Here is a 57,040-nt window from a genome sequence, read left to right on the forward strand (position 1 = left end):
AAACGAAGACGTTCCTCCACTTTGGACACCTCTTGCCACGGCATCGACACCTCCCGAAAAAGCGGAAAGTGTTACCTATGTGTCCGGAACGTTCTGTCACCTATCTCTCAGGTCGGGCAATACATGCGAAATATTGTGAGACCTGCCGGGTCGCGGGCGTTTGCTGTGCGGAGCAACTGGAGGCCTGTGCTGGCTTGGGTCCACACGCGACTTGAAGACGTCCATATGGCTGGGGGCGGTTCGGTGTCTGGATTGGTCGCCAGGCGTTCGGATTTTCGAACGCGGGAACCGTCGGGTGTTCGAAGAGCCGAACGTCGGGCCCCGATCTGGACAGGCAACTTATTGAAATATATCCTATAAGGCGTCTGGCATCGCTTTTGCTTACATGACGGCATCGTCTTTCTTGAGGTGCCGACATGAACTCAGAAACCTTCGAAATTCCTGCAATCGCGGCTTTGCTGCCTGGCGATGCGCTTCCCGCGCTCCTTCTGGTCGCCTTTCTGGGCGCGGCGCTGGGGTTCCTCGTGCTCGCAAGGGCCGGGAGATGGGCGGGGCCGCTGGCTGCCGTCCTGCCGGCGGGTCTCTTCGCGGCCTTTGTTGGCTATGTTCCGATCCTGTCGGCAGGCGAGGGAGTGCCCGCAATCGTGCAGACGGTGAGCTGGGTGCCGTCGCTCGGCATTGATCTCGTGCTCAGGCTCGACGGGTTCTCGTTGCTTTTCGTCCTGATGATCACCGGCATCGGCACGCTGGTGGCGCTTTATGCGGGCTCCTATTACGCCGACAAGCCGGCTTCCGATCGGGGCCGGTTCCTGTCGTATATCCTGCTCTTCATGTCGGCGATGCTGAGCACCGTGCTCGCCGACAATCTGATTGTCATGTTCGTCTTCTGGGAGATGACGAGCCTGATCTCCTTCTTCCTGATCGGCTTCAACTCCACCTCGGCGGAGGCGCGCAAGGCTGCGCTCCAGTCGCTGGTCATTACCGCCGGTGGCGGGCTTGCGCTTTTCGGCGGACTGCTGCTGATCGGCATGGAGGCCGGCACCTTCTCGCTGATGGCGATCACGCAGGATCCCGCTCTCGTGTCGGCAAGCCCGTGGTTCGGCGTCATCGCGACGCTGGTGCTGATCGGCGCCTTTACCAAGTCGGCGCAGTTTCCCTTCCACTTCTGGCTTCCGAACGCCATGCAGGCGCCGACGCCGGCCTCCGCCTATCTGCATTCGGCAACCATGGTGAAGCTCGGCGTCTTCCTGCTGGCGCGCTTCGATCCGGTTCTGAGTACCTCCCACGCGGTCACACTCGTCATCGTCGGCACCGGGCTTCTCACCATGCTGGTTTCGGCGGTGCTGGCGCTGCGCTCCGAAGGCGTGAAGGCCATTCTCGCCTATTCCACCGTTGCCTCGCTCGGCCTTCTGGTGACGCTGATCGGCCTCGACGGACCGACCAGTTCGGTCGGCATAGCCGGCTTCATTCTCGCCCATGCGCTCTACAAGGCGGCGCTGTTCTTCTGCGCCGGCATCGTTATCCACGCGACCGGCGCGACGCGCATCCGCGATCTCGGCGCGCTCTTCACGGTGCTGCCGCTGACGGGCATCGCCGCCATTCTGGCCAGCCTCTCAATGGCCGGCCTGCCGCCCTTCGTCGGCTTCATCGCCAAGGAATATGTGTTCGAGGCAAAGCTGGATTCCTCCTTCGCGGCCGTCGTCACCATGGTGGCGGTGATCGTGAACTCCGTGCTCGTTGCCATTGCCGGTATCGTCGCGCTGCGCCCGTTCTTCGCCAGGAACCCGGCCTTTTCGGGCAAGCCGAAGCATGGCGAGCTGCCCGGTATGACGACGGGGCCGGTCGTGCTTGCGCTGCTCGGCGTGTTCTTCGGCCTCTTTGCGGATATTCCGCAGTATTACATCGTCGGCCCGGCGGCCGTCGCGCTTGCCGGCACGCCCTTCTACGTGTCCTTCGAGATCTGGCACGGGTTGACGCCGATGCTGGCGCTCTCCGGTCTCGTCGTGGCAACCGGCGGTGTTCTGGTGTGGAAGTGGAAGCCGATCCACGATGCGATGAACAGGCTGACGTTCATCGACCGGCTTTCCTTCGAGAAGGGGTTCGACGCGCTCTTCAACGGCCTGCTCCAGCTTGCGCGGGTGACCACGCAGACGCTCCAGAACGGGCGGATGCGGACCTATCTGAGCGTGACCATCGCCGTTGTCACTGCTGCGCTCGTCTATGCGATCCTCGCCGGCGGCCTGCAGTCGGACGGGCGCGGTTTCGCCATGCCGGGTTTTGCCGGCGACGAAGTCCGCCCTTATCTCGCTCTCGTGTCGCTGCTCGTTGCCGCCGGCGCCATCGTCGCGGCGGTGGCGCGCTCCATGGTCGTGTCGCTGGTCGGCGTGGGTCTTGCCGGCTACGGCATCGCCATCCTCTTCCTGAAGAACGGTGCGCCGGACCTCGCCCTGACGCAGTTCCTCGTCGAGACGCTCTTCGTCGTCATCGTCACGGCGGTGCTGGTGAAGCTTCCCGCCATCGGCGATGGCTTGCGCAGCTACTCCAGGCTGGACCTGCGGCCGGGCGACGGCGTGCTGTCGGGCGCCTTCGCGCTCGCCCTCTTCGTCGTGCTGTTGTCGATCGCGGCAAAGCCCTTCAACGCGACGGTGACCGACTATTATGCCGCCAAGAGCCTGACCGAAGCATTCGGCCGCAATGTCGTCAATGTGATCCTGGTCGACTTCCGCGCGCTTGATACGCTCGGCGAGATTGCGGTGGTGGCCTTTGCGGCCATCGCGGCCTGGTCGGTGCTCGCCGGTGGCGGGGGCAAGCGGATCTCCGCCCCTTCCGGCGACACGGCGCGGGCCTTGCCGTCCCTGATTTTCGCGACGACCGCGCGGCTGTTCTTCGTGCTGATGATCGCCGTCTCGCTGCTGGCGCTGTTCCGCGGTCACAACGAACCGGGTGGCGGCTTCATCGGGGGGCTTATCGCATCGGCCGGCTTTGCGGTCCTGGCGCTGGCCTTCGGCATCGAGACGGCGCGCAAGCGGCTGGTGCTGCACCCCGTCGTGTGGATGGGCATCGGCCTCGTTCTCGCGATCGTTTCCGGCCTGCCGGGTGCGGTGATCAACGAATCCTTCCTCACCCATCAGTGGGCGGAGCTGAACCTCGGCTTCACGACGCTCAAGCTTGGCACGACCTATCTCTTCGACATCGGCGTCTATCTGACGGTCGTCGGCGGCGTGCTCGCCTTCCTGATCCGTGTTCAGCAGCAGATGGACGCGCCGCTGCCGGGCGAAGACGACCCGCTCGCCGCCACCGGAAACTCCATGCAAACCAAGGGAGCGTCGGCATGACTTTCCTCTATGCCGCAACCGTCGCCATCGTCGCCGGCGCGGGTATCTACATGATCCTTGCCCGCAACGTGATGCGCATCGTCATGGGCGTGGCCCTGCTCGCCGCCGCCGCGAACCTCTTGATCTTCCTGTCGGGACGTCTGGTGTCGGTATCGCCGCCAATCATCCCGGACGGCGCCGAGACGCTCGCCGAGACGGCGGCCAATCCGCTGCCGCAGGCGCTCGTCCTCACGGCCATCGTGATCGGCTTCGCGCTCACCGCCTTCGCCGTGGCGCTTGCGGTCAAGGCATACCGCTCGCTCGGCACGCTCGACGCGGGCGCGATGCACGACGCGGAAGATCTCGGCTCGCCCTTCGCCGCCGCCATCGACACCAAGCAAGGCTGACGTTCCATGCAAGAGACAACCTACAACCTTCTGGTCCTCGTCTTTCCCGTTCTGGTGCCGCTGGCGCTTGCGGCGCTGACGGCGGTGTTGTGGCGCAACCACGGTCTTCAGCGCATCGTCTCGGTGATCGGCCTCGGCGCGATCCTCGGGTGTTCGGCGCTCTTGATGATGGCCGTGTTGCGCTACGACATCCTTGCGGTCGAATTCGGTTCCTGGCCGGTGCCCTTCGGCATCTCCTTCGTTGCCGACCGGCTGGCCGCCGCCCTCGTCGCGATCACCGGGGTGCTGGCTCTGTGCGTCGGCATCTTCAGCCTGCGCGACATGCGCCAGCTCCACATCCGCGGCGGCTTCTATCCGCTGTTCTTCGGCATGATCGCAGGCGTCAACGGCGCGTTTCTCACCGGCGACGTGTTCAATCTTTACGTCTGGTTCGAGGTGATGCTGATCACCTCGATCGGCCTGCTGGCGCTGGGGCGCACGCGAGCCCAGATCGACGGCGCGATCAAGTACCTCTTGCTCAACCTGCTTGGGACGGTGCTGTTCCTGATGGCTGTCGGCCTGCTCTATGGCGCGGCCGGGACGCTCGCCTTCGCCGATCTCGCAAGGGTCTTGCCGACGCTTGAGGCAAGCCCGGGCCTCGTCGGCGCTGCGATCCTGTTCCTGTGTGCCTTCGGCATCAAGGCGGGCGTCTTTCCGCTCTTCTTCTGGCTGCCGGCGAGCTATCACACCGCCCCCTTCACCATCTCCGCGATCTTCGCCGGTCTTTTGACCAAGGTCGGCGTCTATGCGGCCTTCCGCGTCTTCACGCTGCTGTTCACCGTGGAGGAGGCCGGCATACGCGAGATCGTTGCGGTGGTGGCGGCCTGCACCATGGTCACGGGCGTCTTCGGCGCGGCGGTGCAGTGGAACATCCGCCGCATCCTGTCGTTCCACATCATCTCGCAAATCGGCTACATGCTGATGGGACTGGCGATCGCGACGCCGCTGGCGCTCGCCGGGGCCGTCTTCTACATCGTTCACCACATCATCGTGAAGGCGAACCTCTTCCTGCTCGCCGGCGCAATCCGTCAGGCGAGCGGATCGGACGATCTCAAGAAGTCCGGCGGGCTCTTGAAAAGCCATCCCTGGCTTGCGGTGCTGTTTCTGATCCCCGCCCTGTCGCTTGCCGGCCTTCCGCCGCTCTCCGGCTTCTGGGCAAAATTCCTGGTCGTCGATGCGTCGTTCAAGGGCGACATGGCCTGGCTCGCTGCCGTCGCGCTCTTCACCGGGATCCTGACGCTCTACTCCATGACCAAGATCTGGATGGAGGCGTTCTGGAAGGCGCCGGCGCAAGAGCGCGTCCGCGCCCGCCGCGTGCCGCTGGCTATGACGGCGCCGATCGCGGTGCTTTGCGCGATCACGCTCTTCATCGGCTTGTCCGCAGAACCCTTCGTCCAGTTCGCCGAGAAAGCCTCCGTCACCCTGGCGGACCCGGATGTCTATGTCGCGGCGTTCTTCGGCACCGAGACCGAAGTCGTGGACCTTGCAATCGAAAGGAGTGAGCAATGACCGATCCTGCCAAGCGCCTCTGGGCCTTCGCCATCCTGTGCGGCGTGTTCCTGGTCGAACTCGTCAAGGCCTCAGTCGATGTCGCCATCGCGGTGTTCTCCGACAAGCAAAGGCTGCGGCCGGCCATCGTCGCGGTTCCGCTCGACCTCAAGACCGACATGGGGATTGCGACGCTCGCGAACCTTGTCAGCCTGACGCCGGGAACGACCTCCCTGCATGTCTCTGAGGACCGGCGCACGCTTTATGTCCATGTCCTCGACCGCGACAGCGACGAGGATGTGATCGACGCCATCAAGACCACCTTCGAAACCCGTGTCCGCGCCGTCGAACCGGCGGGACCGCATCCGGTTCGACGGAAAGAAGGAGCCGTGGCATGACCGCAGAGGCGACACTCCCGATGTTCGACACGTTCAACACCATCCTCATTCTCTTCGTGATCGCCGCCTTCGCGCTGACGGCCGTGCGGCTCGTGAAAGGGCCGAGCTATGCCGACCGCTTCGTCTCCATCGACATGCTGACGGGGCTTGGCGTTGCGGCCTGCGCGCTGACCGCGCTTGCCACGGGGCGAAGCGAGTTTCTCGACGTGGCTTTCGCGCTCGCGCTCATCGCCTTCGTGGCGACAGCGGCCTTTGCCGCCTTTCTGGAACGCAAGGTCGCGGTAACGAACCGGCGTCTGGCGCAGGACAGCACCCGCCGGCCGCGCATGACCCCGAAAGGAGAGGTGGCGCAATGATTGATATTCTTGCTCTTGCGATCAAGCTGGTCGGCGTTGGTTTCCTGATCGTGGCGACCGTCGGCCTGCTGCGGTTCGATGACCCCTTCCAGCGCATGCATGCCGCCACCAAGGCGGGAACGCTGGGCGCCGGTCTCGTGCTGATCGGAACAATGCTCAACAAGGGGAGCATGGATGCCGCCCTGACCGGCGGATTGACGCTGCTGTTCCTGCTCCTGACCATTCCCGTGGCAAGCCATCTGCTCGCGCGCGCGGCCTATATCTCCGGCGCGCAGCTGGCGGGCGTCGGCGACGCCGATGCGCTGCGCGATGTCATCGACCGGTTCGAGGAACCCATCGAAAAAAAGCTTGAGCGGGTTGCGGATGCGGGCCGCCCGTTCGGAGCCAAGGGGCTTGCGCGCGGCCTTGCCGGCAGTGTTGCGGGGCCGGTCACGACCGATCCCGTGCTGGCCGGTCTCGCGGGCCGCGATTTCGTATCGCTGAAGGATGCGATCGCGCCCGAGCGGGTGCGGTTTGCGGCAGTCGGCGGCGGTGTACCGCTGCTTGCCCACAGAGCGGCGGATTTCGCCGCGAGGACCGGGCGCCCGCTGACGGCGGTGATCGCTGTCGACACGAAATACGTGGATGCAACCGGCGACAGTGCCGCCACTATGCGCGCGATCCGCGACAGGGTCTGTTGCTGGCTGCCCGATCTGCGGGACGTGTTTCAGGAAAAGGGCGTGCCGCTTGATCTCGTCTATGAGGAGGGGGATGCGGAGGCGCTGATGTCGGGCGTTGGCGATGCGCGCGAGTTCCTCGTGCTTCCCACCGCCGGATGGGCGGACCACGGCGTGGATATTGCCACTCCCCATGCCACCAAGGAGCCGGACGGTCTGCTGCGGATCGCCAATGCCCATCCCGGGCCGGTGATGTATGCCGTGGACGAGCAGAAGTCCGGCCCCGTCGTCGTTTCGTTCGACAACTCCTATGACATCTGGCGCGCCATGGATCTGGCGCTGGTGGAAGGACTGTGGTCGATGAGCGAGCTGCGGATCGTCGGCTTTGTCGATGACGACATTCGCGCCGAAATCGAACGACGTGCGGAAGAGGCGGGCGTTCCGGTTGTCTTCGTCGCCGCGGATGCCGCTCCGCGGGGTGGGCCGCTCATCCCGGCGGATGTCGCGCGGGATGCGGTCGCGGTGATCCTGCCCGACCTTCCGCGTCCGTTGCGCACACGGTGGTACGGCATGTTCTGGCAGGACAAGATCTCGCCGGGCTGGCGCGGCGATGTCCTTGTCTGGACGTGAGGGCGGACCTTGATGCGGCCCGTCGGGTTCTTGGGTGCAAGGCCTGGCGTTCTGACATAATGTGCGACAAGGGGCGGCGCGGTGTTGCCGTCCCTTTTTCGCGAACCCCATGCCGTCAACCGGGACCTTTGGATTGCCGGAGGCATCGCCGCCAGGGATGAACGAGAACGTGGCGAAACCGAAGCGAGCATGGCGCGGGCCGGGAGACTGGCCGCTGGTCTGGCGGTTGCCGCTGGCGATGGCCGCGCTGGTGCTGGTGCTCGCGGTGCTCTTGACGCATTTCGGACTGCGCGAACTGGAGCGGCGCGAAACGCTGGTGCGGATCGAAGTGGCCGGGGCCTTTCTCGATACGCTGGCGGGCGTCATCGAACCTGTCATCGCCAATGGTGCCGCGCCGGCGCAACTGGAAGCGCTGCTCTCCGCTTCGGCGCGGTTCAAGCCGTCGCTGCGCAACGAGGTCGTGGGCGCATGCTGCGCGCGGGACGGCGCGCAGGTGACCACCTCGTCCTACCCGGACGGCGACGACCGGCGCGGGCCGCGCCGGGACACGGAAACTGCGCTGTCATCCTGGCTTTCGGCGAATGCCGATCTCCCGGTCGGGGAGAGCGCTGTCGAGATCGTTCCCGAGACCGCGAAACTCCTGATCGTTCAGGCCTATCCGGCCGGTCCGGGCGGCAGGACGTTGCTTGCCGCTGCGTTCGATCTTGAGCACGAACGCGCTGAGCAGCGGGAGTTGCGACGAACCGCCGTGGTGCTCGACATCTCGCTTTCGGTGCTGGCGGCACTCGTCACGTTCCTATTGGCGCAACGCAGCTTGCGGCCGATTGACAGGCTGTCCCGGGCGCTCGGACAGGAGGACTACGATGTCTCCGATCTGTCGGATGAAATCGACCCGAATACCGAGGTCGGACGCCTCCAGGAAGCGCTGCGCAGCCGCGCCCGGTTCGATGCCCGTGCGGCCAATTTGGCGCGGCTGGAAAGCGAGCGCGCCCGCGAATCCACGCTTGCCCGGCTCGCCGCGGGACTTGCCCACGAGGTTCGCAATCCCGTTGCCGGCATGAGCGCCGCGGTTTCGACCCTGCGCCGCTTCGGAGAAGACAGGGAGGTGCGCGACCAGACCATCGATCTTATCGAGCGCGGCTTGCAGAGCATCGACCGGGTTGCGGCCAGCATGCTGTCGACCTATCGCCCGCCGGAGGGAAACCGGGATCTGCTGCCTGCGGATCTGGAGGACCTGAAGGCGCTGATCAATCCGAAAATCCGCGCAAAGCACGTCAGACTGTCGTTTCAAAACGCGCTTTCGGAGCCGTTTGCCACAAGCGCGGATGCGGTTCGCCAGATCGCGCTCAATCTCCTGCTGAACGCGACCGAGGCGACCCCGACGGACGGCGAGGTACGCTTCGAAGCCCGGCTCGACGGCGGCTATCTGGTTCTAAGCGTAACGGATGACGGCCCCGGCCTTCCCGACGACGCGATCCGCGTGCTGACCGGCGAGGAGCAGCCGAAGAGCCAGCGCTCGCGCCGCCTGGGCTTGTGGCTGGTGCATCAGCTGATAGACGATGTCGACGGGCGGGTGGCGATCCGAACGCGGTCCGAAGCCGGAACGATCATCACGATCACGATCCCGGCGCGGGCTCCGGAGGGGGACAAGGACTGACATGATACTTCTCGTCGAAGACGACCCGGTTCTGGGGCCTTCCCTGAAGCAGCGACTGGAGCTGGAAGGGTTTGCGGCGACCCATGCCACGACGCTGGCGGAGGCGCGAGCGTTTCTTGGCAAGCGCGCGCCCAGTTTCGTCTTGTCCGACATCCGCCTGCCCGACGGATCGGGTGCCGACCTTCAAGCGGAGATCGTCGCGCAGCACGGATCGGTTCCCACGATCTTCATGACGGCCTACGGCAGCCTCGATCAGGCTGTTGACCTGGTGAAGGGCGGAGCACGCGACTATCTCGCCAAGCCCTTCGACCTCGACGATCTCGTCGCCCGCATCAAGGAACTGGCCGCGCCGTCCGAGGGCGGGCCGTCCGAAGGGCCGTTTGCGACCTTCGGCCTGTCCCCGGCGATGGAGGTTCTGCGCGCCACACTGGACCGTCTGGCGGAGGTCGACTTGCCGGTGCTGCTCATCGGGGAGACCGGAACCGGCAAGGAGGTCGCGGCGCGCTATCTCCATGCGGCCGGGTCGCGGGCGTCGAGCCCCTTCGAGGCGCTCAATTGCGGGCAGGTCTCCTCCGAACTCGCCGATTCAATGCTTTTCGGTCACGAGCGCGGAGCCTTTACCGGGGCTCATGATCGCCGCGCCGGCATTCTGGAGACGGTCGCGGACGGAACCCTGCTGCTCGACGAAATCGGCGAGACCCGTCACGAGCTGCAGTTGAAACTGCTCAGGGTCCTGCAGGAACGTGCCTTCCGACGTCTCGGCGCGGCGACGGATCTGGAGTTTCGCGGGCGCATTGTCTGCGCGACCAATCGGGATCTGGATGAAGCGGTGCGCGACGGCGCGTTTCGCGAGGATCTGCTGTTTCGCTTGAATGTCGTGACCTTGCGGCTGCCGCCGCTGCGCGAGCGGCGCGAGGAAATCGAACCGTTGCTCAAACGCTTCGCCCTTGCCGCGGCTGCGCGCATGGGTACGCCGCCCGCGGAGGTCGCGGAGACGGCTCTTGCCGCCGCGCGCGGGCATGACTGGCCGGGCAACATTCGCGAACTTCGCAATCGGGTCGAGCGGGCGGTCGCCCTTGCAAGCGGGCCGGTGCTTGGCCCGGAGGACCTGTTTCCCGAACGGGCAGCGCAAAGCGGGGCGGGCACCGGTTCGTCGCAAACCGGCGCGATCCGGTCGCAGGCGTCGAGGGACGCGTTCCCGTCGCTTGCGGAGGCGCGGGACGAAGCAGAGCGCGCTCATATCGAACGTGCGCTCGCGGCAACGGACGGGCGCCTGCAAGACGCTGCGGAACTGCTCGGCGTGTCCCGGACGACGCTTTGGGAGAAGATTCGCCGGTATCGGCAAGAGGGGCATGCGCTCACGTGAGAATCGCTGGTCCGTCTTGCGAAAGAAAAGCCGGAAGGACGCGGTGAAAAAGACGCTGACAACCGGGTCGCGCTCACTTGCCAAAACGCCATTCTTCAAGACCGATCCGTCTGCCGTTGATCTCGTGGACAGAATGCCTGTCATGCAGCCGGGCGTAAGCCGGCAACATGCATTCGTTTCATGAATAGTCCCAGCGGTGAGTTTGCAAAGTAAAAACAATGGATCGGGGCAAGACCACCAAGACGCTTCGCGGTCGCCGGAGACAGCCGCACCACATCCGACCAGGTCACACAACGGCTGGCGTCTCGTGTGCGCCAAGGTGACGGTCTTCGCTCCGTTTTGCCGCCTTCGCGGTCCCGAACCAGATAGAGGCCGCAGGGAGCCCCGAAACGGCATAGAATGAGCGGTCCGATGCTCCCGAGGCCCGTCGGGCGGCACCGTGCCTCTCCAACAGTGTGTGCCGGAGTTTGTGGCCTGCTGCTGTGGTTGCGGCGCAAGTGCCGTATCTGCTATTTTTGGTAGAATTCTTGTTCTCAGGGTTGTCTTTGGTTTGCGCCTCTGCCTTGAATGCAATTCATGGGTTGTATGCGTGTTGCGGGATGGGTCCAAGTCCACACGCCGCCGCTCTGACGCCGAACGGCGTGGGTGAACGTCCGTTTTCCCGCAATCCTGTGTCCGACGGGGATCGAGGCTCCGTCGTTTTGGGGGTGGAGTGTGACGGAAAGACTGTCCAGCGAAGACGTCGCTCGGGACGGCCTCGTGAAGGAGGAGGCGCCAGGTTCCGCGTGTGCACCGACCGCCGAGGCGCGTCCGCAAGCTGCTGCCGGCGTTTCTGTTGCGCCGGCGGCCGTGCCGGCGCATGCTGACGCGGGTCCGGTCGCAGCCGGCGCTTCGACAACTGGCGCTTCAAGATCCGGCGTTTCGATATCCGGTGCCTCGAACGTCGACGCCCCGGTATTCGGCGTTCGGGCGGAGAGGGCTCCGGCGCCCAATACGGCCTCGACGGGACATCGGGCTGCAACCCCGCGCCTCCGATTGCGGCTGGCGCGGAACGACGAGGCCGATTTCCGGGCGGCGCTGGCGCTGGCGCGCGAGTTTCACGGACGTACGATCTTCCGCGACAGTCCCTTCAGCGAGGCCAAGGCGCGCCGGCTGTTTGAACGTGCGGTGGCTCAGCCAGAGCGTTATGGTCTGATCCTGGCGGAGCGTCCGCGAGGTGCCGATGGCGCGGCGGGTGGTCTCGTCGGCTTTGCCTATGTGCAGGCGGGGGAGTATTTTCTGGCGGAGTGGGATCTCTTGGCGACGGTCCTTGCGCTGGTCACCAAGCAGGAGATCGCGGGGACACCGCTTGGCGGTCGTGCCGCTTTGAAGCTGGTCGCGGCAGTGCGCCAATGGGCGCGCGAGCGGGCGTGTCGTCACGTGCTGGTGCATGCAACGGGCGGCATCGACCCGGCGCGCACGGATCGTTTCTTCCGTCGCTGTGGATTTAAGGTCGTGGGTGGAAATTATGCTCGCTTTTAGTGTTTCTGGGGCTAAAGGATGTTGAGAATTTCTAACTCGGCGTTTGCTTGGGTGATCATTATATCAGTGTCTTTTATTGTTGTATTTTATTTATTATTTTTATGGGCTGTTGGAGAGAAAGATAAATTTTCGTATCCGCAACTGGAAATATTTAGAGAAATAGTAGAGGTGTCCATATCGCGGGATGCAAATGTAGAGACTGTGAAGGTTTCGAATTTAAAGAATTTTTCTGATATTTTTGATGGTTTGTTCGAAATTGGAAGATCAGATGATATATTTGATATAGAAAAACTAAGTTGCGATATTAATTTAGATTTATCAGGATTTGAGCCAATTCGTGCGAAAGCTGTATTTCCGCGGAAGCTAAATGTTTCCGGTATAGACAGCGTCATTTTTATATATGGGGACCTGCCTGAGAGATTTGGTATTTCTTCGTATATTGATCAATTTTATTTAGGTAATGTAGATATCAATTTTAAGAATAATATTGATTACTTATCAAAATTTTATAAAATTGATAATTTGTCGTGGGAATTCTATCGATGTGATTTATATAGTTACATTTTAATTAAGGGGGGGTGAAATGACTGACAATCGAACTGTAACTATAAATGTTTATGGTGGAAGTCCAACAGGACACGTGTCTATTTCTTTTGGTTCGGCTACCTATGAGCAGACGGTTGTAGATAAGGCGCAGCTTGAAGGCAGCGCTATTTCTTACGCCACATCTTCAGTTGGGCCGATTGATGGCGTTGTGCAGCGGCGACCAGAAGGGGCACGTTCTCCTGATTTGAGTGTTAGCTTCTCAGTAAGTAAAAATAACTACGAAAAAGCTCATGAATTTGCGAAGTCTCAGATTGGGAAGCAAAATTACGGTGTATTCACAAAAAACTGTGTTGAATATGTAGATAAAGTCGCTGGGGTTGCTGGTGTTTTTGAGTACGAATGGCGCGAAGCAATTTATAACAAAGGCGGTCTAAAGGGCTCGTATCCAGTAGAATTATTGATCGGTAAACGGCCAACTATATCTGTTTGGGATGCTGAAGGTTGGCCTTCTGATTTCCCGAAGTGCTTTCCTTCTGGGACCTTAATCCAAGGATATTTATTTGAAAAAAATATAAAATTTGTTTTACCCAACGACATTATCTTCTCCTTCGACCCCTCTGACAACAACGGTCGCGGCGGCCTCGTTCCCAGGCGCGTGACCCGCACCTTCACGAACATCACAGAAGAATGGCTGCGGCTGAAATGGGTCGAGAATGGCGAGGAGAAGGAACTCGTCACGACACCGGGGCACCATTTTCTTGACCGCTTCGGCAACTTCCCGCAAATCGAACGGCTGATCGCGGACGGTGCCGCAACCGTTATTCTCGCCGACGGATCCGAGGCGACAGTGACTGCCGGGCGGATTGTCTGTTCCGCCGCGACGGACGACAGGTTCGCGCAGGCGATAGGCTGGGTCACGCCGTCAAACCGGGGTCGTGTTCTCAAAAGCCGAAGATTGAGGCAAACCCGGCGCTGTTCAGTGCGTTTCAAGCGGCAGAAGCATGTTTCGTCTCCAGCGCTTGAAGAGCGATTGCGCCGATGCGCTGACCAATCCGTCCGCGTGATTGCTAGATCGGTATCAGCCGGTGTTCTCCATAGCGGTCTACAAGAACAGTCATCCCGAAGCGTCTGCGCAGCGTTGAAGAAAAGATCGGGTCAAATTTGCCGGTGCGCATTGTTGTAGCGATCGACGGTGGCGCGATCCCCGGCAGGGCCGGACATCGATGCAAGGCTTCGGTGCGCCAAAGTGACCAGCGCGTTTCCCCTTTTTCTTTGCCGCCGGCCGTCGTAGAGGACGGGCATGAAGTTCGATGCGATTGTTCTTGGGGCCGGGGCGGCCGGGCTGATGGCGGCGGCAACGGCGGGGCAGGCCGGGGCGCGGGTGCTTTTGCTCGACCATGCGGAGAAGGCCGGCAAGAAAATCCTGATTTCGGGTGGCGGCCGGTGCAACTTCACCAATATGGAAACGGGGCCTGACCGCTTCCTGTCCGACAACCCGCATTTCGCCAAATCCGCGCTTGCCCGCTATACCCAATGGGACTTCCTCGCCCTCATCGACCGCTACCGTATTGCCTGGCATGAGAAGACCTTGGGACAATTGTTTTGCGACGGCTCTGCCCGGCAGGTCGTGGCGATGCTTCTTGAGGAATGCGCGCGCGGGGATGTCGAGATCCGTCTTTCGACGCAGATCGGCGAGATCGGTCATGGCGACGGCGTGTTTCGGGTCGCCGGAGCGACCGCGCCCTCCCTGGTCATCGCAACCGGCGGTCCGTCGATCCCGAAGATGGGGGCCAGCGGAATTGCCTATCAGATCGCGGAGCGCTTCGGCTTGCCCGTTGTGCCGCCGCGGCCCGCGCTCGTGCCCCTGACGCTGGGGGCGGAAGCGGAGGCGTTCCGGGGCATTTCCGGGGTGTCCTGCCCGGTCACGGCGCATGCCGGCGGTGCCGCCTTCACCGAGGCCGCGCTTTTCACTCATCGCGGACTGTCGGGGCCGGCAATCCTGCAGGCGTCCTCCTACTGGATGCCCGGCGCGCCGATCGTGCTGGAGCTGATCGGAAATGCTGCAGAGATCCTGAGCGACGCGCGGCAGCGCTCCCCCCGCGCCCGGCTGCGATCCGTCTTGAGCGAGCACCTTCCCAACCGCCTGGCCGAGGTTCTTTCGGAGCGGATCGAATTGAAGCGGGAACTGGGAAACTGTTCGGATGCGGATCTCGCGCGCGCCGCAGACGCCCTGCAGCACCTGACATTCCACCCGACCGGCACCGAAGGCTTCGCCAAGGCCGAAGTGACGGCCGGCGGCATTTCAACCGAGGCGCTGTCCTCGCGCACGATGGAAGCCAAGACCGTTCCGGGCCTCTATGCCATCGGCGAGGCGGTCGATGTCACCGGTTGGCTTGGGGGCTACAATTTCCAATGGGCCTGGTCTTCCGGGTGGGCGGCCGGACAAGCCATTGCCAAGCGGCACGGTCGCTGAACAATCAACCAGCCGTCGACCGGCGTTGGATTCCTGCCGCAATCGGCGCGCCAGACGGACGTCCGGGCGCCCGGATATTCGGCCCGATGCGAAGACGTCCTGGCGTAGTGCAGCCGTTTTCCTTGGGGTTGCTCCCGTCGGGTGGCCCCAGCATAAACCGTGGCGAATTGCGGGCTATGGCATCATGGCTGATACCGCCGACGGGGCGTGTCCGCGGAAAGGGCAACTTTCGAAACGCCTGCTTGAATGAAACGGAATGATGGCGCGTGGCGCAACACCGGAATGCCGATAGTCGGGACATCCGCTGGAGTGAAATTCCAGATCCTCCAACGCACTCGACATTGCCTTGGGTTTCCCCCTTCTCGTCGGATTGCCCCTCGGTCAGCCCCCAAAGCCTCTGCGACCGCTTGCGTTGGGCGTGAGTGGCTTGAGGGGCCAGAAGCGGACGCAGAAGCAGACGGCGGTTGCGGCCAGGCCCGGCAGCACGCTTCGGCACCAAAGACTGCGGGCATGGATTGCGGTGGCGAGGCAAATGTTTTCGGCGAAAGCCCAAAACAAATCATGTCGGTGGTGCGGCATGTGCTCCAGCCGGTCCGGAGCAGCAGGCAGGTTTTCGACGACATTGCGCTCAGCCCAAATCGTCGTTGCCTGGCTTCTCGAACGGCCTTTGCAAGAGGCAGGGTCTGCAGGCGGCTCAACGAGCCCCCCGCCTAATCCCTTCCCTCCGTCCACGCCTCGAATTGCCGGTGCGCAGGCTTCGGGCCGAGGGTCAGCCGGTAGACGTCGAACAGCCCGGGGCGCACCGATGCGAGAAAATAGCAGAAGTGAAGCTGGAAATAGCGAAAACGCAGGTAGCGAAAGGCTTTCGGGGACAGTCTGTCTGGTGCACGTGCACTGAGCCTCCTTGGCTCCGGCAGTTTCGCGCCGACTTGAGCTGAAGCAGCGTAGCGCGCGACAGGGTCGGTTCGTCCGCCGCACAGCAGGTCGTGAGGTGCGTAAACATCCGTCCAGTCGACGCCCGATCTTGCCACGGTCTCCATTGCCGCACCGAAGCCGTGCCGGGCTCCGAATCCGCCAAGGCAGTCGAATGCGGGACCGATCGTGACAAACGCGAACCCGCCGGGGCGCCGCACGATATCCGGCTGCCGGCGCAACATGGCGGCGAGTACGTAGATGGCAACAAACGTGCCACAGCTGTGGGAAAGGAAGACCAGCTCTTCGTCCTCATCCGCCTCGACATTCAAGGCGAGGATCAGATCCGCGAGTTCCTCGATCCGCGCCAGCATGGGGGCGTGGTCGTTCCACGCGAGCCGTGCCATGAAGTGCCAACTATTGAGCAGGTAGCGGATATAGCTGAGCGGCTCCAGCCTGAGCATGAGCGCATGGACGATACCCATCCACAACCCGCTGCCAGCGAGCAACACGACCCAGGAGAGTGGTGTGGCGTATCCGGGCGGCAGGGCTGTGCCGAGCCGGTCCAGGATCGCAGGTGCCAGAAGAAGCGGTGGAAGGACACTGGCCAGCAGATAGAGGGTGAGTCCGACATACGGGTAGATGCAGAAAAGCCCGTGTCCCAGATTGCTCTTGAAAACAGCCCGATAACCGCCCGCCGTCGCATACAGAAAGAACGAGCGGATCGCATCCGGGATCGTGCGCCACCAGGAGCGCTTGAAATCCGGTCGTATGATGTCTCGCCACCCGAGCTGCACGAACCGTGTATCGACCGTCCCTTCCGGCCATTCGACATGCCCGTTCCAAATGGCCGTGCAGCCGCCCGGTTCGAGACCCTGGTGAAGACCGGAAAGGGTCCCTTCGACAAGTCTTGAATGGGTAAACTCTCTGAACTCCCGAAATATCAGCTGGAAGCTTTGGTGTTCAGGACGAAGATCGTATCCCGGGCAGTATACGACCAGACGTTTCATGCGTTCTGCCGTCTCGCATTTCTGAGAAAATTTTGCCGGTCATGTGCGCATTCGGCGATGTGTCGTGGGACGGGCGCGGGAACCGGTACCTGGAAACCTACATTGCCTCGTTCTCGACCTGCAAACAATTCGTCGGTCCGCAAGCTGGTCGCAGATGGCTGCTTCGGTGCGCATTGTCGATGACTACGGGGGAGCCTTCGACCTCATCAGCGAGATGGCCTCTGACGACCGCGTTTTCCGCTCTCTTGTCCAAGTGCGGGATGCGCGTGGTGGACGGAGAAACCGTCGTGGGTCATGCGCCCCAGGTGTCGCTCAGGCGGTAGCCTTCGGGCCAGGGATCGTCGGGGTCGAGCATGTGCTGGTGGATGCCCGTGATCCAGCCGCGGCCGGAGATTTCCGGGACAATCGCAGCCCGTTCACCGATCCGCGTTTCGGCGACGATCCTGCCCGAGAAGGACGAACCGATGATCGACGTCGCGGTGAATGTGTCGCCAACGGCCATTTCCCCTTTTGCGGCCATCAGGGCCATACGGGCGGAGACGGCCGTGCCTGTCGGCGAGCGGTCGACCTTTCCCGGTTGGATCGCCACGGCGGACCGGCCGGAAAGGCCGTCTTTCCCTTGCGTCACGGGGCCGCAGAAGGCGCAGAACGAGATATGGGTCCAGTCCGGATTGTCCGGATGGGTGAAACCGATCTGTGCATTGGCGGCATCGGTGATCCGCACGCCAAGACGGGCGATATCCTTGGCCTCGTCCTGCGTGATCGAAAAGCCCAGCGCCTCGGCGTCGACGACGACGAAACTGTCGCCGCCATAGGCCGTGTCGACGTCGAGCGTTCCCAGCCCCTCGACCTCGAGAGGGAAGCCGATCCTGTCCGCGAAACTCGGGACGTTCTGCACGAAAATCCGTTCCGCCTTGCCGTTCCTGCATTCGGCTCTCACCCGCACAAGCCCGCCCGGCGCCTCCAGCACCAGGTCGGTGACGGGTTCGCGCATGGCGACGATGCCGCTGTCGAGCAGTACAGTCGCGACGCAGATGGAATTGGATCCCGACATCGGCGGCGTGTCTTCCGGCTCCATGATGATGAAGGCGGCGTCGGCTTCGGGATGGTGCGGCGGTACCAGCAGGTTGACGTGGCGAAACACACCGCCGCGTGGCTCGTTGAGGACAAAGTTGCGCAGTTTCCCGTCTTTGGCGACATGACTGCGTTGCTCCCATAGCGTCGCGCCGGGAGGCGGCGCGACGCCGCCGACGATCACGTCGCCGACCTCACCCTCCGCATGACAGGAGATCACGTGAATGGTCTTGCTGCTGCGCATGGCGGCCTCACGCGTAGCGGGCGACAGGCGCGCCGAGGGCCGCCGCAATCGGCGTGATCCCCAGGCCTGGTTTGTCGGATGCGGTCATGCGCCCGTCGACCCGCACCGGTGCGCCTTCCGCGATGTCGACGGTGCCGTAGCTGTTGAAGTCGGTGGCGGAGAAGGTGAACTCGGCCGGCGTCGAGCGAGCCAGATGCGCGATGGTCGCCGTGACGATATCCCCGCCCCAGGTGTCCTCGATGGTCATCGGGATGCCTTGCGCGACACAGAGATCGCGCATCAGCTTTGCTTTCGTCAGCCCGCCGACCTTGGAGATCTTGAGGTTGATGCAGTCCATGGCGTCTTCGGACAGGGCGCGTACAAGGGTCGAGGTGTCGTCGATCACCTCGTCCAGCACGAAGGGGAGAGCCGTGCGCCGGCGGATCGACGTGCACTCCTCGTAGGTGAGGCAAGGCTGCTCGATATAGACGTCGAGATCGGACACGGCGGAGACGACCCGCGCCGCCTCGTGCCGCGTCCAGCCGGTGTTGGCATCGGCGACCAGAAGGTCGGAGGGCTTCAGTACGGAGCGCGTGGCTCGGATGCGGGCGATGTCGTCATTGGCGTCGCCGCCTACCTTGAGCTGGAACTTGGTGTAGCCTTCCGCCGAATAGCCCTCGATCTTTCGTGCCATGACGTCGGGCGCTTCCTGGCTGATCGCCCGGTAGAGCACGATATCCTCCTGTGCCGCGCCACCCAGAAGCGTATAGACCGGCTGGCCGGTCGCCTTGCCGAGAAGATCCCAACAGGCGATATCGAGCGGTGCCTTGGCATAGGGGTGACCGCGCAGCGCTGCATCCATCACCCGGTTGATCTCGCCGATGTTGCGCGGATCGCGGCCGATCAGATGCGGCGCCAGTTCCGCCAGCCCGGCGCGCACGCCGCGCGCGAAGCTCGGCAGATAGGCGGAGCCGAGCGGGCAGCATTCCGCGTGGCCGACAAGGCCAGTGTCCGTTTCGATTTCCACCACGGTGCTGTCGAACACCTCGATGAAATTGCCGTTGGACCAGCTGTAGCGCCCCTCCTTGAGCGGAAGGTCGACCTGATAGACGGTGATCGCGGTGATTTTCATGGATTTGCCCTTTGAAAGCGGTTTGCGGAAAAGGCGTGAAGGTCGAAGGGGGGCGGCGTGTCGGCAACAAGGGCGGCAACGAGCTCGGCCGTTCCGGCAGACTGGGTGAGCCCGAGGTGCCCATGGCCGAAGGCATAGACGACGCGCCGGTCCCGGGGCGAGCGGTCGATCACCGGCAGGCTGTCGGGAAGCGAGGGACGAAAGCCCATCCACCTTCTGCCGCCTTGCCGGTTGAGACCCGGCAAGAAGCGTTGGGCCTTGTCCAGCAGGATGTCCGCGCGCCGGTAGGTCGGAGGAAGCGTCAAACCGCCGAGTTCCACCGCGCCGCCGACGCGGATGCCGTCCCCGATCCGCGTGACGACAAAACCGTGGGCGGGGAAGGTGAGGTGGGTTTTGATGTCGAACGCCGGGTCCGGCAGGGTCGTGTTGTAGCCGCGTTCGGTCTCCAGCGGGATACGGTCTCCGAGCGACGCGGCCAGGTGATGCGACCAGGCGCCAGCGGCAACAACGACTCGACCGGCGAGAAGCGGAGCGCCCGTCGTTTCGATCTCGATTGCGTCCCCTCGCGGAAGGAGACGCTGAACACTCGCCTGTTCGAAGGCGGCCCCGCGCGCGGCAACAACCGTTTGAAGCCGCGTCAGCCAGCGGCTCGGATCGCAGGTGTTGATCCAGTCCGGAGTATAGCCGGCATGGGTGAAGCGACGGTCGAGACCGGGCTGGATCTCCGCGATGGCCTCCGGGCTTTCCAGAAGATCGAAGCGGACCCCGTGCCGGCGGCGAAGCTCCCAGCCTGCGAGGTTGGCGCGGAACGCGCGCGCTCCCTCGTAGAGTTGCAGCTGGCCTTCGTGCCGAAACAGCGCCTGCCCGTCCGTCTCTGCGATCTGCCGCTCAAGGGCGGCCTGCGACAGGTGCATGAGGCTCGATTGCGCGGCGACGGCGGCCTCGTATCTGTCCGGTCGGCTGGCGCGCCAGAAGCGCAGCATCCAGGGCGCGATCTTCAGTGCATACGCCGGCGGCACGGAGAGCGGACCCAGCGGATCGAGCAGCCATTTCGGCGCCTTTCGCATGATCCCGGGTGTTGCGAGCGGTTCGATATCGCTGAAAGCGAAGGCTCCGGCGTTCATGTCCGAGGCCCGGTCCACCTCCGTGCTGCGGTCCACAATGCAGACGCGATGGCCGCGCCCCAGCAGCGCGAGCGCACTGCTGAGGCCGATGATACCGCCGCCGATGACGGCGACATCGCAAGCGGGGATCGATGTCATCGTATGGAGATCCCGGAAAAGGCCCTTCGGATGTCTTGCATCTGTCTGCGCGGCATCAGGGGAGCGTGTAGGCGGTCTTGACGGTGGTGTAGAACTCGGCCGCGTATCGCCCCTGTTCGCGGGGGCCGAAACTCGATCCTTTCGTCCCTCCGAAGGGCACGTGATAATCGACGCCCGCCGTCGGCAGATTGACCATCACCATGCCGGCCCGCGCGTTCTGCCTGAAATGGCTCGCATGCTTCAAGGATGTGGTGCAGATGCCGGCGCTCAGACCGAACGCCGTGTCGTTGGCGACCTGAAGCGCCTCGTCGTAGCCGCCGACGCGAATGACGGAGGCAATCGGACCGAATACCTCCTCGCGGTTGATGCGCATGGAATTGTCGGTCTCGGTGACAAGCGCAGGCGCCATATAGAAGCCTTCGGTCGCCCTGTTGAGCCGCTCTCCGCCGCTGACCTTTCCGCCGTCTTGGGCAGCGATATCGATGTAGGAAAGGTTTTGCTGCAACTGGCGCTCGTCCACGACCGGGCCCATCTGGATGCCGTCTTCGAGTGCGTTTCCGACCTTCATCGCGGCCATGGCCTCGCTCAGGGCTGCAACGAACCTGTCGTGGATCCCGTCGGTGACGATCAGCCGCGAGCTTGCCGTGCAACGCTGTCCGGTGGAGAAGAAGGCGCCGTTCAGACAGGCGGAAACCGCCGTGTCGAGATCGGCATCATCGAGAACGACCATCGGGTTCTTGCCGCCCATCTCGAGCTGGAGCTTCTTGAGATGACGCCCGCAGCTTTCCGCGATGCCGCGCCCGGTGGGGACCGAGCCGGTGAAGGAGATCGCGTCGACCTTCGGGCTCTCCACGAGCCGCGGTCCGATCTCGGACCCGCGGCCCATCACCAGATTGACCACCCCGTCGGGAAGGCCTGCGCGCGACAGGATCTCGACCAGCGCATGGGCGCAGCCCGGCACCAGTTCCGCCGGCTTGAGGACGACGGCATTGCCGTAGCAAAGGGCCGGAGCGATTTTCCACGCCGGAATGGCGATCGGGAAATTCCAGGGCGTGATCAGCCCGACGACCCCGACGGGCGAGCGCGTCACGTCGATCTCGACGCCTGGGCGCACGGAGGCAAGCCTGTCGCCGGTCTGGCGCAGGGTTTCGCCGGCGAAGAACTTGAAGATCTGCCCGGCGCGCGCGACCTCGCCGATGCCCTCGGGCAGGGTCTTGCCTTCCTCCCGCGACAGCAGCCGGCCGAGCTCGGCCTTGCGGGCGAGGAGCTCCGTGCCGACCGCGTCGAGAACGTCGAAGCGCTGTTGCGGTGTGGACGCCGCCCATTCCGGCGCCGCGCGATGCGCCGCGTCGATTGCCCGGTCCATCTGTGCGGCATCGGCCTTGGCGGCGTGGCCGATGATGTCGCTGACGTCGGACGGGTTTACATTGACGATCGTCTCGCTCGTCGTCACCCAGGTGCCGTCGATGAAGTTCTTGAAGTCCATGAGATGTGTCCCGGTTCTATAGGCGGATCCCCGTGCGATACGGGTCCGCAGGATTGAAGATGAGGTTGGCCTCGCCGGTGACGAACGCCTGACCGGTGACGGTGGAGATCACGCCGCCGTGTCGCCCGGGCGCGTAGCTGATCTCGTAGGTGCTGCCGATCACGCTTTCCTGGATGTAGGTTTCGCCCGGTGCGAGGAGGCCGTCTTCCGCAAGGCAGGCGAGTTTCGCCGAACAGCCCGTGCCGCAAGGCGAGCGGTCGTAGGCGCCGCCGGGACACAGCACGAAGTTCCGGCTGTGCGCCGTGTCGGACACCGGTGGTCCGAAGAGCTCGATGTGGTCGATCCATGCGCCGTTGCGCCCGGTGATGCCGGCCCGGTCCAGGCCCGCGCGGATGCGTAGGGTCAGATCCGTAAGCGCGCGGATATTTTGTCCTGTCAGCGCCACGGGGCTGTCCTTCACCAGAAAGAACCAGTTGCCGCCCCAGGCGACATCGCCCATGACCGCGCCGAGGCCGTCGACCTCGACCGTGACATCCTTGTGCAGGCGGTAGCTTTCGACGTTGACGACCGACACGCGATTGGCGTCGTGCAACTCGAAGCCGACCTGACCGACCGGCGTGTCCAGCCTGTGCGTTCCCGGCGCGATCCGCCCGAGATGGGCGAGGGTCGCGCCAAGGCCGATGGTGGCATGACCGCACATGCCGAGGTTCTTGAGATTGTTGAAATAGATTACCCCGGCCGCGCATTCGGGATCGTCCGGCGCGACGAGGAGCGCTCCGATCATGGCATCGTGGCCGCGCGGTTCCAGGACCACGGACGCGCAGAAATCCAGGTGGTCACGCTCCAGCCGGGCGGCGCGTTCGGCGAGCGGGCCGGACCCTAGGTCCGGCCCGCCGTCCAGCACGACGCGGGTGGGCTCACCCGCCGTGTGGCTGTCGATCACCCGCATTCGGCGATCACTCCACCCAGCTTGCACCAGTCCGCGTACCAGGTCTTGAACAGGCGGTACTGGCTTTCAAGATATCCGCGCTGTGCCTCGCTCAGCGCATCGGTTTCATTGAAATGCAGTCGGTACTCGTCGTCCCCGTTCAGCACCATCAGGTGCTTGTAGTAGAGAACGAGGTCCGGTCCTTCGTCGAAGCTGGACAACACGGCAAAGGCCTCGTCCAGTTCCTTCGCCCGTTGCCGGGCCTCGGCATGGCCCTCGGCGGCTTTTCTGGACAGGGCCACCAGATGCAGCACCTCGCGCGGAAGCGCGTTTCCGATCCCGGTAATGGCGCCGGTCGCCCCGCAATTGACGAAACCGTGGAAGACGGCCGTGTCGACGCCGACCATCAAGGTCACGTCGCTGTCGGCCGAGGTGATGTTCTCGGCGGCGTAGCGCAGGTCCTGAAGACCGCCGAATTCCTTGAAGCCGATGAGGTTCGGAAACTCCGCGCGCAGATCGAAGAAGAGATCGGCTCTCGTGGCGAAGCCATAGTAGGGGCTGTTGTAGATCACGGCCGGAAGATCGGGCGCGGCCGCGAGAATGGCGCTGAAGTGGTGGCGCTGGGCAGCGGCGGAGCTTCCCCGCGACAGCACGCGCGGGATGACCATCAGCCCGTGCGCGCCGACGCGGGCGGCATGCGCCGCATGGGCGACGGCAGAGGCGGTGTTGACCGCGCCGGTTCCGACAACCACGGGCACGCCCGCCGTGACCAGACGCTCCACGCCTTCCATGCGCTGGGCATCGCTCAGGAGTGGCCAGTCGCCCATGGAGCCGCAATAGACGACAGCGGACATGCCGGCTTCGATCAACTCCTTGCCCTTTTTCACAAGTGCATCGAAGTCCGGCGTGCGGTCGGCCTTGCACGGGGTCATCAGGGCAGGCATGCAGCCGGTAAAGACAGTCGACGTCATATCGTTCTCCGTTGATGGTGCGGTTCGCCTGCGCGCAAGGCCTTGCAGGGATGCGAAGGAGCAGGCGGTTGTGATCGGTGTCCGGCGTCAGCGTACATTGGCCAGAAACTTGCGGGTATGCTCGGATTTCGCCTCGCCGAAGATCTGCTCCGGCGGACCGATTTCCTCCATCACGCCCTGATGGAAGTAGGCGACCCGGTCGGACACGTCGCGCGCGAACCCCATCTCGTGCGTCACGCAGATCATGGTCATGCCCTCCTCGGCGAGGAGGCGCATCGTGTCCAGGACCTCGCCGACCAGCTCCGGATCGAGCGCCGAGGTCGCTTCGTCGAACAGCATGTAGGTCGGTTCCATGGCGAGCGCGCGCGCAATGGCGAGCCGTTGCTGCTGGCCGCCGGACAGGGCGCTTGGATAGGCGTTCAGTTTGTCGTCGAGACCGACGTGCCGAAGTTGCCGTTCGGCGATGTCCCTGGCCTCGGTTCGCGACTTGCCCTTCACGATCCTCGGTGCGAGGGCGACGTTTTCCAGGGCCGTTAGATGCGGAAAACTGTTCCATTGCTGAAACACCATTCCGAGCTTCTGGCGCAATTTGTTGATGTCCGTGCCCTTGGCGTGGACATTTGTCCCGTCGACGACGACGGACCCCTTCTGGATCGCCTCAAGTCCGTTGATGCAATAGAGCAGGGTCGATTTTCCCGACCCCGAGGCGCCGATGACCGAGAGAACCTCTCCTTTCTCCACGGTCAGGTCGATGCCCTTGAGCACCTGCAGGGCCCCGAAGTACTTTTCCAGGCTGCGGATCTCGATCATTGGGCCCACCTTTCTTCAAGTTTTGCGGCATAGCGCGAGATCGGAAACGACAGCGCGAAGTAGAAGGCGCCGGCAATCGACAGGATGAGAAACGGTTCCTGGGTGCGGGTGATCAGGATCTGGCTGGCCTTCAGGAGTTCGACATAGCCAAGCACCGAGACGAGGGCGCTGTCCTTCATCACGCCGAGCGCAACGCCGATCCAGGACGGAAAAATGGCCCGCCCGCCGATCGGGAGGACGACATATCGCATGTCCTGCCAATAGCTCATGCCGAGCGAACGCGCCGCGCGCCGCATCGGTCGGCCAACCGCCTCGATGCCGCCGCGCGCCACATTGGCGACCAGCGCGGCGGTGTAGATCGTGAGGATCACCACGCCGGAGGCGAAGGGATCGAGGTTGAGCCCGACGATCGGTGCGAAATTGTAGAACAGCACCAACTGGATGATCAGCGGCACGGAGCGGAAGATGTCGAGCACCGGCGTCAGCGTCAGGGTGGCCCAGATCTTCCCCTCGTAGATCAGCCAGCCGCAGAGCGCGCCGAGGACCGTGCCGGCGGCGATCGACAGGATCGAGATCCAGAGCGTTCTGAGTGCGGCCTCTGCGAGGAACCAGAGGTCGTTCGCGCCGAAGCCGGAGAAAAAGTCGATGGTTTCTGTCATCCCCGTCTCCTCAATACCGGAACAGGCGCATGGCCAGGAGTCGGGACGCACCGAGGACGATCTTGACAATCGCGTAGTAGATGACGGCGGTCACGGCGAAATATTCGAAGATCCGGAAGGTCCGGCTCGCGAAAAACTGGGTTTCTCCGCTCAATTCGCGGAAGCCGACCAGCATTCCGAGCGAGGACATCAGAACCGCCCAGACCATCTGGTTGGTGATCGGGTGGTACACGAGGCGAAAGACCTGCGGGATGATGATGCGGGTATGGGCCTGCCAGGCGGTCATGCCGAGCGAGCGCGCCGCGCGAAGCTGGGTGTCTGGAATTGCCTGGAAACCGCCGCGGAAATTCTCCGCAAGATAGCCGGCGCAATTGAAGCTCAGTCCCGCGAGCACGATGGCGAAGGGCGAGAGATGGATGCCGAATGCGCCGATGCCGAAGCCGAAGAAGAACAGCTGAAACAGTGCCGGCGTGTTGCGCGCCAGTTCCACCCATGCGGTCGCAAGCCAATAGGCCGGGCCTGTCTTCTTCATGCGGGAAAGCGCCAGCAGCAGTCCGATGACGATGCCGATGATCATGGAAAGCGTGGCGACCTGAAGTGTCAGAAGCCCCGCCTCCAGAAGGTCCGGCAGGCTTTTCATCACCGGCCGCCAATGGAAGTTGTAGTCGAACATGACTGGGATGCTCCGGCTTGTCCCACCCGGTTGTCCGGGTGGGACGGCTCGGTTTTGGGATGATCAGTACATCACGCCGGGAATGCGCAGCTCGGGCGCCTCGCCGCCAACGTATTTCCCCCAAAGCTCCTCATAGCGACCGGAGCGCACCTGATGGGTGACGAACAGGTTGAGATAGTTCAGCCAGGTCACATCGGTGCGCTTGGCGACGACGGAGGTGTAGTCGGTGGTCCAGGGCATGCGCGGCCCCGGCTCGATCGTGTCGTATTGCTCGGTGATCGGCTTGACCGCCGTGTTGGTGGTGAGACCGATGTCGGCCTTGCCCTGGGCAACGGCCAGGAACACCTCGTTCTCCGACTGATAGCCCTGGTAGAGGTTTTCCTCGCCCCATTCCTTGGCAATCTTGAGCCATTCCTGTTCGGGAACGGTGCCGACGGCCGCGGCAACGCGCTTGCCGCGAATATCGTCAAAGCTCTTGATGCCGCTCTGGCTGTTGACGACGCCCTGGGCGAAGTAGATGGCGTAGGGAATGGTGAAACCGACCGTACGCGCTCGCGCCAGGCTGTCGGATGTGGCGCCGAAGACGACATCGGCCCGGCCCGTCACGATAACGGGAAGGCGTTCTGCCCAGGTGACGGGCAGGATTTCCGGCTCGACCTCGAGTGCGGCCGCCAGGTCGTTGCAATAATCGACGTCGAAGCCGGCGGGTTCGTTGTTGGCGTCCCGATATCCGATCGGGGGAAAGTCCAGCACCACGCCGCAGCGCAGCGTTCCGCGATCGACGACATCGTCCAGGGTGTCGGCCACGGCCGGCACGGACACGGCGAATGACAGCACGGCTGCAGCCATCACGTTCTTGATCATGAGTTCCCCTCTCGATTGCAATTCTGATTGCAGAGCCTTCTGGCGGGGCTTTGCGCCCCGTTTCTTGGTGACCCGAAAGCGATAGCGTATATTGGATCCAATATGCAATATAAAATATCCGAAATGACAAGGTGCTTCAAAATCCACCCGTCTTGCCGTACAAGCGGCGCTTCATGGGGCCACACCCTGGGAAAGGCTCGTTATGAAACTGAAATCGATGGATATTTCCGCCACAGCCTCGGCGTCATCCATTGTCTTCGAGGCCTTGCGCAAGGCGATCATCGGCGGGGAACTCGCCGAGGGCGAACCCTTGCGTCAGGACGAAATCGCCCAACTTTTCAATACCAGCCGCATCCCCGTGCGCGAGGCGATTTCCAGGCTTGAGGAGCAGGGTCTGGTCAGGACGCAGCGCTACAAGGGCGCCGTGGTCGCCGGCTTCTCGCCGCGGGAGACGGCGGAAATCTTCGACCTGCGTGCGCTGGTCGAGCCGGAAATCATGCGGGACGCCGTGCCGCGCATGTCGAAGGAGCTGCTTTCAGACGCGCGGGAAAAATGCGCGGCTTTCTCCTCCGCGACGGACCCGATGGCCTATGGCGATCTCAATCGCGCGTTTCACGAGACGCTCTACAGTGCAAGCGAGCTCAGGTATTTCCGGGATGTCTCCAACAATGCGATCGACCGCGTCGAGCGGCAGATCCGTGCCCAGCTCGTGATGTCCAACGGAATGGAACGCGCGGGCCGCGAGCATTTCGCGATTCTCGAGGCATGCGAGAAGGGGAATGCCGATCTCGCCTCCGAGCTGACGCGCGCGCATATCCAGGGGGCGAAGGCGTCGCTGCTGGAGCATTTGCCGGCGTCCTGAGGAGCGAGGCCGGCGCCCTCGGGCGTCGGTAACAGGCCCTGATCAGTGCGCCCGATGGGTGTCGCCAAGATGCATGAACTCGCGGAACGCAGTCATCGCGGTGCTTTGCTCGACGTTGGTGGCCCAAGCCAGTCCCACATCCATTGTCGGGATCCGGTCCGCAAGCGCCTTGACCTCGACGCGGCGTCCGTCCAGTGACCAGGGGCGGTAGACCATGTCGGAGAGGATCGTGACCCCCATGCCATTGGCCACCATGGATCTGACCGCCTCTACCGACGAGGTGCGAAACACCGTGCGCGGCCGATAGTTCGTGCGGTTCCAGTAGCGCTGTGCCGTGTTGGAGGCTTCGTCGACCGTCAGCATGATGTAGGGCTCCCGCGCGACATCCGCGATGCCGATCGTGGCCTGTTCCAGCAAGGGATGCTGCGACGAGAGCCAGAGCCGCCTCCGGGATTGCAGCAGGGTCTCATAGGTCAGGCCCTCCTGATTGTAGATGTTGGAGACCAGCATCACCGCAAGATCGAAGGTGCCCGACACCAGGCCCTCCTCGATCGCCCCGCGCGAAGCCTCCGTAAGCCGCAGATCCACGCCGGGAAAGGCGCGCGCAAAGCGCTCGATATGGGGGGGCAGGAAGTAGCCGGCCACCGTGTAGGTCATTGCCAGCCGCAAGGTGCCGTTGACGGCGTTGCGTGAACTGCGGGGCGAGCGCACCGCCTCGTCGACCGCCGCCATGACCCGTCGGGCATGGTCGAGAAAGATGCTTCCCTCAAAGGTAAGGGTAACCCCGCCGGCGTGCCGGTCCAGCAAGCGCGCGCCGACGGTATCCTCAAGATGCTTGACGGCTGTCGTGACCGCCGACTGCGAGACATTCAGCTCGATCGCTGCGCGACTGATCTGGCCGGTATTTGCGACAGCGATGAAATACCGGATCTGTCGGATCGATGGCTCATTCATTTTTCAAATGCCGATTATATGTTTTTCCGGGTTCTACCCCTCCGCATTTTCAACAATTGCGAAAGGGCGTTCGCATTCTCGTCTCCCGGACTTATCCTGAAAGGGTTCGCTTGTTCAGAACTTTATATCGAATGTCTCATGACCAAGCCAGCCTCGTTGCCGGCTTGATCACCGGGCTTTAGCGCGAGAGTGCAATATCTATTTTTCTAAATTTATGCCTCATATCTTCGTATTTTACAATCTCTGGCCCGCGTTCTTTGATTTCCTCACCGCCCGTCCAGAGGCGGGTGTGAAAGACGGATGCTCGTTCATCCGCGCCAGTTCCAGAGGGTAAGCTATGAGACATCTCCTGAAATCCGTGACGTCCTCGGCGGCGCTCGCGCTCGTTCTGACCGGCAGCGCCGTGGCGGACGACTGGTTCCCCTATCCCGTGGAGGTTTGGGATCCGCCGTTCGACATGGCGAGCCCCCGGACCTCGAAAGACTATGTGCCGCTCGACAAGGCGGCCCAGCCCTGGGACATTTGCGTGTCCTTTCCGCATATGAAGGATGCCTACTGGCTCGGCGTCGACTATGGCGTGGTGGAAGAGGCGCGCCGCCTCGGCGTGCGGCTGAATGTCGTCGAGGCCGGCGGCTACACCGAGCTCAGCACGCAGATCTCGCAGATCGAGGATTGCGTGTCGGCGGGCGCCGATGCCGTGATCATCGGTGCGATTTCCTTCGACGGCCTGAACAATCTCGTCGGTGAGATCCGCTCCAAGGATATCCCGGTGATCGACGTGATCAACGGCATGTCGTCGGACAAACTGTCGGCGAAATCGCTCGTTTCCTTCGGTGAAATGGGCGCCAAGGCCGGCGCGTTCCTCGCCGAACGTCATCCCGCCGGCGGCGACGCAGTCAAGGTCGCCTGGTTCCCCGGACCGGCCGGCGCCGGCTGGGTGGAAGCTGGAAACACCGGTTTCCAGGGGACCATCGACGGCAGTGCCATCGAGCTTGTCGATACCAAATACGGCGACACCGGAAAGGAGGCCCAGGCCCGGCTTGTTGAAGACACGCTCGAGGCCTATCCGGATCTCGACTACATCGTCGGCACGGCTGTGACGGCGGAAGCGGCGATCCCGATCCTGCGGTCGCGCGGGCTGACCGACCGGGTCAAGGTCGTTTCCTACTACTACACGCCGGGCGTGGATCGTGGCATCGCCCGCGGGCAGATCCTCGCGGCGCCCACCGATTCCACCGTGGTGCAGGGACGTATCGCCGTCGACCAGGCCGTCCGCATCCTGGAAGGCAAAGACTACGACAAGCATGTCGGACCGGCGCTTTACGTGGTCACCCAGGAAAGCCACGCGGAATTCGATCCCTCCTCGACACTGGCACCAGACGGCTTCCGTCCGGTCTTCTCGGTGGAATGAGCGGCAAGCGTCGTACAAACGGGGGATAGCGACATGTCGGCCATCACAGCCGAACCCCGGGACACGGTGCAGCCTGACAAGGCTGCACCTCCCCTTCTCCAGACCATCGGCATAACCAAGGACTATCCTGGTGTGCGCGCGCTTGATGATGTTTCCTTCGAGTTGCGGGCGGGTGAAGTCCATGTCCTGTTCGGCGAAAATGGCGCCGGAAAGTCGACCCTGATCTCGATCCTTGCCGGCGCGAACGCGCCGACGGCCGGCCGGATCGTCCTGCGGGGCGAGGAGGTCCATCTCCATTCTGTTCACGATGCACGGGATCTCGGGATCTCGGCGGTGTTTCAGGAGTTCTCCCTGATCCCGCAGATGAGTGTCGAGGAGAACCTGTTTCTCGGGGCGGAACCGACGCGCTCCGGTGTCATCGATCGGGCGCGCATCCGGTCCGAAGCCCGCGAGATCCTGGATGAACTCGGCTTCGCACTGAAGCCGGAGACGCGGGTGGACCGGTTGACGCGGGCCGAACAGCAGATGGTCGAGATCGCCAAGGCCTTTCGCTCCGATCTTTCGGTACTGATCCTCGACGAGCCGACCGCATCGCTGACCAGCCATGAGACCGATCATCTGTTCGCTCTCATCGAAAAGCTGACCGAGCGCGGGGTCGGCATCGTCTACATCACGCATCGCATGGCGGAGATCCGGCGTATCGGCGACCGCATCACCGTGTTGCGCGATGGTCGCTATATCGACACGGTCGACGCCGGGAGCGCGTCGGAGGACGAGCTTGTCCAACTGATGACCGGACGGGTGGTTGGCGGGATCTTCCCCCGGCTTGATCTCGGCCCGGCAGGCGCGCCCGTTCTGGAGGTCGAGGCGCTCAGCACGCGCGACGGCGCGGTCCGCGATGTATCGATGCACGTCCGCGCCGGCGAGATCGTTGGCATGGCCGGGCTGGTCGGCTCGGGCAAGTCCGAGCTCATGCAGGCGTGCTTTGGTGCGCGGGCGGTGGCCGCGGGACATGTCCGTCTCAAGGGACATGACACGACGGGGCGCTTGCCGCGCCAGAACATTTGCGACGGATTTCTCTATTTGCCCTCCGACCGGCGTACCGAAGGGCTGATGATGATGCGATCCGTACGCGAGAACATGGCGCTTGCGTCTCTCGACATCCCTCCGTTTTCCCGCGGTCCGGTCCTCGACCGGCGTGGGGAAGCCCGCAAGGTCGCAGAACTCGCCGGGCGCTTGAACCTCTCGCCGCCGCGCATCGAGCGCATGGTCGAACATTTCTCCGGCGGCAACCAGCAAAAGGTCATGCTCGCGCGCAGCCTGACCCGCTCCTACGATCTCATTGCCTTCGACGAACCGACGGTGGGCGTCGATGTCGGAACGCGCGCGGCAATCTACGAATTCATTGTCGATCTCGCCCGGGCGGGCGTCGCAATCGTGCTGATCTCATCCGATCTGCCGGAAATCCTTCACCTGACCTCGCGCGCCTACGTCTTCTACCGGGGGCGGGTGCAGGCGGAGGTTCCGGCCGACCAACTCACGGAGGAAAATGTGTTGGCTCACTTCTTCGAGAGGGAGAGCGCGTGATGGCGGAAAACGCTTTGTCCTCGCGGGACCGCGACGGAGGAATAGCGGATGTCGTCAAGCGGCTGTTCGTTCGGCTCGGCATCCTACCCTTCCTGCTGGTGATCGCGATCGTGGTGTTCGCGCTGCTGTCGGACAATTTCCTGACGCCCCGCAATCTGATGAACGTGCTGCGGCAGTCGGTCTATCTGATGATCGTCTCACTCGGTCAGATGCTGGCGCTTTTGACCGGAGGCTTCGATCTTTCGGTCGGCACGATCCTGGCGTTGTCGTCGGTTGTCGGCGCACTCACCATGTCGACGCTTCACGCCATGTATCCGGACATGGTCGGCCTCTCTATCGCGGTCGGCTGCGTCGCCGGCATCGCGGCCGGTGTCTCCATCGGGATGGTCAACGGTCTGGGCGTTGCCGTGTTCAAGGTCTCGCCTTTCATGATGTCGCTCGGCATGGCGTCCGTCGGCTTCGGCATCGCCCTTTATCTGACCGGCGGCGTTCCCGTTTACGGCATGCCGCAAGCGTTCGGAGATGTCTTCGGCTTCGGGTCTTTGTTCGGGGTTGCGACGCCCGTTTATGTGGCGGGTCTCTTGGCGGTCGGCCTCTATCTCTTCCTCTACTGGACACCGCAGGGCCGCTATCTCTACGCGGTCGGCGGAAACATCAAGGCGGCGTCGCTTTCGGGCATCAACACGGGCGGCACGCTTTTCCTGACCTATACGCTCTGCGGGTTCTTCGCGGCCGTGTCCGGCATGCTGCTGACGGCGCGCCTCGACACGGGCGAGGCCAATATCGGGGCGTCCATGCCGCTGGAATCGATCGCAGCTTGCGTCATCGCCGGTGTCAGCCTGCGCGGTGGCGTCGGACGGTTGGAGAATGTCGTTTTGGGTGCGCTGTTCATCGGTCTCGTCCAAAACGGAATGAACCTAGCGCGTATCGAATCCTACCTGCAGACCGTGGTGCTCGGCGCCCTGCTGATCCTGGCCGTCATCGCCGACCAGATCCGGCTGCGTTATGTCGCCTCGCTAAAAGACTGAGAAGGAAAACAACGGATGTCTGCGGAAATAAACTGCGACATGGGCGAGAGCTTCGGGCTCTACAGGATGGGTGACGACGAGGGCATCATGCCCTGTATCTCCCAGGCCAATGTCGCTTGCGGCTTTCACGGTTCGGACCCCAACCACATGCGCCGGACGGTCGAGCTTGCCCGTCGCCATGGCGTGAAGGTCGGCGCGCATTTTTCCCTGCCGGATCTGCCGGGTTTCGGCCGCCGCGAGATGAAGATCGAGAGGGATGAAATGTTCAACATCATCCTCTATCAGATCGGGGCGTTGACGGGATTTCTGCAGGCGGCCGGTCTGGCGTTGTCGCACCTGAAACCGCATGGTGCGCTCTATGGCATGGCCACGCGCGAGGAGCATATCGCACATGCGATTGCCGATGCGGCAGAGATCTTCGATGTGCCGGTGCTCGGCCTTGCCGGGACGCTTCACGAGGAGGTCTACCGCGCGCGCGGGGTCGGCTTCCTGGCCGAGTTCTTCGCCGATCTCGACTATGGCGACGATGGTTCTTTGATCATCACCCGCGAACATCATGCCGTGGATCCGCAGGTCGCGGCGCGGCGCACGGTGTCTGCCGTGCGCGAGGGCCGGGTTCCTTCGATCAACGGCAATCCCGTCCCGGTGCGGGCGGAAACCGTGTGCATTCATTCCGACACGCCGAATGCGGTGGAGATCGCGCGCGCGGTCCACGCCGCGATCAGCCGTCCCGAGGGCGCCTGACCCAATCGCATCGATACCAAGGAGGAAAAGACTATGGCCAGACATGAGGTGAAATCCCCGATCCCCGGCACGTTCTATCGCAAGCCGGCGCCGGATCAGCCGCCTTTCGCGGAGATCGGGCAAAGTGTCGCAAAGGGCGACACGGTGGGCCTTGTCGAGGTGATGAAGACCTTTCACGAGGTGAAGGCGGACGCCGATGGCATGATCGTCGGGTTTCCGGTTGCAGACAGCGATCCGGTAATGGCCGGCCAGACCATCGTCGAACTGGATTGAGGCGGTCGTGGCACAGGGAAAGATACGCAAGTTGCTGATTGCCAATCGCGGCGAGATCGCGGTCCGCATCATCCGGGCCGCCCGCGATTCCGGCATCGCGACCGTTCAGGTCTACAGCGATGCCGACGCCAATGGGCGTGCGGTGGCCATGGCGGACGAAGCCGTGAACATCGGCCCTCCCCAGGCCGCGAAATCCTATCTCGACATCGACGCCCTGCTTCAGGCCGCGCGTGACACCGGCGCCGATGCAATCCATCCAGGGTACGGATTCCTCGCGGAGAACGCGGGCTTCGCAGACGCGGTGGAGGCGGCGGGTCTGGTCTTCGTGGGTCCCTCCGGCGAAACCATCCGGTTGATGGGCGACAAGGCGGCTGCACGCGCGGAAGCGCGCAAGGCCGGTGTTCCGACCGTGCCGGGGAGCGACGGGCTGGTGGAGGACATGGACGCGGCGGCAAAGCTTGCGGCCGAAATCGGTTTTCCGGTCATGATCAAGGCTGCCGCGGGTGGTGGCGGACGCGGGATCCGCGTCGCGCATGACGCAGAGGAATTTGCCCGTCTCGCGCCGCAGGCGGCATCGGAGGCCCGGGCGGCCTTTGGCGACGGCGGCATCTATATCGAAAAGGTGATCGAACGCGCTCGCCACATCGAGGTTCAGGTGCTTGGCGACGGGAGCAACGTCGTGCATTTCTTCGAACGGGAATGCTCGCTCCAGCGCCGCCGCCAGAAGGTGTGGGAGGAAGCGCCGTCGGTCGTCCTGTCGGAGAAGGTGCGCGAGGAACTCTGCGCCTCCGCGGTCGCGCTTGCGAAAGCCGTCGGATACCGCGGCGCCGGGACGATCGAATACCTTTATGACGACGTCAGCGGGGATTTTTTCTTCATCGAGATGAACACCCGTATTCAGGTGGAGCATCCGGTGACCGAGATGATCTGCGGAGTCGATCTGGTCGCCGAGATGATCCGTATCGCCGGCGGCGAGAAGCTTAAACGCACGCAGGCCGATATCGCGCGGACCGGACATGCGATCGAGGTCCGGCTGAATGCGGAAGACCCTGCCAACAACTTCATGCCGTTTCCCGGCGTCGTTGGCGAATTGCTCACCCCGGACGGTCCCGGTGTGCGGTTCGATCACATGCTCTATCCCGGATATGCGGTTCCGCCGTTCTACGATTCTCTGCTCGGCAAGCTCATCGTCTGGGGCGAGGACCGCGAGCGGGCCCTGTTGCGGCTTGGCCGCGCGCTTCGTGAGCTCAAGGTCGAGGGTCTGCCGACAACTGCGCCTTTGTTCGCGGCGCTCCTGGAGAGCGATGACCTGCGCGCAAGCGCCGTCCATACGCGTTGGCTTGAGCCCTGGCTCGAGACCAATCTCGATCTGATCAAGCAAAAGGGAGGCGGGAACACATGAGTTGCCGATACACATTCGGAGGCGACGAGCACATTTTCGTCGAGGTAGACGAAGCGATGTCGCTGGAGGCGTTTTTCGTCAGCCTGTCGATGACCAACGCGGTGCGTGAGGCCAATATCAAGGGTGTGACGGAGATCTGCCCGGCCAATGCCTCGTTTCAGGTCAAGTTCAATCCGGATGTGATCCATCCGGACGACATGATGGCGGAGTTGAAACGCCTTGAGGAGACGGCCGAGAGCGCGGAGCCGGTGCTCGACACGCGGATCATCGAGATCCCGGTCTACTATCAGGATCCCTGGACGCATGAGACCCTGATGCGGTTTCGCGAAAGACATCAGGACCCGAATGCTACCGACATCGAATATGCCGCGCGGATCAACGGTTTCGACGGTGTCGACGCCTTCATCGAGGCGCACTCCGGCGCACCGTGGTTCGTCTCGATGGTCGGCTTCGTCTCGGGCCTGCCGTTTCTGTACCAGATGGTCGATCGACCCCGACAGATCGAGGTGCCGAAATACCTGCGCCCGCGCACGGATACGCCCCGCCTGACGGTGGGCTACGGCGGATGTTTTTCCTGCATCTACTCGGTGCGCGGGGCCGGCGGATACCAGATGTTCGGCATCACGCCGATGCCGATCTTCGATCCCCAACAGAAGGTTTCTTACCTCAAGGATTTCATGGTGTTCTTCAAGCCGGGCGACATCGTCAAGTGGAAGCCGATCACCCGCGAGGAATACGACGCTGCAATCGAGGCGGTGCAGGCCAACACCTTCGCGCCCCGGATCCGGAACGTGCGCTTCTCCCTCGATGACTACAATGCCGACATCGACGGGACCAACGCCAAGCTGATGGAGGCCCTCTATGCCGGTTAACGTGATCTCCGCAGGCATCGCCACGACGATCCAGGACATGGGACGTCCCGGTTATTATCACCTCGGGATCCCCATCGGCGGCGCGATGGACCGCTTGGCCCTTCGCACGGCAAACCTTCTGGTCGGCAATGCCGAGGAGGCAGCGGGCCTTGAATGCGTCTTCGTCGGCCCCGAGCTCGAGTTCACCGAGGACGCGACCGTCGCCGTCTGCGGCGCGGAGTTGCCGCCAAAGCTGGACGGCGACCCGCGCGAAACCTGGACGGCCTTCGCCGTCAAGGCGGGGCAGGTTCTCTCCTTCGATTTCCTGAAAGCCGGCGCGCGGGCCTATATCGCCATTTCGGGCGGCATCAACACCCCGCCGATGCTCGGCAGCCGCTCGACCTATGCCATCGGGGCGCTCGGCGGTGTGGAAGGGCGCGCCGTGCAGCCTGGCGACAGCCTGCCGCTGGGTGCCTCGGTGCGTGCCGCCAAGGAAGGGGCAAGCGTGCCCGCGAAGCTGCGGCGCGGTCCGGACAATCCGGCAGAGTTGCGTGTGCTGCCGGGCCTCTACTGGCACCGCATCACCGAAGAGGCGCAGCGAGACTTCTTCGACGACACCTGGAAGGTGGCGAATGAGGCCGACCGCATGGGCTATCGCTTCCAGGGCGGGCGCAAGCTCGCGTTCGTCGAACGCGACCAGCCTTTCGGTGCCGGCGCCGATCCCTCCAACATCACCGACGCCTGCTATCCCTACGGGTCCGTGCAGGTTCCAAGCGGAACGGAGCCGATCGTGCTGCACCGCGACGCGGTCTCCGGCGGCGGGTATTTCATGATCGGGACGGTCATTTCCGCCGACATGGACCTGATTGGCCAGTTGCAGCCGCACACGCCCACGCGCTTCGTCAAGGTCGACATGGAAACGGCGCTCGCCGCCCGCCGCGACCGCGCACGAACGATGGATGCGATCCGCAACGCGCTTGTCGCGAGCTGACGTCGGACAGCGGACTGTCGACCACGATGCAGGATGCGTCCTGGTGGAGCGGATTCGACACGTGAGCCCCGCTCGCGGCGAGGCGCTTGTTTCTCTGTCGAATCCGAAACAGCTCCATCAGGGGGCGCCGTTTTTCTTTCCGGCGACGCGGTGTGCGGCCCAGGGCAGCAGCGCCACGATCAGGAAGACGCGGGCCACATGGTGGGCGGCCACCATCGCGGGATCGATCATCAGCGCCAGCGCGACGACGCCCAGTTCCGGCGCGCCGCCGGGAAGATAGGCGAGAAACAGCGGCGCGACATCCGCCCCGGCAAACGGCGCCACGACGAGGGCCGCGGCCAGCGAGCCGGCGGCGAACACTAGCCCGACAACGGCCGCAAGCCATCCGTCCCTTGCAATCTGTCTCAAGGTGTAGTCGGCAAACCGCGCGCCGACGCCGGATCCGATGACGATCTGCGCCAGGGCGGACAGGACCGGGGGAACATGCACCGTCACGAGGTCCGTGGCGTGGATCGCGGCGGATGCGAACAACGGCAGGAGCAGCATCACGGAGGGAAAGCGCACGCGGGTCGCGATGAACCAGCTTGCCACGGCGACCAGGGCGAGCGTGCCGTGCTCGACCAGGTCGAGGGCTTCCGAGCCGGAAAAGGCCGTCCGGTTGGCCTCCGCCAGGTCGATGCCGGAGATCCACTGGATCAGCAGCGGTGCACTGACCAGCAACACGACCAGACGCGCCGTATGGCACAGCACAACGCGGTTGGCCTCGGTCTTGTAGTGTTCCGCGAGCATCGTCACCACGGACAAGCCGCCGGGCATCGCGGCGAACAGTGCGGTCTCGCGGTTCATGTCGCCCCATCGGCGAAAGACCGCGTAGGCGAGACCGCAGAAGGCGAAGGACAGAAGCGTCATGACGGCAAGGCTGACGACCCAGCTTCCGGCCCGTGCAATCACATCGGGGGTGAAGCCGGTCCCGAGCATCGTGCCGATCGCGACCATGGCCCAGTTCCGCCATGCCGGGGGCAGGCCGGGGCGGAAGCCGGAAAGCTGACTGACGAGCGCCGAGGCAAACAGGCTCCCCAGGACCCAGGGGAGCGGAAGGTTCAGCAGATAGAATGCGCCGCCGCCGGCGCAGCCGATGCCGACCGTTGCCGCGCCGCGCGCGACGGCGGACCGCACCACCGTCACTGCCCGGCGCGCCGCGCCTTGCGGGCGCGCAAGGCCTTGAGTGACGGTGCGCCGACAAGAACCGCGAGCATCGCAATGGCGAGGACGAGTGCAATCGGCCGTTCCAGAAGATAGGTCATCGGCTGGTTGTTCGAGATCTGCAGCGTGCGCACAAGTTCGCCCTCCATCATCCGGCCGAGCAGCAGGCCGATCACGGTCGCGGCAACCGGGTAGGCGTTGCGGCGCATCAGCCATCCAAGCAGTGCGAAGGCGGCGACGGTCAGCGGTCCGGCGATCGTTCCGGTGATCCCGTAGCCGCCCCAGGCGCACATCGCAAGCACGCTCGGCACCAGATAGGCGAGGGGAACGCGAACCACCATTCCCAGCACCCGCAGCATCAACAGCCCGACCACCGCAAGCAGCAGCACCTGGCCGAGGTTGCCGAGAATGATCGAATAGACCACGTCGGTCTGGTTGCGGATGAAGGACGGGCCGCCGATGATGTTGTGGAACGAGAAGGCGGCAAGCAGCACGGCGGTCGCCGCGCCGCCGGGAATGCCGAGGGCGAGAAGCGCGGTCATCGAGCCACCCTCGGAGCTGCTGTTTGCGGATTCGGCCGCGATCACGCCCTCGGGCGCTCCCTTGCCGAAGGCTTCGGGTGTGCGCGAGGTACGGCGGGCCTCGCCGTAGGAAACAAGGTTCGCGACCGAGGAGCCGACGCCGGGGATCGCGCCGATGCCGGCGCCGATCAGGCTGCCGCGCAGAAGCACGGCGGGATAGCGGAAGGTCTCCGCCACGCCGGCCAGGATCTTCCTGAGCGAAATGTCGCGCTGGGCCTCGTCGGTCACCAGATAGCTGCTGCCCCTGAGCCGCAGCAGTTCGGAGGCGGCAAAAATCCCGATCATCGCCGGGACGGCCGGGATGCCGTCCAGCAGATGCGGGTTGCCGACGGTGGTGCGCATGATCCCGGTGGTCGACATGCCGATCTGGCTGAGAAGGAGCCCGAGAAAGCCGGCGAACAGGCCCTTGGCCACATTGCCGTCGTTGAGGGTCGCGATCAGGGTCAGGCCCCACAGCACGACCACCACCATTTCCATCGGCCCGATTTTCAGCACCAGGGCGGCCATCGGCCCGATCAGCAGGAGCAGCAGGATATAGCCGATGAAGGACCCGACGACGGATGCGGCAAGTCCGAGGCCGAGCGCCTCGTTGTGCTTGCCCTGCCGTGCCATGGGGTAGCCGTCGAAGGCGGTCGCGATGGAGGAGGAGGAGCCGGGGATGTTCATCAGGATGGCGGTGACGCCACCGCCATAGGCGCCGCCCGTGAAGATCGCGGTCAGGAAGAGCATCGCCTGCAGGAAGTCCATGCCGAAGGTGACGGGCAGGAACACCGCCATCGCCATGGAGATCTGAAGGCCGGGGATCGAGCCGAAAACCAGGCCGATCAGCAGCCCCGGTATCACCCAGATCCAGGGATCGAAGCTGGAAAACAGCAGGCCGAAGGCCTGCGACAAGGCGAATTGATCGAGCATGTCAAAGCACCAGCGTCAGCATGGGATAGGGAAAGAGCGACCCGAACCCCTTGACCAGGGCGAGGCTGAATATCGCGGCATAAAGGGGAGGGACCCAGAGGCTGCGCCCGCCGCTCATCACGATGCCGGCCCAGACGAAGACGAAGGTCGCCACGTCGAAGCCGACATGGGTGAGCGCGTAGCAGAAGATGCCGAAACCGGCGAGCAGGAGGAGATCGCCGAGCGCGCCGGCCGGTGCCGGGTCCGCGTCCGGACTGCGCAGGACTGTGACGACGATGCACAGCGCCAGAACGCCGAGCAGCAGCGCTGCGGGCGCCACCACGATGAGGTTGTTCAGACTGGTCGAGGCGGACAGCGCGCTCCAGAGAATGAAGCCCGTGATGGCAAGCACGATGCCGAGAAAGGCTGCATGGCTCGCGGAAAGTCTTGCACTCATGGTTGTCCCCTGTGTGCCCACGCCCTGAGGGAAGCGGGGGCATGGCCCCCGCAATCTGTCGCGTTACTCGGCGCTGAAGCGCTTCAGAACCTCGAAGTTCGACTTGATGATCTCGGTCGTGCGGTCCGGACCGAGCCACTCGGTACCGATCTTCTGGCCCTTGAGCTTTGCGACGAACTCCTTGTCCTCGAGCACGGCCTTGTAGGCGTCGACCATCTTCTGGAACGCTTCGGGATTGTTCTTCTTGAACTCCGCGTGGGCCGCAAGGCCGCGCATCGAGCCGGCCAGCACCGGAACCGTTTCCAGGCCGTTGTCGGCAAGCGCCGCGTTCAGGGTCGGGGCATCCCAGTCCGCGCTCGGCTCATCCGCAGCCAGTGCCAGCGGGCGAACGTATTCGGCGATGGACAAGGTGCCGTCTGCGGCGAGAACCGTCATGTCGACCTGGCCGCCGGCGACGGCGGTGCGGGCCGCGCCGCCCGACTGGTAGGTGACGATGCTGACCGCGCTCTTGTCGAGACCGAAGGCTTCCAGCGCAAGCTCGAGGTTGATCGCGCCGGTCGAGCCGGGCACGACGGAGACCTTCAGCTTGCCGGGCTCGGCCTTGGCCGCTTCCATGAACTCGCTCAAGGTCTTGAACGGAGTCTCGGCGTTGACCGCGAAGAGGTCGTAGTCGTTCCACTGCCCGTTGATGAAGGCGAAGTCGTCGAGCGTGTAGTCCGCCTCGAAGCGCAGCATCGCGTTGGAGATATAGGGATGGATCGACGTTGCCAGGAAATAGCTGCCGTCGGCCGGCATCTGGGAGAAGTAGGTGTGGCCGACATGGCCGCCGCCGCCTTCCTGATTGACCACCGAGATCGGGGTGCCGAGCTCGTCCTGCAGACGCTGGGCAAGGGCGCGCGCCGTGCGGTCCGCGGAGCCTCCGGGCCCGAGGGCGACGACGAAGGTGATCTTGCGCGGCGGCCAGGCGTCCTCCGCGCTTGCGGTTGCGGGCGTAAATGCTGCCGCCAGCGACAGGCCGAGCGCGACTGCGGCGATTGCGATTTTCTTCATGGTTGGGACGTCCTCCCAGACGTTTCTGATGTTGGATTGTAGTGCAATATTGCAGATTGAATTGGTAGCGCTCCGATCGCTGCCGTGTCAAGCGAGTCATTCTTGTTGACATATTATTGAAATTAAACAATTTTATCGCTCAAAGAAGATTTGACCTTCCGAGAATTCGATTCGTGGAGGATGAAATTGTCAACAATTAGCGAGACATCCCGGGGTCTTGTCGCGGAGCGACTCGCAGAGGATCTGCGCGACGACATTCTGTCCGGGCGGCTTCAGCCGGGCGCGCGTCTTGGAGAGGTGGCCCTGGCGGAGCGGTTCTCCGTCAGCAGGGGGCCCGTGCGCGCGGCGCTCAACCTGCTCAGCGAGGCGGGCATCGTGACGATCGTGCCGAACAGCGGTGCGCGCGTGCGTGAGTTGAGCCGTGCGGATGCGCGGGCGCTCTACGAGGTTCGCGCCGCGCTTGAGGGCGAGGCGGCCATGCTCGCGGCCTCCAGGGCAAATGGCGAAACGGCGGCGCGGTTCGCTGCGCTGCTCGATCAGCATGCCTCGGAAGTCGCCGCCCATCCTGAGGGCGCCTATCTTCAAGGCGCCGGCGACCGCGATTTTCATCTGGTCATCGCCAGGATGGCGGAAAACCCCCTGTTGCTGCGCTATCTCGCCGGGGAGCTCTATCCGCAGCTCTCGCTTCTGCGCGTCAAGCATCGCAACGTGACCGGCCGCGGCGCCAAGGCGCTTCACGAACACAAGCGCATCGCCGAGGCGATCGCCGACGGCGACGCCGAGGTGGCGGGGCTCCTGATGCGCCGCCACATCCGCAACAGCTGGACCGCGCTCGAGGCCCAGCTTTCCGAACATGTGGGAGAGGGCGAATGAGCCAGGACCGTATTCCCGCCGCCTTCATTCGCGGCGGGACGTCGAAGGCCGTTGTGCTGAAGCGCGCGGATCTGCCGGAAGACGAGGCGGCATGGGCGTCGCTGTTCGCAGCCCTCATGGGAAGCCCCGATCCCTACAAGCGCCAGCTGGACGGAATGGGCGGAGGCCTGTCCTCGCTCAGCAAGGTCTGCATTGTCGGTCCCCCCACCCGCTCCGACGCGGATGTCGACTATACGTTTGCCCAGGTCGGCGTCACCACGGACCAGGTCGACTTCACCGGAAACTGCGGCAACATGAGCTCCGCGATCGGCCCCTTCGCCTATGACGAGGGGCTGGTTGCCGGTCCGCGCGAGGGCATGGCCGAGGTTCGCATCAACAACACCAACTCCGGCAAGATCATCCTTGCGCGCTTTCCGGTCCGCGACGGACGTGCCGTTGTCGGCGGCACCTTGGCCATTCCCGGTGTGCCCGGGACCGGGGCGTCCGTTTCGCTCGATTTCCTCGACCCCGCCGATACCTTCGGCAAGGGCGTGCTGCCGGAAGGTCGATCACTGCACCGGCTGACGCTTGCCGACGGGCGCAGGGTGCGCGCAACGATGATCGACGCGGCGGTTCCCTCCGTTTTCGTCGACGCCGGCGATGTCGGTGGCGATGCGGGTGCTGACCCCGCCGATATCGATGCGGATGTGGCGTTGATGGCCGGTCTGGAGGAAATCCGCTGCGCGGCGTCGGTGCGCATGGGGCTGACCGGGGATCTCGATGCGGCCGCCAGGCGCATGGCGACGCCGAAGGTCGCCATGGTCGGGAAGGCCGGCCCCTATCGCGACCTTTCCGGAATGTTGCATCCGGCCGAGGGCCACGATCTCCAGATCCGGATGATCTCGGCCGGCCAGGCGCATCGCGCGGTTCCCGTTACCGGGGCGCTGGCGCTTGCCTGCGCTGCTGCCGTCGACGGGTCCGTGGTGGCGGCCTGCCTGCCCGAAGGGGCCGACGTCTTGAACCTGCGTATCGCCACGCCGAGCGGCATTCTCTCGGTCGGGGCGATGCGCGATCCCGACGGGACCGGCATTCGCAGTGCCCGCATCCTGCGCACCCAGCGGCGCCTGATGGACGGCTACGTCTACCTCCGCGCGCCCATGCCCGATTTTTCCGCCGATCAGAACTGAAGAAGAGACACATTCATGCTCAATCACGAAATCAACCGCGCCTTCAAGCAACGGATCCTCGGCGGCGGACCCGTGCTCATGCCCGGTGCCGCGAACGCGCTCGCGGCCCGCATCATCGAGGAACAGGGTTTTGAGGCGATCTATCTGTCCGGCGCGGGGCTGACCAACACCTATCTCGGAATGCCGGACATGGGCTTCATCGGCCTGAGCGAGATCGCGCAGCATACCTCGACGATCCGCGATGCCACCGAGCTTCCCATCGTTGTCGATGCCGACAACGGGTTCGGCAATGCCCTCAACGTCCGCCACGCCATCCGCACCCTGGAACGCGCCGGCGCCAGCGCCGTGCAGCTTGAGGACCAGAAGATCCCGAAGCGGTGCGGTCATTTCTCGGGCAAGGAGGTGGTGCCGCTTGCCGAGGCCCGCTCGCGGATCCGCGCCGCCGTCGACGCCCGCCAGGACGCAAACACCATGATCGTGGCGCGCACCGACGCGCGCGCGACCGACGGGTTTACCGAGGCGCTCGACCGGGCCGCCGCCTTCATCGAGGACGGGGCGGACATCACCTTCGTCGAGGCGCCGCAGTCCATCGAGGAGATGCGCGGCATCCCGGCGGCGCTCAAGGGAACCCCGCAGCTCGTCAATCTGGTGGTTGGCGGCAAGACGCCGATCCTCGACCTTGAGGAGCTGGGCGGGATGGGCTTTTCGCTGGTGCTCTATGCCAATGTCGCGCTGCAGTCGGCGATCCATGGCATGACCGTGGCGCTGTCCCAGCTGAAGGACACCGGCAAAATGGATGAATCCGGTCCGGTCGCCAGTTTCCTCGAGCGACAGCGCATGGTGCGCAAGGATCTCTTCGACGAGCTGGAAACCCGCTACGCGATCTAGGGTGCGAGGCATGCGGGTCGTTGGGGCGGCGGACGGTATGCGGCCCGGTCCCCCGCCGCCCGACTTCCCCCCCTGCGCAGTGATTTCGTCCCTGTCATCTTGGATGTCGACGTCGAGACGGTCATCGGCGGGATCGGCGCTCGGCTGGGAATGCCGGGTCTCGATCCGTGCCACAGCGTGCACTCTCGGGCTGCCGGGGTCGGGTCGGGGCAGCTGATTTCCATCGGCCTCGTCGTTCTTCGACGTCTCGCCGTTTCCCGCCTCTGCCGGCCACCGATACCCAATGCGCGTTCCGTCGCGGCCCGGGCCTTTGGCATTGTAACCGCATTCCGGATGTTTCAACGATATTGACGACCTGGCCGCCGCCGTTTGAATGGCGCATGCGGCAATTGACGCTTCGGGACTGCCGTCTGAGCGGACGCCTCGGCGGTCGTTCTCGCTGCCGGCTGCATCTGGCGGGATTTCTATCGTTTGCTCTCTTGAAAATCCGGATTGTCGCCCGCGCGCTTTCACGGTTTGTCCCCGATGCTCTGGAAAACAAAGGCGGTCCCCGGCCCTGGTCGGGCACCGTCAACCGGGATTTCATCGAAGCGTCATCAAAGGATCACGCAACCGTCGCCGAAATCGGAGAAGGGGAGGCCGGCAAGCAGTCCCGCTGCCACTTGGACAACAACGGAAATCACCAAATGCTGTCTCGCCCCCTCAACCGCAGAGCGGTCCTGCGCGCCGCCTCTTCGGCCGCGCTCGCCGCGCCCTTCATTGCCCGTGGCTCCTGGGCGCGCGCAAGCTCCGGAGAGCTGCGTCTCGCTGCCTGGGCCGGCTATATTTCGCCGGAAATGCTGGAGGCCTTCGAAAAGGCGACCGGTATCAAAACGACCTACACGCCCTATGGCACCAACGAAGAAATCCTCAGCATGATGCGCGTCAATCAGGGCGCGGGCTTCGACGCGATCTGGCCCGCCCTGGACCGCGTGCCCAACTACGTGGAGGACGGGCTGATCCAGCCCATCGACGAAGCCCGCGTGGAATGGGATCGCTGCATCGACAGCGCCATCAAGAGCTCGGAAACCCTGGGTGCGGTCGTCAACGGCAAGCGCTACCAGGTGCCGACGGACTGGGGCACCGAAGCCCTCGCTTTCAACACCGACAAGCTGTCTCTGGACTATGGCACCGCTTCCTATGCCGATCTGTGGCAGCCGGAAATGGCCGGCAAGGTCACCGTGCGCGGGCACTCCGCCCTTGTCGGCCTGGCGCTGTGGCTGGAGCGGGAAGGCAAGCTGCCGCGGCCCTTCCTCGACAGCTTCAAGGATGTTGAGGCAATGCGCGCCAACTACGATGTGGTTCTCGCGGAAGCCATCGCGCGCAAGGCCACCATCGCGCAATTCTGGAGCAACCAGAACGAGGCCCAGGGCGCGTTCCGCACCAATGGCTGCATTCTGGGGCAGACGTGGGATTCCACCGCCGCCGGCCTGAAGGACGAGGGACAGCCGATCTCCTACCTCGCGCCGCGCGAAGGCGCTCTGTCCTGGATGGAGGGCATCTCGCTTCCGCTGGGATCGGAGAACATCGAGCAGGCCTATGCCTTCATCAACTGGATGCTGACCCCGGAAGCCGGGGCGATGTATGCCACCCATGCCCGCGTCAACACCACGGCCAAGGGCGCCGATGCCTTGCTGCCGCAGGAAATGAAGACCTTTTTCCAGACCGCCTACCCGGGAGATGCCATCGACAATTTGTGGTGGTGGCCGGTTCAGGAAAACTGGTTTGTCGAGATTCGTGGCGAGTATCAGGACAGGTTCCTCAGTGCTTGATATGCCTCGCGTCGCGAAGATGGACACTCCAGGCGTCCTGCCTGGAGTGTCCAGCCCATTGCCAAGCGCCGTTAGCCTGAACAACGTCGAGATGCGGTTCGGCCCCACGCGTGCCGTCAAGCCGCTGTCACTGGATGTGCAGCAGGGCGAGTTCTTCTCGATCCTCGGGCCGTCAGGCTGCGGCAAGACCACGTTGCTGCGTCTGATTGCCGGCATTCTCAAGCCGACGGCCGGCCAGGTGTTTATCAACGGCGAGGACATGGCCGGCGTGCCGCAGAACATGCGGGCAACGGCGATGATCTTCCAGTCGCTGGCGCTGTTCCCGTTCATGACGGTCTGGGAGAACATTGCCTTCGGCCTGGAAGCGCGCGGGATGGCCAAGAAGGAACGCCGCCGGCGGGCCCAGGAGTTGCTCGAGCTCATCGCTCTGCCCGACCATGGCGGACGTCTGCCGGGCGAATTGTCCGGCGGGCAGCGGCAGCGGGTGGCCATCGCCCGGGCCCTGGCGATTCAGCCCAAGGTGCTGCTGCTCGACGAACCGCTGTCGGCGCTCGACCTCAAGCTGCGCCAGCACATGCGGGCCGAGTTGCGGTCCTTGCAAAAGAGCACGGGCGTCACCTTTTTCTACATCACCCATGACCAGTCCGAGGCGCTGGCCATGTCGGACCGCGTCGCCGTGATGAACGCGGGGACACTGCAGCAGGTCGGCACGCCGCATGAACTCTACAGCCGGCCGGGAACCCGGTTCGTCGCGGAATTCGTCGGCGAAACCAACGTGCTCTCGGGCAGCGTCTCGCGCATCGAAAACGGAACCGCAGTTCTGGACTGTCCGGAAGGCCGGTTCGCGGGACGCAGCACGCCGGGGCTGCGCGAGGGGGCGAAGGCCCGCCTCTACGTGCGTCCGGAGGCCATGCGCATCGGCGATGGCAACCACAACGATCTGGCGCTGACCATCGAACGCTATGACTTCGAAGGTGCTTTCGCCACCGCCCATGCCGTGCTGGAGGGCAGCTATCCTCGCCGTGACGTCTCCGTCACGATTTCCCAGCAAAGCCTCTCGAGCGCGCCGGCGATCGGCGCCCCGTTCCGCGCCGGTTTTTGCGCGCGAGATGCGATTGTCCTGCCCGATGAGTGAGATCTTCCAGCGCTTTGGCAAAACACTCGGCGGCATCTTTGTCGCTCTGGTCCTGCTCTGGCTGGCGGGGCTGGTGCTTGTTCCGGGGATCTATATGGTCAATGCGGCGCTGACCCCACGCCTGCCACTGGCTTTGCGGGGCGGTCCGGACGACGTCTATGTGCTGGAAAACTTCGCGTATCTCCTCAACCACCCGAACCACGGCTGGATTTTCGTCAAGACGATCTGGTCTAGTGCGCTGGTGACCTTCGTCACGTTGCTGCTGTGCTATCCCGTCGCCTACTGGCTCGCACAGGTCGCCCGGAAATGGCAGATGCGGCTGATGCTGGTGCTGATGCTCGTCCCCTACTTGATGAACGAGGTGCTGCGCGGCCTCGCCTGGTACATCATCCTTGCCTTCTCCGGACCGTTGAACGCCATGCTGATGGGACTGGGACTGCTCGACGAACCGCATCGCTGGTACGGCGACGGCGGCGTCTTGGCCGGAATGGCCTATGCCTACATCCTGTTCATGCTGTTTCCGATCTACAATGCCATCTGCACGCTGGACCGGGACCAGATCAACGCCGCGCGCAACCTGGGTTCGGCCACCTGGCGCATCCACCGCCGGATCGTCCTGCCTCACGCCAAGGTCGGCATCGCGACCGGCTGTGTTTTCGTCTTCATGATGGCCGCCGGCAGCTATGTGGCGCCGGCGCTGCTGGGCGCGCCGGGCAGCCGCTGGTTCACTCAGCTTGTCTACGAATGGTTCTTCGAGATCGGCAACTGGAACCGTGGGGCGGCCTATGGTGTGGCGCTGATGGCGATGTGCCTGACGGTCGTTCTCGGCCTTCTGGCGCTGTTCCGCGTGAACCTCACGAGCGCAATCAAATGACGAACGACATCAACGTCTCTCCGATGCACACACAGTCGGGTGCCTCGCAGCGCCTGTGGTCCTGGTTGGGTCGGGCCGGGTCGCGGCTCTACCTCTTTGCCTTTGTCGGGTTTCTGCTTGGCCCGCTCGCGATCCTCGGCGGTGCTGCCTTCAACGACAGCAGCTTTCCGACGGTCAGTCCCTGGCAGGGAGGAACCCTGAAGTGGCTTCAGGCGCTGTTTCATGACGGGGAAATCGGCGACGCGCTGGTCAGCTCCGGCATCGTCGCTGGCGGTGTCATCCTCGTTTCCCTTCCTGTCGGTCTCGCTTCGGCGCTGGTTCTCAACAGTCTGAACGGACGCGCGCGCGGCTTCGTCTATGGCTTGATGGTATCCCCCATGCTCATTCCGGGCATTGTCATCGGGATCTCCACATTGTTGTTCTGGCGCCAGGTCGGCGTGAACGGAGGGTATTTCCTCACCATCCTTGCCCAAGCCAGTTTCATCACGTCCTTTGTCATGCTGATGATCGCGGCCCAGCTGCAGCGGTTCGACCGGACCATGGAAGACGCCGCCCTCGGGCTGGGGGCCTCCCGGCTGATGGTGTTGCGCCGTATTCTTCTGCCCTATCTGCGCCCCGCCGTGCTTGCGGCCTGCTGCCTTGCCTTCCTGCAATCCTTCGAGAACTACAACACCACCCTGTTCGTCCGGGGAACGGAAACGCCGTTGACCGTCTTCATCGCGACCAAGGTTCGCACCGGACTGACGCCGGTGATCAACGCTCTCGGCCTGGTCATGATGCTGGCAGCCCTGATCGGTGCGCTTCTGTGGGAACTCAAGCGCATGAAGGGCTTCGCCCGGGCCGACCGGTCCTAGGACGCGGCGCTTGCGCGTGGTCCCATATCCCCTGAAAACAAAGGCTCAATCTTGGAACACGATCTTTTCAAAGTCGGCATGTCGAGCCGGACCCGTGACGGCGACCTGTCGGATCTGGGCAAGGAACTGGATCAATTGCAGGCGCTGGGCGTGGATTTCGTCGAACTGTCGGCCTTCGACTTCGACCTCATCGCCGGCGGCCGGATCCGGACGTCGCAGATGGCGACGCTGCTCGACACTTGCCGCGGACGTGACCTGTCGTACTCCGTGCATGGTCCGCTCGCCCTGAACTTCATGGACACTCCCGAGCGACTGCCCCTGCATTTCAACCTGCTGGAAGCCTCGCTCGACATTGCCGCAGAGCTGGGAGCAAAACACTATGTTCTCCATGCCGGCATGACCATGGAGACCGATCCCGCGCTCCGCCGCGATGCCTACCACCGGCAGAGGGAGTGGTTGACCCGTGCCGGCAATCTGGCGCAGGCGCGCGACCTGCATGTTTGTGTCGAGACACTGTTTGAACACGACGACTGGAAGCATACGCCGTGCCCCGGCCGGCTTGCCGCCGAGCTTGAGGCAATCGCGCATCCCAACATTGGCGCCACGCTCGATTTCGGGCACAGCTATCTCAAGATGGATGCTGAGGGGCGCCGGTCCGACCTCGTCAGCGAATGCGCGGCGCTTGCGCCCCATGCCCGACATCTGCATCTGCACGACTGCTTCGGGCGTCAGGAGGGGATGTGGACCTATACCTTCAGCGAACAGCTCGCACTCGGGTTGGGCGATCTGCATCTGCCCATCGGCTGGGGAGACATTCCCTGGCAGGAGCTGATGTCGCAATGTGTCTTACCGAAAGACACGCTGTTCGTCATCGAACTCAACCCGCGCTTCCTCCATGCGGCCGGGGACTGCCTGGCGCAGACCCGTGCCCTGGCGGCTCTTGCCCGCTCAGGAACGCAAACGCCAGCCGAAATCCGCATGCCTGTCACCTGACCCGGCACGCATGACCGCCGGTTCGCTGGAGCCGGAGTTCGAGCCGTGTTCCACGGCGCTGTGTCCAACGCCTCGCTGATAGGGCAGGCCGATTTTTGCACGGTCGCTGAAGGTGAAGCAAAGGCCGGCGTGCAGGCGCGGCTGTTGCGGTCCGTCGTCGGCGGTGACGGTCTCTTAGTGCCGCCGACAGCCACGTGTCGGCGGGTCGATACGATACCAGATGCCAGTTGTGGGAGGCACCGGCCTTGAGGCGGGACACGCAGGAGCGACCCACGCCTGAGGTGTCGAGCGCGACGCTCTCGGCCGTTGCGCTCGACCCGGGATTGTCGCCGCTTGCCGCCGACCGTCCGAAGCCGGCCAGATGACCGAGCGCGACAACCTGGGTCGGGCTGTTTCCGGACCGACGCGTTCGCGGCCTGTACCATTTGAAAGCCGGACGGCATTTCCATCGTCGTTGACCATCGCGTGGGTGCCCTGGTCTTGGCCCCAGACCGGCGGGTTCGTGAGCGATTGTTACTCGGTCGACGGACCCGCGCCGAGGGCGAGCCCGGCGTAGCAGTTTGCGACGGGCTTGGTACCCGCTTCACGCAGTCGGGCGCTTTCGCCCACGAATGTCGCCATGCCCGCCGCTAAGGGACTTCGCCTCGGGCCATGCGGCGTCAGGCGGCCTGCTCGACGAACCAGGCGAACAGCTGCTTCTGTCTTGCGGAAAACGGCATCAGCTCCGGGTGCCACTGAACCCCGAGCAGCGGGGAGCCGGAATCGGACTCGATTGCCTGCACGATGCCGAACTCGTCCCGCGCCGAGATCCGAAGTCCGGGGGCAAGGTCCTTTACCGACTGGTGGTGGAGCGCGTTGACCTTGGCTGCTTCGCGCCGGAAGATCGTTGCCAGCAGGGAGCCGGGAGCCACCGTGATCGTCTTGCGCGGCAACACGGTGCGCATGCGCGGCGCATCCTTGAAGACGTCCTGGATGTCGGCATGCAGCGTTCCGCCGAAGGTGACATTGATCATCTGGGAGCCGCGACAGATTCCAAGCACGGGCAATCCCGCGGCGGCGGCGGAGCGGATCAGCTCCATTTCAAGCGCGTCGCGTTTCGGATCGATGCGCACATCCGGCATCAGCTCGCCGCCGTAAAGCGTCGCGCTGATGTCGTCGCCGCCGCCGGCGACAAGCCCGTCGAGACGACCGAGGTCGCAGGGCGTGTCGGCTGTTATACGAACCGCTTTCGCGCCCACGCGCCAGAGCGCGAAGCGGATCGCAAGGAACGATCGCCACCCGCCGCGCACCGATGTCGAAACGCCGATCCGTGGTGTCACTTGCCGACCACTTCCGCAAACATGCGCTTCAGTGTTCCCAAAGCGTCGCTGGTTTCGCGATTGTCGCGGAATTCCCGCAAGCCCTCCTGCAGACGCTCGTCCTTGGCGGCAAGCATCTCCACGCAGCGCCAGCGGTCCCATTCCCGGGAGATCGACCATCCCTCGGCCCCGATCAGGGAGTTGGGCAGGCGATAGTGAAAGGTCGGGCGGACCGCCGAGGGCTTTTCGCCAAGTGCTGTCTCGACCGCCTCGTGGTCGATCGAGGCGAGCAGCGGCAGAAGGTCCAGCTCACGGTTCTTCGTCGGGTTTGCCTGGCAGTAGTCCGCGACGAACTGGGTGAAATCCGGATGATAGTCCGGGTCCAGGACCTTCATCTGGTAGGCCTTGGGAAAGCGGCCGATGAAGGGAAGCAGCGTGCGGGTCCTGTCCGGCTCGATATCGTCGCGCAGCGCCGGCGCCATCAGGAGATAGGCCTGTAGGATCCGCAGGATCGACCGCACGTCGGTGTCGGTCCACTCGATGTTCAAATGCACGCCGCAGGCAAGATGCGGCTGCTCCGTGCCGACGGCGCCGGCTTTCGCGAGACTGTCGAGAAGACGGTCGATCTTCGGGAGGTCTTCAACCGGCAGGGGGTCTGTGATCAGTTCCGTTGGAATGATCGGCCCGGAGACATCGCCGGCAACCCGGCGCACGGTCTTTTCAAACGCGGAAGCGTCTGCGTCGCTGTGAACATATTTGCTGTCAAGCTCGATGCGGATATCGCCGAGAGAGGTTCCCGCCAGCTCGAAGCGATGGGCATCTGCCTTGGCAATCTCACCGCCCAACAGACCCTGAACGACATCGGCCGCGTCGCGCGCGCTCAGACCACCGAACTCGACCTCGACCCCGATGCGCCGTTGCGCGTCGCCGCGCGCGTCGTCCGGTTCCGTGCGTGCCGGAACCCTGTCCGGATCCGAAGCTTGTTGATGCGTCATGGTGGCTCCCGCTTTGGTGCCCTTCATTAACGCGACATTCGTCAAAAGGTTCCCGCCCGAGCCTCAAAAAAGAAACGATCGCTTTCGCGCCGTTTCGACGAGGCCTGCCGGATCTCTTCACTTCGCGCGGGCATTTCTGGGAATGTGTCGCCGGTCCGGGGAACTGTTTCGAGAGGTCCGCGTTTTCCGTCTTTGGAAAGGAGGTTGTCATGTCAAATACCCCGAAGGGCGAACGCCAGGCGAAACTGGATGAACCATTGACGCTTGCCGAGACCATTCGCAGCGACGGCGGCCGGGCCGGCGGCGACCTGCAGAAGGAGGTTGCGACCCGCGACCACAAGAAGCGCGCGTTCGAACGGCCGGCCGGAGCGACGCGTGTCGAGGGGCGCCATGAGCGCAAAAACGGCTAGCCTTGCGTCCAGGGTCCGGCAATGATGCAACCGGCTGCGGCGGGGCTCGCCGCGGCCGGTTTTTTCGTGCCTTGCCGACACGCCTGAGATCGGACCGACATGTCAGACAGTCTGAACGCCCGGACGAATTGTCAAAAATGCCCCTTGCGCAAAAAGGACATCTTCCGCCCGCTCGACGACCGGGAACTGAAGTTCGTCGAAGGGTTCAAGACCGGTGAACTGACCGTCGACGCCGGTTCGACGATCCTGCTGGAAGAAAACAAGACGCCGCATCTCTATACCATTCTCGACGGTTGGGTCTTCCGGCACAAATCGCTGATGGACGGGCGCCGGCAGATTCTCAACTTCGCCTTTCCAGGCGACCTGCTGGGGTTGCAACTGGCCATCCTGAGCGAGATGCAGCACACGGTCACCGCCCTCACCAGGACGACGCTTTGCGTTTTTCCGAGAGACAAGGTGTGGGGTGTGTTCAAGGACTATCCGGAACTGGCCTATTCGATGACCTGGATGGCCGCTCGCGAGGAGCAGATGGTGGACGGTCACCTGCTGAGCATCGGCCGGCGCAATGCCTTCGAGAAACTGGCGTATCTCATTCTCCACCTGCACGATCGGGCGCGGGCCGCCGGCTATGGCGGCGATCAGGCTTTCGACGCCCCCTTCACGCAGGAGCATCTGTCCGATGCCCTGGGGATAACGCCGGTGCACACCAGTCGAACGCTGAAGAAGATGCAGGCGAGAGATCTGATCGCCTGGAAGCGGGACCGCATTCGAATCCTCGACCGGCGCGGACTGGAAGACGTTGCGGCCTATGAACCCGGCTGCACCACTCAGCGTCCGCTGATCTGATCGCGCGGTCCGGGCAGGGCGGTTCCCGCGGGCGCGCCGGGGCAGCGCAGCAGAACCGCCTCAAGCTGGGCCTTCGTGTAGGGCTTTCCGATAATGACATGATTGCGAAACGGCGGGGGCAGGGTCTCGGCGTCGCTGTATCCGCTGGCAAAGACAATCTGTGATCCGCGCTCCGCGAGATTTTCCGCGAACCGGATGCTGTCTTCATCGCCGATCCGGACATCGAGGATAGCAAAGCTGAAGATGTGATTGGCAAGCGTCTGCAACCCTTCTGACAGGCTTGCGAGGACCTCGACGGGCGAGAAGCCAATATCTTCAAGGATCGTTTGAGTATCTATCGCAATAATTGGATTGTCTTCAACGACAAGAGCCGCCCCAAGCAATTTCAGCGTGGGCGGGTTATGTTCGAAAGTCATGAAATATCTCTCTGAAGTCTTGACGCTGACCGTCATTTATACACGATCAGTCGCCTCCGCATTAACATAGGTTACGTTCCAGGCGATATTTTCTTCAAGATCTTAACCAGATAACCCGGGTCGGGCGATCGGCTGCAACCATTCGTTAACTCGTGCGTTTACTCGGCGGAGGTGATGATATGATCAGGATTCGCAAACGCACACCCGCAATGGGCTTCCCCGCAATTGTCGCCGGCGTCTTCCTGGCGGCCGCCCTTGGCGCCTCGGAAATGCTTTCGGCACAACCGACCTCGGCGGAAAACGCTCCGGCGAGCGCGCAAACGACGAACCGTGACGCGACATCCGTCAAAAAAGGCGACCTCGCCATCGATCTTGGCGATGTGCGCGAGCGGCACATGCGTTGCGTAAGCAGGCTTCGGGAAACAACCTGCACGGGATGGCCTGTCACACCGGGATCGCTCGCCTACAACGGCGAGTGATTTCGCCGGCACTGGTTGGAAGAGAACAGCAAGCCGCCCCGCGTGGGCGGTTTTTGCGTTTTGCAGGGTTGGGCCGCAGGCGCGGCGTGAAACGTGGCCGCGCGTGCTCTCAGGCCTTTTCCCGCATGATTTCGATGATTGTCGCCGCGACCAGCAGCACAGGAACCGCGATGAAGCCGCCGACCGGTCCCCAGAGCCAGATCCAGAAGGCGATGGAGAGGAACACGACGAAGGGGTTGAGCGTCATCGTGCGGCCGAGAACGGTCGGCGTGATGAACTGTGCCTCGATCAGATTAAGCGCCAGATAGACAAGCGGCGGCGTCGCGATCGCAAGCGGGGTATTGCCGATTGCAAGACCGACGCAGGACAGGACGACCACCATCACCGCCGGGCCGACGTAGATGACATAGTTCAGCAGCCCGGCGAGGAGACCCCAGAGCGGCGGAGAGGGGACGCCGAGTGCCCACATTGCAAGTGTGACGGCCGCGCCCAGGCCGATATTGATCAGCGTGATCGAGAAGAGGTAGGTCGAAAGGCGGGCACCGACCGTCTTGAACACATTTGCGATGGAATCGCGATGCGTCTTGTCGGACGTCAATTCGAGGGCGGACCGGCGCAGGTTTGGCAGCGTCAAAATAAAGAAATACAGGCTCGCGAGGAACAGGATGACCTGTGCGACGAAGCTGGGCGCGAAGTAGAAGACGCTTTCGACGGCCGATGTGTCCTCGACGCTGACCTTTACCTCGCCGGACCGGCCCATGGCGTTGCGCAACTCCTCCTGCAGGCTGCCGATCGAGGAAAACACGCCTTGCCAGCTGATCAATTGCGCCTGCAGTCGCGACCAGATGAACGGCAGTCTGTCGAGCCAGTCGGACAGGGGCACCATCAGCGCCGCGCCCACGGTCAGGATGAACATGATGAAGAGGATCACCATCGAGGCGGCGGACACCCAAGGGGGAACCCCAATTCTGCACAGACGATCGGCGGCCGGCCCGAAGATCGCCCCGACCACGATCGACAGGCAGACCGGCGCCAGAATCACCTGACCCACATCGAGGGCCGCCACTGAGGCAATCACGCAAAGGATCAGCACGGCCGTGCGGAGGACGGGGTCCCCCGTCATTGGCCATGCGGGTCGGTGCCGCGGCAGGTCACGGGATGCGTCAGGATGCGATGTCATTCGAAGCTCCAGGTCGCAATCCGCGACCGTTGCGCGGGCGATGCGCGGTCACGCATCGTCGGACCCGTCGCCGCTCTTGCTGAGCAAGAAGGCGAGACCGCCGGCGGCGGCAAGGAGAAGCAGACCTTTGGATTTCGACACCTGCGGCAGAAGGGAAAGCGCTGCCGCCAGTGTCAGCCGTTGCGCCGCTTGCCGGCGCGCCTGACGCCGTCGTTCCCGACGCCTCAGGATCGCCAGGACCAGCAGGATCGACGCGCCAATCGCGGTCATGGCGGCCGCGATCAGAAGCGCGGACAGGCCCGGGCCGTATATCGGGACCAGATAGGCCCCGATGGCGACCAGGCCAGCAAGATAGGCCGTGGCAAAGCAGACAAGCGCCAGCGCGGTCCAAGCCGCATTGCGCCGGGTCCGCCGGTACATGCCGCGGATGTCGCGCGAGGCTGCCGAGATCGCCATCGGAAGGACCCGGGTGACCATTATCGGCGCACCAGAGCCGCGATCAGGAAGCCGATACCGGCGGCAATGCCAAGCGACTGCAGCGGACGGCGGCGCACCTCCTCGGTGAGAGCCTTCTCATAGCCTTGCAGCTCCGCGGTGAGATCGTTGAGCGCGTCCTGCGACTTGCGGCTCAGGTCCTCGGTCGCCGCCGACGCGCGCGAGCGATATTCGCTGGACTTGCCGGCGCCATAGCTCTTCAGGGCGCCCGCAAGCTCGGCAATGTCGCCGCGGATCCGCGCGATGCTCTCTTCGATATCCTGGGCACTGACCGCCTCTTCGGCGTTTTTTGCGGATGATGCGGACGCAGTCTTTGCAGTCGCCATATCGATCTCCACTCCTTGTTTGATCTGCCGGCGCAGCTTCAAGCTGCGCGGCTGAAATCGGGTGTTCCGGCGGGCCTGTCCGGCCTGCCAAGGCCGCACGGGAGGCGCGGCTCTTGAAGGAAACCCCTCAGAAGCGGTTTGGTTTCACCGGTTGGCGAAAATATCGCAGCGAACGCGAATTTAACCGCGCAGGGCCGCGATCAGTTGTGCCTTGTCCATGCCGGACCGGCCGTCGATTTCGAGCTCTTGCGCCCGCTCGTAGAGTTCCTCCTTCGTCCATTCCTCGTAAGGCGATGCCCGACCGCCCTTTCTGGACGGCGCCTGATCCTCATTTGCCTGGGCATTGGCAATGCGGGCCGCCTTTTCCTTGCTGTTGCCCTTCTCGCGCAGGGCCTCGTAGACGTCCTCGTCCTTGATGCTCGGCCGGCTCGTGTCGCGCGCCATGGTATCCTCCTGTCAGCGGTCGGCGATCCGGCGGGGGTCGGCTGAAGGCTGCCCAACCGGTGCCGACAGATGGTCAGCCCCACGTCCGGAACATGCCGCTTCGCAGCGGACGGGCTCCGGACTGTCGTTTTGCAGGAAACGCCCGACTGGAGGCAGGGTTCCCGATGCCTCTTCACAAATGGAGAAGACCTTCCGGCGGGTCGCTATGCGCAGAATTGAGGGAAATGAATTTTATGCTTTTCGTATTGAAAGATGCATATTATTTTATCTGAGATATTGCATTTGTGAATGACGCGCAAAAACCTATTGAATTTATAAATCCTAAATCTTTTCCTGAAGGAAAATCCTCTTTTCGACGACATGAAAAAATATTTTATTTGTTTGGAACAAATCCGAAGCGCGCGACTTTGCCTAGTG

At 63.5% G+C, this 57,040-nt stretch carries 55 protein-coding genes and 1 pseudogene; 32 read left to right on the plus strand and 24 right to left on the minus strand.

What is annotated here, in order from left to right:
* The first annotated feature begins 416 nt into the window (after positions 1-416).
* The 12 genes from mbhE to LC092_RS06445 all read left to right on the plus strand — a co-directional run bounded on the left by mbhE (position 417) and on the right by LC092_RS06445 (position 14,851).
* The gene (mbhE, locus tag LC092_RS06390; protein ID WP_224805619.1) at positions 417-3,335 is read left to right on the plus strand and encodes a hydrogen gas-evolving membrane-bound hydrogenase subunit E; all 2,919 of its coding nucleotides are present in this window, start codon (positions 417-419) and stop codon (positions 3,333-3,335) included.
* Positions 3,332-3,721 carry an NADH-quinone oxidoreductase subunit K gene (locus tag LC092_RS06395; RefSeq protein WP_224805620.1) on the plus strand — a complete coding sequence of 130 codons (390 nt, stop codon included), beginning with the start codon at positions 3,332-3,334 and terminating at the stop codon, positions 3,719-3,721. The genes mbhE and LC092_RS06395 overlap by 4 nt, the downstream gene beginning before the upstream one ends.
* Before the next feature lie 6 nt (positions 3,722-3,727).
* A complete protein-coding gene (locus LC092_RS06400) occupies positions 3,728-5,269 on the plus strand; it encodes a Na+/H+ antiporter subunit D (protein ID WP_224805621.1) in 1,542 nt (513 codons plus the stop codon).
* The gene (locus LC092_RS06405) at positions 5,266-5,646 is read left to right on the plus strand and encodes a Na+/H+ antiporter subunit E (RefSeq protein WP_224805622.1); all 381 of its coding nucleotides are present in this window, start codon (positions 5,266-5,268) and stop codon (positions 5,644-5,646) included. The genes LC092_RS06400 and LC092_RS06405 overlap by 4 nt, the downstream gene beginning before the upstream one ends.
* Positions 5,643-6,002, plus strand: coding sequence for a monovalent cation/H+ antiporter complex subunit F (locus LC092_RS06410; protein ID WP_224805623.1), 360 nt, complete (start codon positions 5,643-5,645; stop codon positions 6,000-6,002). Before LC092_RS06405 ends, LC092_RS06410 begins: the two co-directional genes overlap by 4 nt.
* On the plus strand, positions 5,999-7,288 hold the full coding sequence (gene mnhG / locus LC092_RS06415; protein ID WP_224805624.1) for a monovalent cation/H(+) antiporter subunit G: 1,290 nt from the start codon (positions 5,999-6,001) through the stop codon (positions 7,286-7,288). The genes LC092_RS06410 and mnhG overlap by 4 nt, the downstream gene beginning before the upstream one ends.
* Before the next feature lie 157 nt (positions 7,289-7,445).
* A complete protein-coding gene (locus LC092_RS06420; RefSeq protein ID WP_224805625.1) occupies positions 7,446-8,945 on the plus strand; it encodes a sensor histidine kinase in 1,500 nt (499 codons plus the stop codon).
* Position 8,946: 1 nt separating this feature from the next.
* Positions 8,947-10,311 (plus strand): sigma-54-dependent transcriptional regulator, encoded by a 1,365-nt coding sequence (locus LC092_RS06425; RefSeq protein ID WP_224805626.1) that lies wholly within the window; start codon positions 8,947-8,949, stop codon positions 10,309-10,311.
* A gap of 1,035 nt (positions 10,312-11,346) precedes the next feature.
* Positions 11,347-11,832, plus strand: a complete 486-nt coding sequence (locus tag LC092_RS06430) for a hypothetical protein (protein WP_224805627.1) — start codon at positions 11,347-11,349, stop codon at positions 11,830-11,832.
* 18 nt (positions 11,833-11,850) lie between these two features.
* Entirely contained in the window at positions 11,851-12,414 is a 564-nt protein-coding gene (locus LC092_RS06435; RefSeq protein ID WP_224805628.1) for a hypothetical protein, read from the plus strand.
* A gap of 1 nt (position 12,415) precedes the next feature.
* Positions 12,416-13,561 carry a hypothetical protein gene (locus tag LC092_RS06440; protein ID WP_224805629.1) on the plus strand — a complete coding sequence of 382 codons (1,146 nt, stop codon included), beginning with the start codon at positions 12,416-12,418 and terminating at the stop codon, positions 13,559-13,561.
* Between the two features lie 117 nt (positions 13,562-13,678).
* The gene (locus LC092_RS06445) at positions 13,679-14,851 is read left to right on the plus strand and encodes an NAD(P)/FAD-dependent oxidoreductase (protein WP_224805630.1); all 1,173 of its coding nucleotides are present in this window, start codon (positions 13,679-13,681) and stop codon (positions 14,849-14,851) included.
* 710 nt (positions 14,852-15,561) lie between these two features.
* Here the strand turns inward: LC092_RS06445 and LC092_RS06450 are convergent.
* The 11 genes from LC092_RS06450 to LC092_RS06500 form a co-directional block, all read right to left on the minus strand.
* Complete coding sequence (locus tag LC092_RS06450; protein ID WP_224805631.1) at positions 15,562-16,773, minus strand: hypothetical protein; 1,212 nt, start codon at positions 16,771-16,773, stop codon at positions 15,562-15,564.
* Between the two features lie 292 nt (positions 16,774-17,065).
* Complete coding sequence (locus tag LC092_RS06455; protein WP_224805632.1) at positions 17,066-18,091, minus strand: trans-3-hydroxy-L-proline dehydratase; 1,026 nt, start codon at positions 18,089-18,091, stop codon at positions 17,066-17,068.
* A 7-nt stretch (positions 18,092-18,098) separates the two neighbouring features.
* Entirely contained in the window at positions 18,099-19,202 is a 1,104-nt protein-coding gene (locus LC092_RS06460; protein ID WP_224805633.1) for a cis-3-hydroxy-L-proline dehydratase, read from the minus strand.
* A complete protein-coding gene (locus LC092_RS06465; RefSeq protein ID WP_224805925.1) occupies positions 19,199-20,455 on the minus strand; it encodes an NAD(P)/FAD-dependent oxidoreductase in 1,257 nt (418 codons plus the stop codon). Before LC092_RS06465 ends, LC092_RS06460 begins: the two co-directional genes overlap by 4 nt.
* 64 nt (positions 20,456-20,519) lie before the next feature.
* The gene (locus tag LC092_RS06470) at positions 20,520-21,950 is read right to left on the minus strand and encodes an aldehyde dehydrogenase family protein (protein ID WP_224805634.1); all 1,431 of its coding nucleotides are present in this window, start codon (positions 21,948-21,950) and stop codon (positions 20,520-20,522) included.
* 16 nt (positions 21,951-21,966) lie between these two features.
* Positions 21,967-22,899, minus strand: a complete 933-nt coding sequence (locus LC092_RS06475; RefSeq protein ID WP_224805635.1) for a proline racemase family protein — start codon at positions 22,897-22,899, stop codon at positions 21,967-21,969.
* Positions 22,890-23,849 (minus strand): dihydrodipicolinate synthase family protein, encoded by a 960-nt coding sequence (locus LC092_RS06480; protein ID WP_224805636.1) that lies wholly within the window; start codon positions 23,847-23,849, stop codon positions 22,890-22,892. The genes LC092_RS06475 and LC092_RS06480 overlap by 10 nt, the downstream gene beginning before the upstream one ends.
* 87 nt (positions 23,850-23,936) lie before the next feature.
* Entirely contained in the window at positions 23,937-24,659 is a 723-nt protein-coding gene (locus tag LC092_RS06485; RefSeq protein ID WP_224805637.1) for an amino acid ABC transporter ATP-binding protein, read from the minus strand.
* On the minus strand, positions 24,656-25,318 hold the full coding sequence (locus tag LC092_RS06490) for an amino acid ABC transporter permease (protein WP_224805638.1): 663 nt from the start codon (positions 25,316-25,318) through the stop codon (positions 24,656-24,658). The genes LC092_RS06485 and LC092_RS06490 overlap by 4 nt, the downstream gene beginning before the upstream one ends.
* A gap of 10 nt (positions 25,319-25,328) precedes the next feature.
* Complete coding sequence (locus LC092_RS06495; RefSeq protein ID WP_224805639.1) at positions 25,329-25,991, minus strand: amino acid ABC transporter permease; 663 nt, start codon at positions 25,989-25,991, stop codon at positions 25,329-25,331.
* Positions 25,992-26,054: 63 nt separating this feature from the next.
* A complete protein-coding gene (locus tag LC092_RS06500) occupies positions 26,055-26,855 on the minus strand; it encodes a transporter substrate-binding domain-containing protein (RefSeq protein WP_224805640.1) in 801 nt (266 codons plus the stop codon).
* 202 nt (positions 26,856-27,057) lie between these two features.
* Between LC092_RS06500 and LC092_RS06505 the strand changes: the two genes are divergently transcribed.
* Positions 27,058-27,717, plus strand: coding sequence for a GntR family transcriptional regulator (locus tag LC092_RS06505; RefSeq protein WP_224805641.1), 660 nt, complete (start codon positions 27,058-27,060; stop codon positions 27,715-27,717).
* Between the two features lie 42 nt (positions 27,718-27,759).
* Here the strand turns inward: LC092_RS06505 and LC092_RS06510 are convergent, their stop codons facing one another.
* Together LC092_RS06510 and LC092_RS06515 are read right to left on the minus strand one after the other, a co-directional pair.
* Positions 27,760-28,449 carry a LysR substrate-binding domain-containing protein gene (locus tag LC092_RS06510; RefSeq protein ID WP_224805926.1) on the minus strand — a complete coding sequence of 230 codons (690 nt, stop codon included), beginning with the start codon at positions 28,447-28,449 and terminating at the stop codon, positions 27,760-27,762.
* A gap of 90 nt (positions 28,450-28,539) precedes the next feature.
* Positions 28,540-28,671 (minus strand): annotated as a pseudogene (locus LC092_RS06515) (helix-turn-helix domain-containing protein); the annotation flags it as partial.
* Positions 28,672-29,008: 337 nt separating this feature from the next.
* Here LC092_RS06515 and torT point away from each other — a divergent pair.
* The 8 genes from torT to LC092_RS06555 are packed head-to-tail and all read left to right on the plus strand — an operon-like array spanning position 29,009 to position 36,958.
* Positions 29,009-30,082 carry a TMAO reductase system periplasmic protein TorT gene (gene torT / locus LC092_RS06520; protein WP_224805642.1) on the plus strand — a complete coding sequence of 358 codons (1,074 nt, stop codon included), beginning with the start codon at positions 29,009-29,011 and terminating at the stop codon, positions 30,080-30,082.
* A gap of 33 nt (positions 30,083-30,115) precedes the next feature.
* Entirely contained in the window at positions 30,116-31,669 is a 1,554-nt protein-coding gene (locus tag LC092_RS06525; RefSeq protein ID WP_224805643.1) for a sugar ABC transporter ATP-binding protein, read from the plus strand.
* The gene (locus tag LC092_RS06530; RefSeq protein ID WP_224805644.1) at positions 31,669-32,697 is read left to right on the plus strand and encodes an ABC transporter permease; all 1,029 of its coding nucleotides are present in this window, start codon (positions 31,669-31,671) and stop codon (positions 32,695-32,697) included. The genes LC092_RS06525 and LC092_RS06530 overlap by 1 nt, the downstream gene beginning before the upstream one ends.
* Before the next feature lie 15 nt (positions 32,698-32,712).
* A complete protein-coding gene (gene pxpA, locus LC092_RS06535) occupies positions 32,713-33,441 on the plus strand; it encodes a 5-oxoprolinase subunit PxpA (RefSeq protein WP_224805645.1) in 729 nt (242 codons plus the stop codon).
* Positions 33,442-33,474: 33 nt separating this feature from the next.
* Positions 33,475-33,714: an acetyl-CoA carboxylase gene (locus LC092_RS06540; RefSeq protein WP_224805646.1), complete on the plus strand. Its 240-nt coding sequence runs from the start codon at positions 33,475-33,477 to the stop codon at positions 33,712-33,714.
* Positions 33,715-33,721: 7 nt separating this feature from the next.
* Positions 33,722-35,116, plus strand: a complete 1,395-nt coding sequence (locus tag LC092_RS06545) for an acetyl-CoA carboxylase biotin carboxylase subunit (protein WP_224805647.1) — start codon at positions 33,722-33,724, stop codon at positions 35,114-35,116.
* Entirely contained in the window at positions 35,113-35,988 is an 876-nt protein-coding gene (locus LC092_RS06550; protein ID WP_224805648.1) for a 5-oxoprolinase subunit B family protein, read from the plus strand. The genes LC092_RS06545 and LC092_RS06550 overlap by 4 nt, the downstream gene beginning before the upstream one ends.
* On the plus strand, positions 35,978-36,958 hold the full coding sequence (locus LC092_RS06555) for a biotin-dependent carboxyltransferase family protein (protein WP_224805649.1): 981 nt from the start codon (positions 35,978-35,980) through the stop codon (positions 36,956-36,958). Before LC092_RS06550 ends, LC092_RS06555 begins: the two co-directional genes overlap by 11 nt.
* A 117-nt stretch (positions 36,959-37,075) precedes the next feature.
* On the opposite strand, the gene LC092_RS06560 is transcribed toward LC092_RS06555, so the two are convergent.
* From LC092_RS06560 to LC092_RS06575, 4 genes are all read right to left on the minus strand, one after another.
* Positions 37,076-38,143, minus strand: coding sequence for an AbrB family transcriptional regulator (locus LC092_RS06560; protein WP_224805650.1), 1,068 nt, complete (start codon positions 38,141-38,143; stop codon positions 37,076-37,078).
* Positions 38,140-39,654 (minus strand): tripartite tricarboxylate transporter permease, encoded by a 1,515-nt coding sequence (locus tag LC092_RS06565; RefSeq protein WP_224805651.1) that lies wholly within the window; start codon positions 39,652-39,654, stop codon positions 38,140-38,142. The genes LC092_RS06560 and LC092_RS06565 overlap by 4 nt, the downstream gene beginning before the upstream one ends.
* Before the next feature lies 1 nt (position 39,655).
* Complete coding sequence (locus LC092_RS06570; protein ID WP_224805652.1) at positions 39,656-40,090, minus strand: hypothetical protein; 435 nt, start codon at positions 40,088-40,090, stop codon at positions 39,656-39,658.
* Positions 40,091-40,153: 63 nt separating this feature from the next.
* Positions 40,154-41,140 carry a Bug family tripartite tricarboxylate transporter substrate binding protein gene (locus LC092_RS06575; protein ID WP_224805653.1) on the minus strand — a complete coding sequence of 329 codons (987 nt, stop codon included), beginning with the start codon at positions 41,138-41,140 and terminating at the stop codon, positions 40,154-40,156.
* 186 nt (positions 41,141-41,326) lie between these two features.
* Here LC092_RS06575 and LC092_RS06580 point away from each other — a divergent pair, with 186 nt between their 5' ends.
* From LC092_RS06580 to LC092_RS06615, 8 genes are all read left to right on the plus strand, one after another.
* Positions 41,327-42,013 (plus strand): GntR family transcriptional regulator, encoded by a 687-nt coding sequence (locus tag LC092_RS06580; protein ID WP_224805654.1) that lies wholly within the window; start codon positions 41,327-41,329, stop codon positions 42,011-42,013.
* Positions 42,010-43,179: a PrpF domain-containing protein gene (locus LC092_RS06585; RefSeq protein ID WP_224805655.1), complete on the plus strand. Its 1,170-nt coding sequence runs from the start codon at positions 42,010-42,012 to the stop codon at positions 43,177-43,179. The genes LC092_RS06580 and LC092_RS06585 overlap by 4 nt, the downstream gene beginning before the upstream one ends.
* A 15-nt stretch (positions 43,180-43,194) precedes the next feature.
* The gene (locus tag LC092_RS06590) at positions 43,195-44,067 is read left to right on the plus strand and encodes an isocitrate lyase/PEP mutase family protein (protein WP_224805656.1); all 873 of its coding nucleotides are present in this window, start codon (positions 43,195-43,197) and stop codon (positions 44,065-44,067) included.
* Between the two features lie 686 nt (positions 44,068-44,753).
* Complete coding sequence (locus LC092_RS06595) at positions 44,754-45,878, plus strand: extracellular solute-binding protein (protein ID WP_224805657.1); 1,125 nt, start codon at positions 44,754-44,756, stop codon at positions 45,876-45,878.
* Positions 45,832-47,013 (plus strand): ABC transporter ATP-binding protein, encoded by a 1,182-nt coding sequence (locus LC092_RS06600; protein ID WP_318245906.1) that lies wholly within the window; start codon positions 45,832-45,834, stop codon positions 47,011-47,013. The genes LC092_RS06595 and LC092_RS06600 overlap by 47 nt, the downstream gene beginning before the upstream one ends.
* Positions 47,006-47,887: an ABC transporter permease gene (locus tag LC092_RS06605; RefSeq protein ID WP_224805658.1), complete on the plus strand. Its 882-nt coding sequence runs from the start codon at positions 47,006-47,008 to the stop codon at positions 47,885-47,887. The genes LC092_RS06600 and LC092_RS06605 overlap by 8 nt, the downstream gene beginning before the upstream one ends.
* Entirely contained in the window at positions 47,884-48,741 is an 858-nt protein-coding gene (locus LC092_RS06610; protein WP_224805659.1) for an ABC transporter permease, read from the plus strand. Before LC092_RS06605 ends, LC092_RS06610 begins: the two co-directional genes overlap by 4 nt.
* 51 nt (positions 48,742-48,792) lie before the next feature.
* The gene (locus LC092_RS06615; protein WP_224805660.1) at positions 48,793-49,734 is read left to right on the plus strand and encodes a sugar phosphate isomerase/epimerase family protein; all 942 of its coding nucleotides are present in this window, start codon (positions 48,793-48,795) and stop codon (positions 49,732-49,734) included.
* A 659-nt stretch (positions 49,735-50,393) separates the two neighbouring features.
* Here LC092_RS06615 and LC092_RS06620 read toward each other — a convergent pair.
* On the minus strand, positions 50,394-51,053 hold the full coding sequence (locus LC092_RS06620) for a gamma-glutamyl-gamma-aminobutyrate hydrolase family protein (protein WP_224805661.1): 660 nt from the start codon (positions 51,051-51,053) through the stop codon (positions 50,394-50,396).
* Positions 51,050-52,027, minus strand: a complete 978-nt coding sequence (locus LC092_RS06625) for an amidoligase family protein (protein WP_224805662.1) — start codon at positions 52,025-52,027, stop codon at positions 51,050-51,052. Before LC092_RS06625 ends, LC092_RS06620 begins: the two co-directional genes overlap by 4 nt.
* A 209-nt stretch (positions 52,028-52,236) precedes the next feature.
* On the opposite strand from LC092_RS06625, the gene LC092_RS06630 reads away from it, so the two are divergent.
* Positions 52,237-52,437 (plus strand): hypothetical protein, encoded by a 201-nt coding sequence (locus LC092_RS06630; RefSeq protein WP_224805663.1) that lies wholly within the window; start codon positions 52,237-52,239, stop codon positions 52,435-52,437.
* Between the two features lie 144 nt (positions 52,438-52,581).
* Positions 52,582-53,283, plus strand: a complete 702-nt coding sequence (locus LC092_RS06635) for a Crp/Fnr family transcriptional regulator (RefSeq protein WP_318245907.1) — start codon at positions 52,582-52,584, stop codon at positions 53,281-53,283.
* On the opposite strand, the gene LC092_RS06640 is transcribed toward LC092_RS06635, so the two are convergent.
* Complete coding sequence (locus LC092_RS06640) at positions 53,265-53,699, minus strand: response regulator (protein WP_224805665.1); 435 nt, start codon at positions 53,697-53,699, stop codon at positions 53,265-53,267. The two genes, LC092_RS06635 and LC092_RS06640, sit on opposite strands and share 19 nt — an antisense overlap.
* 152 nt (positions 53,700-53,851) lie before the next feature.
* On the opposite strand from LC092_RS06640, the gene LC092_RS06645 reads away from it, so the two are divergent.
* Positions 53,852-54,178, plus strand: a complete 327-nt coding sequence (locus LC092_RS06645; protein WP_224805666.1) for a hypothetical protein — start codon at positions 53,852-53,854, stop codon at positions 54,176-54,178.
* 109 nt (positions 54,179-54,287) lie between these two features.
* Here the strand turns inward: LC092_RS06645 and LC092_RS06650 are convergent, their stop codons facing one another.
* The 4 genes from LC092_RS06650 to LC092_RS06665 form a co-directional block, all read right to left on the minus strand.
* Positions 54,288-55,301: an AI-2E family transporter gene (locus LC092_RS06650; protein WP_224805667.1), complete on the minus strand. Its 1,014-nt coding sequence runs from the start codon at positions 55,299-55,301 to the stop codon at positions 54,288-54,290.
* 105 nt (positions 55,302-55,406) lie between these two features.
* On the minus strand, positions 55,407-55,835 hold the full coding sequence (locus tag LC092_RS06655) for a hypothetical protein (RefSeq protein WP_224805668.1): 429 nt from the start codon (positions 55,833-55,835) through the stop codon (positions 55,407-55,409).
* Entirely contained in the window at positions 55,835-56,179 is a 345-nt protein-coding gene (locus tag LC092_RS06660; protein WP_224805669.1) for a DUF883 family protein, read from the minus strand. The genes LC092_RS06655 and LC092_RS06660 overlap by 1 nt, the downstream gene beginning before the upstream one ends.
* 180 nt (positions 56,180-56,359) lie before the next feature.
* On the minus strand, positions 56,360-56,623 hold the full coding sequence (locus LC092_RS06665; protein ID WP_224805670.1) for a Rho termination factor: 264 nt from the start codon (positions 56,621-56,623) through the stop codon (positions 56,360-56,362).
* Positions 56,624-57,040: the final 417 nt, after the last annotated feature.

The organism is Stappia stellulata (assembly GCF_020176715.1).
Taxonomy (GTDB): Bacteria; Pseudomonadota; Alphaproteobacteria; order Rhizobiales; family Stappiaceae; genus Stappia.

Coding starts and splice junctions, on each gene's coding strand:
- mbhE (WP_224805619.1), top strand. CDS start 417: ATGAACTCAGAAACCTTCGAAATTCCTGCAATCGCGGCTTTGCTGCCT.
- LC092_RS06395 (WP_224805620.1), top strand. CDS start 3,332: ATGACTTTCCTCTATGCCGCAACCGTCGCCATCGTCGCCGGCGCGGGT.
- LC092_RS06400 (WP_224805621.1), top strand. CDS start 3,728: ATGCAAGAGACAACCTACAACCTTCTGGTCCTCGTCTTTCCCGTTCTG.
- LC092_RS06405 (WP_224805622.1), top strand. CDS start 5,266: ATGACCGATCCTGCCAAGCGCCTCTGGGCCTTCGCCATCCTGTGCGGC.
- LC092_RS06410 (WP_224805623.1), top strand. CDS start 5,643: ATGACCGCAGAGGCGACACTCCCGATGTTCGACACGTTCAACACCATC.
- mnhG (WP_224805624.1), top strand. CDS start 5,999: ATGATTGATATTCTTGCTCTTGCGATCAAGCTGGTCGGCGTTGGTTTC.
- LC092_RS06420 (WP_224805625.1), top strand. CDS start 7,446: ATGAACGAGAACGTGGCGAAACCGAAGCGAGCATGGCGCGGGCCGGGA.
- LC092_RS06425 (WP_224805626.1), top strand. CDS start 8,947: ATGATACTTCTCGTCGAAGACGACCCGGTTCTGGGGCCTTCCCTGAAG.
- LC092_RS06435 (WP_224805628.1), top strand. CDS start 11,851: ATGTTGAGAATTTCTAACTCGGCGTTTGCTTGGGTGATCATTATATCA.
- LC092_RS06440 (WP_224805629.1), top strand. CDS start 12,416: ATGACTGACAATCGAACTGTAACTATAAATGTTTATGGTGGAAGTCCA.
- LC092_RS06445 (WP_224805630.1), top strand. CDS start 13,679: ATGAAGTTCGATGCGATTGTTCTTGGGGCCGGGGCGGCCGGGCTGATG.
- LC092_RS06450 (WP_224805631.1), bottom strand. CDS start 16,773: ATGAAACGTCTGGTCGTATACTGCCCGGGATACGATCTTCGTCCTGAA.
- LC092_RS06455 (WP_224805632.1), bottom strand. CDS start 18,091: ATGCGCAGCAGCAAGACCATTCACGTGATCTCCTGTCATGCGGAGGGT.
- LC092_RS06460 (WP_224805633.1), bottom strand. CDS start 19,202: ATGAAAATCACCGCGATCACCGTCTATCAGGTCGACCTTCCGCTCAAG.
- LC092_RS06470 (WP_224805634.1), bottom strand. CDS start 21,950: ATGGACTTCAAGAACTTCATCGACGGCACCTGGGTGACGACGAGCGAG.
- LC092_RS06475 (WP_224805635.1), bottom strand. CDS start 22,899: ATGCGGGTGATCGACAGCCACACGGCGGGTGAGCCCACCCGCGTCGTG.
- LC092_RS06480 (WP_224805636.1), bottom strand. CDS start 23,849: ATGACGTCGACTGTCTTTACCGGCTGCATGCCTGCCCTGATGACCCCG.
- LC092_RS06485 (WP_224805637.1), bottom strand. CDS start 24,659: ATGATCGAGATCCGCAGCCTGGAAAAGTACTTCGGGGCCCTGCAGGTG.
- LC092_RS06490 (WP_224805638.1), bottom strand. CDS start 25,318: ATGACAGAAACCATCGACTTTTTCTCCGGCTTCGGCGCGAACGACCTC.
- LC092_RS06495 (WP_224805639.1), bottom strand. CDS start 25,991: ATGTTCGACTACAACTTCCATTGGCGGCCGGTGATGAAAAGCCTGCCG.
- LC092_RS06500 (WP_224805640.1), bottom strand. CDS start 26,855: ATGATCAAGAACGTGATGGCTGCAGCCGTGCTGTCATTCGCCGTGTCC.
- LC092_RS06505 (WP_224805641.1), top strand. CDS start 27,058: ATGAAACTGAAATCGATGGATATTTCCGCCACAGCCTCGGCGTCATCC.
- LC092_RS06510 (WP_224805926.1), bottom strand. CDS start 28,449: ATGGCGGCGGTCGACGAGGCGGTGCGCTCGCCCCGCAGTTCACGCAAC.
- torT (WP_224805642.1), top strand. CDS start 29,009: ATGAGACATCTCCTGAAATCCGTGACGTCCTCGGCGGCGCTCGCGCTC.
- LC092_RS06525 (WP_224805643.1), top strand. CDS start 30,116: ATGTCGGCCATCACAGCCGAACCCCGGGACACGGTGCAGCCTGACAAG.
- LC092_RS06530 (WP_224805644.1), top strand. CDS start 31,669: ATGGCGGAAAACGCTTTGTCCTCGCGGGACCGCGACGGAGGAATAGCG.
- pxpA (WP_224805645.1), top strand. CDS start 32,713: ATGTCTGCGGAAATAAACTGCGACATGGGCGAGAGCTTCGGGCTCTAC.
- LC092_RS06540 (WP_224805646.1), top strand. CDS start 33,475: ATGGCCAGACATGAGGTGAAATCCCCGATCCCCGGCACGTTCTATCGC.
- LC092_RS06550 (WP_224805648.1), top strand. CDS start 35,113: ATGAGTTGCCGATACACATTCGGAGGCGACGAGCACATTTTCGTCGAG.
- LC092_RS06555 (WP_224805649.1), top strand. CDS start 35,978: ATGCCGGTTAACGTGATCTCCGCAGGCATCGCCACGACGATCCAGGAC.
- LC092_RS06565 (WP_224805651.1), bottom strand. CDS start 39,654: ATGCTCGATCAATTCGCCTTGTCGCAGGCCTTCGGCCTGCTGTTTTCC.
- LC092_RS06570 (WP_224805652.1), bottom strand. CDS start 40,090: ATGAGTGCAAGACTTTCCGCGAGCCATGCAGCCTTTCTCGGCATCGTG.
- LC092_RS06575 (WP_224805653.1), bottom strand. CDS start 41,140: ATGAAGAAAATCGCAATCGCCGCAGTCGCGCTCGGCCTGTCGCTGGCG.
- LC092_RS06585 (WP_224805655.1), top strand. CDS start 42,010: ATGAGCCAGGACCGTATTCCCGCCGCCTTCATTCGCGGCGGGACGTCG.
- LC092_RS06590 (WP_224805656.1), top strand. CDS start 43,195: ATGCTCAATCACGAAATCAACCGCGCCTTCAAGCAACGGATCCTCGGC.
- LC092_RS06595 (WP_224805657.1), top strand. CDS start 44,754: ATGCTGTCTCGCCCCCTCAACCGCAGAGCGGTCCTGCGCGCCGCCTCT.
- LC092_RS06605 (WP_224805658.1), top strand. CDS start 47,006: ATGAGTGAGATCTTCCAGCGCTTTGGCAAAACACTCGGCGGCATCTTT.
- LC092_RS06610 (WP_224805659.1), top strand. CDS start 47,884: ATGACGAACGACATCAACGTCTCTCCGATGCACACACAGTCGGGTGCC.
- LC092_RS06625 (WP_224805662.1), bottom strand. CDS start 52,027: ATGACGCATCAACAAGCTTCGGATCCGGACAGGGTTCCGGCACGCACG.
- LC092_RS06630 (WP_224805663.1), top strand. CDS start 52,237: ATGTCAAATACCCCGAAGGGCGAACGCCAGGCGAAACTGGATGAACCA.
- LC092_RS06640 (WP_224805665.1), bottom strand. CDS start 53,699: ATGACTTTCGAACATAACCCGCCCACGCTGAAATTGCTTGGGGCGGCT.
- LC092_RS06650 (WP_224805667.1), bottom strand. CDS start 55,301: ATGACGGGGGACCCCGTCCTCCGCACGGCCGTGCTGATCCTTTGCGTG.
- LC092_RS06655 (WP_224805668.1), bottom strand. CDS start 55,835: ATGGTCACCCGGGTCCTTCCGATGGCGATCTCGGCAGCCTCGCGCGAC.
- LC092_RS06660 (WP_224805669.1), bottom strand. CDS start 56,179: ATGGCGACTGCAAAGACTGCGTCCGCATCATCCGCAAAAAACGCCGAA.
- LC092_RS06665 (WP_224805670.1), bottom strand. CDS start 56,623: ATGGCGCGCGACACGAGCCGGCCGAGCATCAAGGACGAGGACGTCTAC.